Annotated in this window: 52 protein-coding genes and 3 pseudogenes (1 of these 55 only partly in view); 16 read left to right on the forward strand and 39 right to left on the reverse strand. The window is 63.0% G+C overall.

Annotated elements, in window-relative coordinates:
* Window positions 1-97 precede the first annotated feature (97 nt).
* A pseudogene (locus NKJ94_RS23255) lies at window positions 98-475 on the reverse strand (hypothetical protein); the annotation flags it as partial.
* Window positions 476-845: 370 nt separating this feature from the next.
* On the opposite strand from NKJ94_RS23255, the gene NKJ94_RS23260 reads away from it, so the two are divergent.
* From NKJ94_RS23260 to NKJ94_RS23270, 3 genes are read left to right on the forward strand one after another with little or no spacing between them, the layout of a single operon-like run.
* Window positions 846-2165: an SIR2 family protein gene (locus tag NKJ94_RS23260; RefSeq protein WP_352528218.1), complete on the forward strand. Its 1320-nt coding sequence runs from the start codon at window positions 846-848 to the stop codon at window positions 2163-2165.
* A complete protein-coding gene (locus NKJ94_RS23265; RefSeq protein WP_352528219.1) occupies window positions 2165-2695 on the forward strand; it encodes a hypothetical protein in 531 nt (176 codons plus the stop codon). The genes NKJ94_RS23260 and NKJ94_RS23265 overlap by 1 nt, the downstream gene beginning before the upstream one ends.
* A complete protein-coding gene (locus NKJ94_RS23270; protein ID WP_352528220.1) occupies window positions 2692-4755 on the forward strand; it encodes an AAA family ATPase in 2064 nt (687 codons plus the stop codon). The genes NKJ94_RS23265 and NKJ94_RS23270 overlap by 4 nt, the downstream gene beginning before the upstream one ends.
* 436 nt (window positions 4756-5191) lie before the next feature.
* Here the strand turns inward: NKJ94_RS23270 and NKJ94_RS23275 are convergent, their stop codons facing one another.
* The gene (locus tag NKJ94_RS23275) at window positions 5192-6220 is read right to left on the reverse strand and encodes an IS110 family RNA-guided transposase (protein ID WP_352528222.1); all 1029 of its coding nucleotides are present in this window, start codon (window positions 6218-6220) and stop codon (window positions 5192-5194) included.
* Between the two features lie 852 nt (window positions 6221-7072).
* Here NKJ94_RS23275 and NKJ94_RS23280 point away from each other — a divergent pair.
* Window positions 7073-7411 carry an excalibur calcium-binding domain-containing protein gene (locus NKJ94_RS23280; protein ID WP_352528332.1) on the forward strand — a complete coding sequence of 113 codons (339 nt, stop codon included), beginning with the start codon at window positions 7073-7075 and terminating at the stop codon, window positions 7409-7411.
* 69 nt (window positions 7412-7480) lie between these two features.
* Here the strand turns inward: NKJ94_RS23280 and NKJ94_RS23285 are convergent, their stop codons facing one another.
* On the reverse strand, window positions 7481-9373 hold the full coding sequence (locus NKJ94_RS23285) for a LacI family DNA-binding transcriptional regulator (RefSeq protein ID WP_352528224.1): 1893 nt from the start codon (window positions 9371-9373) through the stop codon (window positions 7481-7483).
* A 446-nt stretch (window positions 9374-9819) separates the two neighbouring features.
* On the opposite strand from NKJ94_RS23285, the gene NKJ94_RS23290 reads away from it, so the two are divergent.
* Complete coding sequence (locus NKJ94_RS23290; RefSeq protein ID WP_352528226.1) at window positions 9820-10713, forward strand: IclR family transcriptional regulator; 894 nt, start codon at window positions 9820-9822, stop codon at window positions 10711-10713.
* A 19-nt stretch (window positions 10714-10732) separates the two neighbouring features.
* On the opposite strand, the gene NKJ94_RS23295 is transcribed toward NKJ94_RS23290, so the two are convergent.
* The 16 genes from NKJ94_RS23295 to NKJ94_RS23370 form a co-directional block, all read right to left on the reverse strand.
* Window positions 10733-11974 carry a hydantoinase/carbamoylase family amidase gene (locus tag NKJ94_RS23295; protein ID WP_352528228.1) on the reverse strand — a complete coding sequence of 414 codons (1242 nt, stop codon included), beginning with the start codon at window positions 11972-11974 and terminating at the stop codon, window positions 10733-10735.
* Window positions 11971-13386, reverse strand: a complete 1416-nt coding sequence (gene hydA / locus NKJ94_RS23300; protein WP_352528230.1) for a dihydropyrimidinase — start codon at window positions 13384-13386, stop codon at window positions 11971-11973. The genes NKJ94_RS23295 and hydA overlap by 4 nt, the downstream gene beginning before the upstream one ends.
* A gap of 63 nt (window positions 13387-13449) precedes the next feature.
* Window positions 13450-14184 carry an SDR family NAD(P)-dependent oxidoreductase gene (locus tag NKJ94_RS23305; RefSeq protein ID WP_352528232.1) on the reverse strand — a complete coding sequence of 245 codons (735 nt, stop codon included), beginning with the start codon at window positions 14182-14184 and terminating at the stop codon, window positions 13450-13452.
* Window positions 14185-14220: 36 nt separating this feature from the next.
* Window positions 14221-15063: an ABC transporter permease gene (locus NKJ94_RS23310; protein ID WP_352528234.1), complete on the reverse strand. Its 843-nt coding sequence runs from the start codon at window positions 15061-15063 to the stop codon at window positions 14221-14223.
* Window positions 15060-16001, reverse strand: a complete 942-nt coding sequence (locus NKJ94_RS23315; protein WP_352528236.1) for an ABC transporter permease — start codon at window positions 15999-16001, stop codon at window positions 15060-15062. The genes NKJ94_RS23310 and NKJ94_RS23315 overlap by 4 nt, the downstream gene beginning before the upstream one ends.
* A 103-nt stretch (window positions 16002-16104) precedes the next feature.
* Entirely contained in the window at window positions 16105-17280 is a 1176-nt protein-coding gene (locus NKJ94_RS23320) for an extracellular solute-binding protein (RefSeq protein WP_352528238.1), read from the reverse strand.
* Window positions 17277-18449 carry an ABC transporter ATP-binding protein gene (locus NKJ94_RS23325; protein ID WP_352528240.1) on the reverse strand — a complete coding sequence of 391 codons (1173 nt, stop codon included), beginning with the start codon at window positions 18447-18449 and terminating at the stop codon, window positions 17277-17279. Before NKJ94_RS23325 ends, NKJ94_RS23320 begins: the two co-directional genes overlap by 4 nt.
* Window positions 18450-19199 carry an SDR family NAD(P)-dependent oxidoreductase gene (locus NKJ94_RS23330; protein ID WP_352528242.1) on the reverse strand — a complete coding sequence of 250 codons (750 nt, stop codon included), beginning with the start codon at window positions 19197-19199 and terminating at the stop codon, window positions 18450-18452.
* Window positions 19199-19879 carry an isochorismatase family protein gene (locus NKJ94_RS23335; RefSeq protein ID WP_352528244.1) on the reverse strand — a complete coding sequence of 227 codons (681 nt, stop codon included), beginning with the start codon at window positions 19877-19879 and terminating at the stop codon, window positions 19199-19201. The genes NKJ94_RS23330 and NKJ94_RS23335 overlap by 1 nt, the downstream gene beginning before the upstream one ends.
* Before the next feature lie 37 nt (window positions 19880-19916).
* Window positions 19917-21380 (reverse strand): amidohydrolase family protein, encoded by a 1464-nt coding sequence (locus NKJ94_RS23340; RefSeq protein ID WP_352528246.1) that lies wholly within the window; start codon window positions 21378-21380, stop codon window positions 19917-19919.
* Between the two features lie 73 nt (window positions 21381-21453).
* Entirely contained in the window at window positions 21454-22356 is a 903-nt protein-coding gene (locus NKJ94_RS23345) for a DMT family transporter (RefSeq protein WP_352528248.1), read from the reverse strand.
* The gene (locus NKJ94_RS23350) at window positions 22353-23570 is read right to left on the reverse strand and encodes a pyridoxal phosphate-dependent aminotransferase (protein WP_352528250.1); all 1218 of its coding nucleotides are present in this window, start codon (window positions 23568-23570) and stop codon (window positions 22353-22355) included. The genes NKJ94_RS23345 and NKJ94_RS23350 overlap by 4 nt, the downstream gene beginning before the upstream one ends.
* 6 nt (window positions 23571-23576) lie before the next feature.
* A complete protein-coding gene (locus NKJ94_RS23355; RefSeq protein ID WP_352528252.1) occupies window positions 23577-24860 on the reverse strand; it encodes an alanine racemase in 1284 nt (427 codons plus the stop codon).
* A gap of 25 nt (window positions 24861-24885) precedes the next feature.
* Window positions 24886-25341, reverse strand: coding sequence for a hypothetical protein (locus NKJ94_RS23360; RefSeq protein ID WP_352528254.1), 456 nt, complete (start codon window positions 25339-25341; stop codon window positions 24886-24888).
* A 26-nt stretch (window positions 25342-25367) separates the two neighbouring features.
* Entirely contained in the window at window positions 25368-26966 is a 1599-nt protein-coding gene (locus NKJ94_RS23365; RefSeq protein WP_352528256.1) for a zinc-binding metallopeptidase family protein, read from the reverse strand.
* A 202-nt stretch (window positions 26967-27168) separates the two neighbouring features.
* The gene (locus NKJ94_RS23370; RefSeq protein WP_352528258.1) at window positions 27169-27759 is read right to left on the reverse strand and encodes a TetR/AcrR family transcriptional regulator; all 591 of its coding nucleotides are present in this window, start codon (window positions 27757-27759) and stop codon (window positions 27169-27171) included.
* A 202-nt stretch (window positions 27760-27961) separates the two neighbouring features.
* On the opposite strand from NKJ94_RS23370, the gene NKJ94_RS23375 reads away from it, so the two are divergent.
* The 8 genes from NKJ94_RS23375 (at window position 27962) to NKJ94_RS23410 (ending at window position 35925) form a co-directional block, all read left to right on the forward strand.
* Window positions 27962-28876: a polysaccharide deacetylase family protein gene (locus NKJ94_RS23375; protein ID WP_352528260.1), complete on the forward strand. Its 915-nt coding sequence runs from the start codon at window positions 27962-27964 to the stop codon at window positions 28874-28876.
* 81 nt (window positions 28877-28957) lie between these two features.
* A complete protein-coding gene (locus NKJ94_RS23380) occupies window positions 28958-29788 on the forward strand; it encodes an ABC transporter substrate-binding protein (RefSeq protein ID WP_352528262.1) in 831 nt (276 codons plus the stop codon).
* A gap of 39 nt (window positions 29789-29827) precedes the next feature.
* Complete coding sequence (locus NKJ94_RS23385) at window positions 29828-30664, forward strand: amino acid ABC transporter permease (protein WP_352528264.1); 837 nt, start codon at window positions 29828-29830, stop codon at window positions 30662-30664.
* Window positions 30664-31461 (forward strand): amino acid ABC transporter ATP-binding protein, encoded by a 798-nt coding sequence (locus NKJ94_RS23390; protein ID WP_352528266.1) that lies wholly within the window; start codon window positions 30664-30666, stop codon window positions 31459-31461. Before NKJ94_RS23385 ends, NKJ94_RS23390 begins: the two co-directional genes overlap by 1 nt.
* Window positions 31462-31509: 48 nt before the next feature.
* The gene (locus tag NKJ94_RS23395; RefSeq protein ID WP_352528267.1) at window positions 31510-32742 is read left to right on the forward strand and encodes a hydantoinase/carbamoylase family amidase; all 1233 of its coding nucleotides are present in this window, start codon (window positions 31510-31512) and stop codon (window positions 32740-32742) included.
* Complete coding sequence (locus NKJ94_RS23400; protein WP_352528269.1) at window positions 32739-34391, forward strand: 5-guanidino-2-oxopentanoate decarboxylase; 1653 nt, start codon at window positions 32739-32741, stop codon at window positions 34389-34391. Before NKJ94_RS23395 ends, NKJ94_RS23400 begins: the two co-directional genes overlap by 4 nt.
* 164 nt (window positions 34392-34555) lie before the next feature.
* Window positions 34556-34915, forward strand: coding sequence for a RidA family protein (locus tag NKJ94_RS23405; RefSeq protein ID WP_352528271.1), 360 nt, complete (start codon window positions 34556-34558; stop codon window positions 34913-34915).
* A 113-nt stretch (window positions 34916-35028) separates the two neighbouring features.
* Entirely contained in the window at window positions 35029-35925 is an 897-nt protein-coding gene (locus tag NKJ94_RS23410; protein ID WP_352528273.1) for a DMT family transporter, read from the forward strand.
* A gap of 58 nt (window positions 35926-35983) precedes the next feature.
* Here NKJ94_RS23410 and NKJ94_RS23415 read toward each other — a convergent pair whose 3' ends face one another.
* The 7 genes from NKJ94_RS23415 to NKJ94_RS23445 all read right to left on the reverse strand — a co-directional run bounded on the left by NKJ94_RS23415 (window position 35984) and on the right by NKJ94_RS23445 (window position 43711).
* Window positions 35984-36736: an SDR family NAD(P)-dependent oxidoreductase gene (locus NKJ94_RS23415; protein WP_352528275.1), complete on the reverse strand. Its 753-nt coding sequence runs from the start codon at window positions 36734-36736 to the stop codon at window positions 35984-35986.
* Window positions 36737-36758: 22 nt separating this feature from the next.
* A complete protein-coding gene (locus NKJ94_RS23420) occupies window positions 36759-37778 on the reverse strand; it encodes an ABC transporter permease (RefSeq protein WP_352528277.1) in 1020 nt (339 codons plus the stop codon).
* Window positions 37775-39352 (reverse strand): sugar ABC transporter ATP-binding protein, encoded by a 1578-nt coding sequence (locus NKJ94_RS23425; RefSeq protein WP_352528279.1) that lies wholly within the window; start codon window positions 39350-39352, stop codon window positions 37775-37777. The genes NKJ94_RS23420 and NKJ94_RS23425 overlap by 4 nt, the downstream gene beginning before the upstream one ends.
* 8 nt (window positions 39353-39360) lie before the next feature.
* Window positions 39361-40455, reverse strand: coding sequence for a sugar ABC transporter substrate-binding protein (locus NKJ94_RS23430; RefSeq protein WP_352528281.1), 1095 nt, complete (start codon window positions 40453-40455; stop codon window positions 39361-39363).
* A gap of 146 nt (window positions 40456-40601) precedes the next feature.
* The gene (locus tag NKJ94_RS23435; protein WP_352528283.1) at window positions 40602-41540 is read right to left on the reverse strand and encodes an NAD-dependent epimerase/dehydratase family protein; all 939 of its coding nucleotides are present in this window, start codon (window positions 41538-41540) and stop codon (window positions 40602-40604) included.
* A 5-nt stretch (window positions 41541-41545) separates the two neighbouring features.
* Entirely contained in the window at window positions 41546-42448 is a 903-nt protein-coding gene (gene puuE, locus NKJ94_RS23440; protein WP_352528285.1) for an allantoinase PuuE, read from the reverse strand.
* Window positions 42449-42463: 15 nt separating this feature from the next.
* Entirely contained in the window at window positions 42464-43711 is a 1248-nt protein-coding gene (locus tag NKJ94_RS23445) for a hydantoinase/carbamoylase family amidase (RefSeq protein WP_352528287.1), read from the reverse strand.
* A 166-nt stretch (window positions 43712-43877) separates the two neighbouring features.
* Between NKJ94_RS23445 and NKJ94_RS23450 the strand changes: the two genes are divergently transcribed.
* Window positions 43878-44795, forward strand: coding sequence for a LysR family transcriptional regulator (locus tag NKJ94_RS23450; protein ID WP_352528289.1), 918 nt, complete (start codon window positions 43878-43880; stop codon window positions 44793-44795).
* A 444-nt stretch (window positions 44796-45239) separates the two neighbouring features.
* Here NKJ94_RS23450 and NKJ94_RS23455 read toward each other — a convergent pair whose 3' ends face one another.
* A complete protein-coding gene (locus NKJ94_RS23455) occupies window positions 45240-46970 on the reverse strand; it encodes a relaxase/mobilization nuclease domain-containing protein (RefSeq protein WP_352528291.1) in 1731 nt (576 codons plus the stop codon).
* A 509-nt stretch (window positions 46971-47479) separates the two neighbouring features.
* Entirely contained in the window at window positions 47480-47887 is a 408-nt protein-coding gene (locus tag NKJ94_RS23460; RefSeq protein WP_352528293.1) for a hypothetical protein, read from the reverse strand.
* 491 nt (window positions 47888-48378) lie between these two features.
* On the opposite strand from NKJ94_RS23460, the gene NKJ94_RS23465 reads away from it, so the two are divergent.
* Together NKJ94_RS23465 and NKJ94_RS23470 are read left to right on the forward strand one after the other, a co-directional pair.
* A complete protein-coding gene (locus NKJ94_RS23465) occupies window positions 48379-49059 on the forward strand; it encodes a nucleotide-binding protein (protein WP_352528296.1) in 681 nt (226 codons plus the stop codon).
* Window positions 49056-49466: a hypothetical protein gene (locus tag NKJ94_RS23470; protein ID WP_352528298.1), complete on the forward strand. Its 411-nt coding sequence runs from the start codon at window positions 49056-49058 to the stop codon at window positions 49464-49466. The genes NKJ94_RS23465 and NKJ94_RS23470 overlap by 4 nt, the downstream gene beginning before the upstream one ends.
* Before the next feature lie 117 nt (window positions 49467-49583).
* Here the strand turns inward: NKJ94_RS23470 and NKJ94_RS23475 are convergent, their stop codons facing one another.
* From NKJ94_RS23475 to NKJ94_RS23525, 11 genes and pseudogenes are all read right to left on the reverse strand, one after another.
* Window positions 49584-49925 carry a hypothetical protein gene (locus NKJ94_RS23475; protein ID WP_352528300.1) on the reverse strand — a complete coding sequence of 114 codons (342 nt, stop codon included), beginning with the start codon at window positions 49923-49925 and terminating at the stop codon, window positions 49584-49586.
* A 57-nt stretch (window positions 49926-49982) separates the two neighbouring features.
* Window positions 49983-50306: a DUF736 domain-containing protein gene (locus NKJ94_RS23480; RefSeq protein ID WP_006205585.1), complete on the reverse strand. Its 324-nt coding sequence runs from the start codon at window positions 50304-50306 to the stop codon at window positions 49983-49985.
* A 715-nt stretch (window positions 50307-51021) separates the two neighbouring features.
* Window positions 51022-51555 (reverse strand): hypothetical protein, encoded by a 534-nt coding sequence (locus NKJ94_RS23485; RefSeq protein WP_352528302.1) that lies wholly within the window; start codon window positions 51553-51555, stop codon window positions 51022-51024.
* A 200-nt stretch (window positions 51556-51755) separates the two neighbouring features.
* Window positions 51756-52022 (reverse strand): GNAT family N-acetyltransferase, encoded by a 267-nt coding sequence (locus NKJ94_RS23490; RefSeq protein ID WP_352528334.1) that lies wholly within the window; start codon window positions 52020-52022, stop codon window positions 51756-51758.
* 53 nt (window positions 52023-52075) lie between these two features.
* Window positions 52076-52261, reverse strand: a complete 186-nt coding sequence (locus tag NKJ94_RS23495; protein ID WP_352528304.1) for a hypothetical protein — start codon at window positions 52259-52261, stop codon at window positions 52076-52078.
* The gene (locus tag NKJ94_RS23500; RefSeq protein ID WP_352528306.1) at window positions 52262-52543 is read right to left on the reverse strand and encodes a type II toxin-antitoxin system TacA family antitoxin; all 282 of its coding nucleotides are present in this window, start codon (window positions 52541-52543) and stop codon (window positions 52262-52264) included.
* Between the two features lie 157 nt (window positions 52544-52700).
* Window positions 52701-53119, reverse strand: a pseudogene (locus tag NKJ94_RS23505) (hypothetical protein).
* Entirely contained in the window at window positions 53109-53369 is a 261-nt protein-coding gene (locus NKJ94_RS23510; RefSeq protein WP_352528308.1) for a type II toxin-antitoxin system prevent-host-death family antitoxin, read from the reverse strand. The pseudogene NKJ94_RS23505 and the gene NKJ94_RS23510 overlap by 11 nt, the downstream one beginning before the upstream one ends.
* Before the next feature lie 63 nt (window positions 53370-53432).
* A complete protein-coding gene (locus tag NKJ94_RS23515) occupies window positions 53433-54374 on the reverse strand; it encodes a DUF2493 domain-containing protein (RefSeq protein ID WP_352528310.1) in 942 nt (313 codons plus the stop codon).
* Between the two features lie 247 nt (window positions 54375-54621).
* Window positions 54622-55677: a DUF7146 domain-containing protein gene (locus NKJ94_RS23520; protein WP_352528312.1), complete on the reverse strand. Its 1056-nt coding sequence runs from the start codon at window positions 55675-55677 to the stop codon at window positions 54622-54624.
* 12 nt (window positions 55678-55689) lie between these two features.
* Window positions 55690-57231, reverse strand: a pseudogene (locus tag NKJ94_RS23525) (strawberry notch C-terminal domain-containing protein) (its annotated part continues 276 nt past the right edge of the window); the annotation flags it as partial.

Consider the following 57231-nt stretch of genomic DNA (forward strand, 5'->3'; position numbering starts at 1 on the left):
CATTTTGCCGTCTGCTCCCACGTAGGCCCTCCGTCTCTCGCGATCGGGGGGATTCTTCGCACATTCACCTCATGCCCCGCACGAGGGGAGCGGCGTGGCGCTTACGAAGTTTCACCGTTTTCGTCCCGGCGCTCTGCAAGCGACCATCTTTCAGCCAGCGGTGCCGTTCGGCCGTCGAGATCGTCAGAATGTCCTCGATTTCACGGGGGATTACGGGCAGGTCTTCGATATTCTGCAGTGCTTCGGATACGATCCCGAATACCACCTGCACATCATTCTCGGCGCCCTCAGACAGGCGCAGGGTAAGCACGCGGGACTCGATATTGAGCAATTTCCTGAAATCCGTTGGAAGGCGGGCGCGTATTTCGAGAAAAACACCCCTCGCTCTGACGGGCGATCCAAGCGTTGCAGCCGGGGTTAAAGGCCACTCTCCAATCAGCTTCGCTGTTGCATTGATTTTTCGGCGCGTGGACATGCCCTTTATATAGGTCACCGATTGTCGGCAGCGATGAGCCGATCGCAGAGCCAACATGAGTTCTAATCCGCCAGCGGTCTGAACCACGATGCCCTAAAGGCGCAACCACGATGGCGGGGCCGCTTGCAATTTCGGGTAACAGGAAGCGGCAGAGTTTAACTCACAGTGCGTTGCCGCGTGGCGGCTTTGGGGCCGGAAGCTGTCAGTCCGGTTTGGCGATCTAAGTTGCGATGAGCTGCCATATGGCCCAGCCCTGCCGTGGCCTACTTTTCAGCAATCCCGTATTAAAGCTGAAAGAGCCGATGGACTTCACATTACCGTTTGTGATCAGGTAAATCTAATTTAAGACTTGTTTTGGGGGAAATGAGATTTGAGCCCGGAGACGTTATCGCGACTTCTCGCATCAATGAATGCTGGCCGCCTGCTGGTCGTCTGCGGGGCCGGCCTCTCTATGGCCCCGCCCAGCAGCTTGCCTTCGGCTCGAACCGTGGCGGAACGCTGCTTCGACAAGTACCAGCTTGAAGTTGATCCCGCGTGCGATATCGGGCTGCGCGACAATCTTGAGGCGCTAGCTGAGCATTTCGTGGTCACGAGCACGCTTCAGTCCGTCTTCATTGAGCATTTGGTGCCATGGCCCGCATTCGTGCGGCCGCCCAACCCGGGTCACGCCGCGATCGCAGATTTCCTGCTCACCCGGGCAGCCGTGGCAGGCATATCAAGCAACTACGACATACTCATTGAACGGAGAGCCTGGGATTACGGAGCCGCCTTCCGCGGCTCCCTTGATGGCGACGAAGCCAACGCCGACGCGGTCCGCCAAGCGCCGCTTCTCAAGTTTCATGGTTGTGCGCACCGCGATCCCTCTTCGACAGTCTGGGCACCATCGCAGCTTCAAGACCCGGTCATTTCGGCCCGCATCGAGCGCAGCAAGACCTGGATGGCGGCCAACCTGCGGCAGAAGGATCTGTTAGTCGTCGGCTTCTGGTCTGACTGGGAATACCTCAACGCTGTGATCGGCGGGGCGCTTGCGGATGTCCAACCACTCTCTGTCACCGTTGTCGATCTCTCGCCGATCGATGCCTTGGCAGCAAAGGCACCCCAACTCTGGCAGATCGCACATGCGGAGAATGTTCATTTCGAACATGTACGCGAGTCGGGAGCCGATGTCCTCGATGAGCTGCGGCGGGCGTTCTCACTGAATTACCTTCGCCAAGTCCTGGCCGCTGGCAAGGCCGTCTTCGAAGCTTCGACAAATGTGCAGTGCAACCCCGAATGGCTCAATGTCGCCGATTACGACAGCGAGACTTTGTACGGGCTGCGCCGAGATGCTGAAGGTGTCCCGGCCGTACAGCCGGCGACGCGCATCCGGCCCGGTAACGTTGAGGCTTTGGGATACTTCCATCTGTTGCTGCGTCAGGCAGGCGCGACACAGCGGCCGGATGGCTACGATCTAAACGGTCGCAGTATCCGGGTCATTAACGGCGCCGAAGCGATTCTGGGCTCACTGAGGACGAAGTTCATCGAACCTCCCGTTACTATCGCCTCGGACATCGTCGTGGCAGTGGGCGCGACCGATCTCGGCCTTCCCAGCAATGTCGTCCGGGGTGGTCGAACCGGCGACTTCATACGCCCAGACGCAGCTGGAGATTGGTACGATGTCAACGGTGCAATAGCGGAGCTGGACATCTGATGGACATCTCGACGCAAGCGGAAATCGCATTGCGCAATGCACAGTACGAGACATGGTCTTGGTCTGGCCCGCAGGGCCCGGTCACATGTTTCGAAAGCGCCGCAGTCATGGGCTTCGTTCATGTGTTCGAAAGCGCCGAAGCGCTCATGGCCGGATGGCGGACAAGTCAGAAGACAGCGCTGGCGCGTCACGCTGCCTCGCTTCGGGGTGCTGGGACCAAGGCCTGGAACGTCTACTCGGTCTTCCTCACCGCCGATCGCGCGCCTTCGCTCGCCCGCGCCATTGAGCGGATCGAAGAGGATTTCACACTCACCCGCAAGATCGCTCGCACGTCAATAACGACGGCTGAAGACGTGGAGAGGTCGCTTCTCCCGTTGATGGCAATCCGATCGCAGCCGATGCTGGGTGCTTCAAACTTCGAAGACCGGCTCCGAGCCCGATTGAAGGATGTGCCCGCCGACGCCGTAACGGCGTTCCTAAACGAAACGACCGCGGCAGACGTTGCACGTATTCTGGGAGCCAAATCATGAGGCTCGACTACGTAGAAGTTTGCGGCTTCCGGGGCTTCCGCGACAAGGTGCGGATAGACTTCGGCGGCGGCTTCACGGTGATTACGGGCCGCAATGGCGTCGGCAAGAGTACCCTGTGCGATGCCGTCGAGTTCGCTATTACCGGACTCATGGAAAAATACGCGGTCGAGAAGGCCGCCAAGGAGAGCCTCGCCGACTATCTCTGGTGGCGCGGCGCAGGGGTGCCGAAGGCGTATTACGTTACGGCTTCGTTCATCCGCGACGATGATGGAGAATCGTTTTCGGTCACGCGAACCCGCGAAGGAGGCGCCGACCGATCGCCAGAGGAGATCCAGGCGGCCTTATGCACCGGCCCTGCACCTGACGACGCACTGCGCCAACTGACGCGCACGTCCATCATTCGCGACGAATGGATCGCCGCGTTGAGCCTGGACCTTTCAGAGACCGAGCGTTTCGATCTCGTCCGCTCTGCGCTCGGAGCCCTTGAAGGGTCAGAAGCCACCGCGAAAGCTAGAGAGGTCGTGACAGTAGCAGACGCTGCTCACACCCGCAACGAAGCTGCCTATGAAACCGCACGCGCGAGGCTGGGTGAACGCCTGACCCAGCAATCGGAGATCCAGGCTTCTCTCAGCCGCACGGGTGATGTTGCGGCCGCCTTGGCAACAGTGGCCGCCGTCGTTCCCGATGCTCCCGCGGAGATGATCGCACGCCTTGAAGCCGCTCGTGGCGCCCTTGCTGACGGGCGTGCTCGAACGGCTCGAATGACCGAAGCGGTCGAGGCGGGGCGAAAACTCCTTGCGCTTCAGCAGACCTTCAATGCCCCGGATGCCGCGGCGGTGCGTGAAAGCGCGAAAGCGGAGTTGGAAACTGCGAGGGAGGCAAAGGATATCGCCTACGCGGCGGTCTCTGCCGCCGAGGCGTTACTGGAGCGAGAAGAGGACGCTGATGCGGTGGCCGCCTCTCTCGCTATTCTGATCGAGCATGGTGAGAGACTTGGCGTTCATGACGAGCACTGCCCTCTCTGTGCTGCCCATCGGACCTCTGAGGAATTCGCCGCCGGTCTAGCAGCGTCGCGGCGGCGCATATCGAGCCTCGCTTCCGGCGTACAGGACGCGCGGAAGACATTAGCTGCGGCCAGCGACGAGGCGCGCGAGTGCTCTACCACCTTCGCGATGGCGGAGGCCGACGTCGCTGCCCACCAGGCAGAGGAGCGCGCCTTGCGCGATGCGGAGCAAACACAGGCAGCCTTCTTCGATCGCTGGAACATAGACCAGCGCTTTCTTAATGATCCCGATAGCCTCGAAGGCCATCTCGAAGCCGAACGCGACAAATTGATCAACCTCGAGAGAGCGTTGCTGATCCTCGAGGCGTCCCAATCGGTCTCCCGCATGGCCTCGATCGAGAGAAACATCGAACGGTTGCGCGAAGAGCTCGACAAAATCGCCGATGCCGTCAACCAGTCGCAAGCTGCCTTATCGCATGCCCGCGACATTGAACGCTCGGTCAAACGCGTCAGCGCTGAGATCATCGACGAGCGGCTGGCGCAGATCAGCCCCTTGCTTAATGAACTCTACCAGCGTCTGCGCCCACACGCGGACTGGCGGACGATCGATTATAGTATCCGCGGCGATGTCCGGCGGTTCCTCAGCTTGAGGGTCGGGGATGGCCTGAACCCTCAGTTCGTATTCAGCAGCGGTCAGCGGCGCGCGGCGGGATTGGCGTTCTTGCTATCCGTCCATCTGGCCCGCGCCTGGACGCCTTTCCGCTCCCTCCTTCTTGATGATCCGGTCCAGCACATCGACGACTTCCGGGCGCTCCATCTCGTTGAGGTGCTTGCCGCGCTCCGTCTCGATCGCCGTCAGATCATCTGCGCGGTCGAGGATCCCGCCCTGGCCGATCTGCTTTGCCGGCGCTTGGTCAGCACGACCGACGAGCCCGGTCGCAGATACGATATCGACCTTGGGCCCGAAGGCGCGACGAGCGTCCTGACCGCTGAGGATGTTCCACCTATGCCAGTTGGCGTGTTGCGCGGTGGGCTTCAGGTTGTCGGGGCGACGTGAAGCAAGTGACAGTCTAGTTTCTAAGACTAGGTTAGGAGAAAACGGCCGCGCCCAAGTTCAGTCGTTACGTGCGCTACGCTGTCTCCAACCTCCGCAAATGGCAAAACGCTCCAGGCGCTCCCTCACAATGTCCAGACTTGTCGCGTCAATGTCCTCTGTGGATGGCTCCCGCGGTGCAAGGGGTTATTTGAGTTTTGACGATTGGGTCAGGTGCAGTCTTCTGTCCGGCCTGTCGATGCAGTCGTTCATGTTGACCGCTGGCCTTGATGGTATCCGCGAGTCGGGTCCCCCTCTGCTTTGCGGGCAAGGACGCCCACGACATTCGCACGGGTTATCCCAGCTCCCGGTATGACCGGTTCGCCATCACATCTCTTCGCCCTTGCAACTGGTGAACTTCCTGCTCCTTTGCGTCTTGCTTCGTTGGAATCGGATTAGATCAGGCTGCGGCGCTGATCGGTAGCCGGTAGGTTCCTCCGCGCGTCATGATCGCCCAGGCCACGCGCGCCGTCCGATTGGCGGCAGCCACCGTGACCAGACGTGCCGGCTTGCGTGCCAACATTGCAGACAGGCGCGGATCAACCGATGCTGGCTGTATCCTCGCCCGTCGGACGAGCGAGGTCATGCCGACCACCAACAGCCGACGCAGGTAGCGGTCACCCATTCGCGAGATCCGGCCCATCCGCTCCCGGCCTCCCGAGCAGTTCTGGAGTGGCGTCAAACCGAGCGAGGCGGCGAACTGGCGGCCGGAGCGGAAGCGCTCAGGCTCGATAACAGAAGCAGCCAGTGCCGTTGCCGAGATCACACCGATGCCCGGGATCGTGGCCAAACGCTGCGACAGCTCGTTGGAGCGGTGCCAGGCCAGAAGCTCCTTCTCCAGACGGGCGAGTTGGAGTTGAATAGTGCCGATCTGATCCGCCAATCCCCTCACCACCAGCCGACCCAGCGGTGGCAGCTCCGGGGCCTTGTCGGTGGAGAGCCGTCTCGCCAATCGCAAGGCATGATGCAGGCCACGTGCCATCTCGATCCCGAATTCGGCCAGGAGACCACGCAGCATGTTCACAAGCTGCGTACGCTGCCTCACCAGCAGATCTCGCGTCCGATGCAGCGCCAGCGTCGCCTGCTGCTCGGCCGACTTCACAGGCACGAAGCGCATGGTCGGCCGCGTCACCGCCTCGCTGATCGCCTCAGCATCCCCCGCATCCGTCTTGCCCCGCTTCACATAGGGCTTCACATAGGCTGGCGGCATCAGTCGCACCTCGTGGCCTAGCTTTGTCAGCTCGCGTGCCCAATGATGCGAGGTGCCGCAAGCCTCCATGCCGACCAGGCAGGAGGGAAGCTTGGCAAAGAACGGCAGGACTTGCGCCCGCCGCAACGCCTTGCGGACAACAACGTGTCCTTCAGCATCGACGGCGTGGACCTGAAAGACGCTCTTGGCCAGATCGAGGCCGATGGTGGTGATTTGCATAACGGATGGCTCCTCTTTCGTGTGGTCGCTGCGACAGCACCACTTCAAAGCATCAAAATGCCTTCAACGGGAGCGGGAGCCATCCACCCCATCTGCTTTCAATTAGTAGCAAAGGCGACCTCAACTTCCGAGATTGGCGCAAACAGTCCTTCATTCTTAGTCGGCGGAGGTCCGCTGCCGGCCCCTCGCTTCTGCTTTTAGAGCGAGTACGAGTACAGCTTCGAACGCGCGCCGAAGCGTGCTGACAATTTCGACGCAGCTGATCATACCTTGAAAATTCAACCCCGAACGCGTGTCCCTTGCATAGGTCTCGGTCGAAAGGCTATGACAAAGAAGGGGGGCAAGTAACGAGAGGAATGGCCTGATAAACATGTCTCGCTCTTCCTCGCGCACCGGGGGTGGAAATCGAGGAGCGATAGTGATTCTCGCCGGTGCCGGTCTCGCTCCAAGCGCGGTCGCCGAGTTTTTTCTGGTCGCAATTCTCAGATTGGCATTTTTGCACTCTCCCTTGCCGGTTTGGCAATCATCGCTGGCTATACCTATTCTGCCGTGGGGAACAGCCAGAACCAAACTGCCGCGACAATAGCAAACTGGACCGCATCCGGGCCAACGGCGATTACGGCGCAGCCTCGGTTGTGGACGGCGATACAATCGAAATTCACGGGCAGCGCATCCGGCTCAATGGCATCGATGCACCTGAAAGCCGTCAGCTCTGCAAAGATGGCAGTGGCGTGGATTATCCATGCGGTCGTCGATCCGCCGAGGCCTTGGACACCTTCTTGGCCGCATCTTAGGTATCACCGCTTTGTCGGAGATTGTCGTCGCGCAGATGGGGTTGGCGTCGCTCCCTGGATGGTAGAACACGGCCAGGCCCTCGATTGGCCTCGGTATAGCCACGGGGCGTACGCGCAACAACAGACTGCGGCCGAGGGGGCTAAGGTCGGAGTCTGGATTGGCACCTTCGAAGTACCTTGGGACTGGCGCGCGGAGCATGCCGACAAGCCGGCAACGGAGCGTCACTTCGGCCTCATCAACCAGGGCCAAGTAGCACAGAGCTATTCATGCCAACCTCGACGCTATTGCTCTCAAATCTCGTCGTGTGAGGAAGCGCACTGGTATCTCAACAATTGCTCCTGGGGCCCCAAGCTGGATCGAGATGGAGACGGGGCCTCCTGTGAGGGCCACTGCTGATTGTTCGGTTCGTGCCAGCTCTTTACCACTACATCCTGGGTCGCCGGAGCAACGTCAGTAGATAAACGGCTACGACCGCGTCAGCCTAACGTATCCATTTGGACGGGCTTCCATCGTTATCGTCCGGCTACCAGAGCTTCGATGCAGCTGGGCGAGCGCCGATAGCGCCTGACAGAAAGGCTGGCTGACATTTGTTTTCGAGAATTCAACCAGTTCGTTCAATCCGGTCGCACTTGAAAGTCGCAAGGCCTCGTAGCGACACACGGGGATTTGCCTATTGTTCTTGAAGCGTCTATCCGGCCCACCGCTTTTGTTCGGGTGGACCCATGTATGCCCGACCACCTCAGCATCGGAAGGAACCTTGCCCGTCTCAATGAAATTGCTCGGAGCAAACTGTGTCCTCAGATCACCATAGCCGACGGCGCCATATCTGTTCCCGTCTTTCACCAGGATGAGGTCCGGCATGAAATAGAGCACTTGGCGGCCAACGTGGATTGAAGGCGGGGTCACGTTACTACGAACAACTTTCGGCAACGTGCTTTCAAGAGTCGTGGACTTTTTGTCGACCAGCATGCTGGCCCCGGCATTGCGCTTCCATGTTGTCAGATCCTGGATCTTGCCTCCGGCCGCCACATGCCATCTTCCGTCGCAACGAGTGAGCGTTTCAAACGCACTAACAAGGCGGCCATAGGCGGCCTCGGCGTCTTGCTCGAGATCGTAATAGAGCACGCTTACCCGGCGATAGCTGTCGAACCATCTGCCGATCAGCATGCCCGGTAGAAATGCGGCGACGCCCAACAAAGGTGCAGCCCCTCCGAGCCTTGTCCCGACAAGGAACCCCGCTATTCCTGCCAGGACCGCGAGGGCCACAGAGAGCCGCGCCTCCAATTGCCTTGCATTGATCTCGTCAAGCACATTGGCATGCGTTTCATCGCGCATATCCATCACGTCGCCGGACCAGCGCTTGTGTGCGACCGAGCCACGAACAACGAGGCGCGTCGGGAACCGGACGTGACGCGGCGCAACTTTCTTCCCGGCGAGCCGTTCGAGCAGCAGCTTGGCAGCGAGCGGTCCGATCTCGTAGATAGGCTGTGCCACTACGGTGATCTGCGGATCGGTGAAGGTGGCGAGATTGAAGTCGTCGAAGCCGACCAGCGACACGTCGTGCGGGATAGACAGGCCCATCGAGCGCAGACCGAGAAGCGCGCCTTGGGTCATCAGGCTCTCCACCGTGAAAAGCGCCGTCGGACGGTTGCGGCGGCTGAACAGGCGGATGGTGGTTTCGACGGCATGTTCGACGGTCGAGCGCGACACGCTGATCAGCGATTCATCCAGCGCAATGCCATGCGACTGCAATGAATTCTGGTATCCGGCAAGACGTTCCTGCGCGGTGAAGATGCGCGACTCGTCGCGCAGCAGTCCGATCCGTCGATGACCATTGGCGACGAGGTAGTCCACGGCCTCGCCGGCGCCGCCCTCGTTGTCGACGACGACGCTGTCGCAGTGCACCTCCTTGACGACGCGGTCGATCAGCACGACCGGCGCGCCTTCGCGCACCAACTGGACGATGTGCTCGCTGTCGGTTGCGGAGGTCGGCGCCAGGATGAAGCCGCGGATGCTCAGCGATCGCAGGCTTTCCAGCAGCTCCTTTTCCTGTTCGACATTTTCCTCGCTGCTGGCAATCAGCAGGTTGTGGCGGTGCTTGCGCAGCTCAACCTCGATGTCGTGGGCGATGCGCGCCTGGATGTCGCCGGGCACGAAGCCCACGATCGGCAACTGACCGCTGCGCAGGGCCTGCGCCACGAGATTGGCCCGATAGCCCAGTTTTTCGGCGGCTTCCAGAACCCGCAGTGCGGTCTCGTCGCCGACGTAGCCGTAGCTGTTGAGCGCGCGCGCCGCCGTGGCGCGCGACACGTTGGCAGCGGCGGCAACGTCCTTCAAGGTGATCCCCTTCTGCGTCACGGCTACTTTGTCCTCCTGCGACCTGACATTGGTCAGATCGTGCTTCCGGCCCGGCTTTGCATTTTACCGTTGTGCCGCATATCGGCGCGTTCTCAAACTGCCAACGCCCAGCTTGTGCACGCTCTTTCCTCAAAGTCCTTATCGTCGATTTTGGAAGAAGCGCCGGATCTGCGAACTCTGGCCGGCCGGCTCATCGGGCGGCGCCTTATCCCGGCTCGAAAAACCAGACAAGGAGTGGGGCTCGTTTTAGACGTACCAATCTGTCGCCAGCGACCAACCTGCCAGCCGATGCTCAGACGCGAAGCGATTGCGGCTGCCCGCCCGGCTCTCAGATCGTTGGTGAAAGGACTCCCGCCAATTTCTCGGGCGGCGCTGCGCCGAGTATGGCTATTCAGAGAACTTCATTCTATAAGAAGAACTCTTTTGGCTGAATAGAACTGGTTACCTTGAGCCGCTCTCGCGACGACATTCCCAAACGCTCTTCCAGGGCGGAACTTCACCATGACGGCACTCACTGGCTGCTTGCACCGCAGGCAAGTGAACGCGTCGTAAAACAGCCGCCCGGCTTGGTGCCCGCGCTGGAGAATGCAGTTGCGATTCTGCAGTTTCTCAACGACACGCCGCCACATGAGGCAGCGCTTGTCGACCTTACAGCAGCACTGGATATTTCAAAGACCCACTGTCACTCGATTTTGAAGACGCTGGTGCATTTCGAGTGGCTGAAGTTCGATCCCAGGTCCAAGACCTACCGTCTTCACTCCGGGCTTCTATCCACCGCCTCCAGCCTGCTCAATTCTCCGGTTCTGGATGCGGTGCGGCGCAGCCTCAGTGCGCTCGTGCAGCGCATCGATATCCCATGCCTGCTGACCCAGCCCATGGACGACGATACTTTCATCGTCATCGACAAGTTCAACGGTTCGAAGTCGATGGAAATATCCTTTCCGATCGGACATCGCTTTCCGCGTGACGCCTGCGCCCAGATGCGAGCCTATCTGGGCTGGCAGACGCCGCAGCGGCTCGATCTCTGGATGCAGCATTGGACGCCTGCCCGCTACACTTCGAAGACACCGCTTGACGCCAAGTCAATCCGGGCGTCCGTCGCTGCTACGCGCGAGCGCGGCTATGCGCTCAGCCAAGGCGAATTCACGGAAGGCATCATGGCGATCGCCCTGCCGATCTTCGACCGTGACGGACAGGTTTCCTTCATCTTCAACTGCTCGTTCATGATCGACAGCTTCCTGCCCGAGGAGAAGAAGGTGGCGGCCGAGATGATCCGGGCCGCCACCGAAATCCATCGCGCGACCCTGGCTCGGCCACCGGAAAGTTTCCCCGCCCTGTAAAGACCCGCGGCAGGACGCCTCAGTAGGCGAGCTTATGGATGCCGGCAGCCAACAGCCTTATGCCGGCCACGATGTCGGCGATCGAGGAGAACTCCTCGGGCGTATGGCTGCGGCCTTCCTTGCTGCGTACGAAGATCATGGCGACCTTTGCGATGGTGGCCATCTGCTGCGTGTCGTGGCCGGCGCCGCTGGCCATGGTCAGGATCGGTATCTCCTGTTCGGCTGCGCATTTCTGCAGCATGGAAACGACCGCCGGGTCGCTGCGGCATGGCCGGTGATCGATCTGTACCGACCAGTCGAGGTCTAGATTCCGGCGAGTGGCCACTTCGCGCATCATTGCCTCATGGGTGGCATAGAGCCGTTCGCAGCGCTCCGGATCGGGATGGCGCGCATCGATGGTGAACTGCACTCTGGAGGGAATGACCGCTGTGGCGTTCGGCTCCGCGACCACGCGCCCGACGGTCGTTACCGCCGGACGGCCCCATCGATGCGCCGTATCGACGGCGCGCGACCCGATTTCCATGAAGCCGGCCATCGGATCGCGGCGGATATCCATCGGGAAGGCGCCGGCGTGGTTCTGCGTGCCGCGCAAATCCACGCTGTAGTGCCTGATCCCCGTCACCGCGTTGACGACAGCGACGGGCATTCCTGCCTCCTCGAGTATGGGACCCTGTTCGATGTGAAGCTCGATGAACGTATCGATGTCGTTGCGCCGGGCCTCCGGAATCCGCTTCGCGTCCAGGCCGACCGCCCGCATCGCCTCCGCCGCCGTCTCTCCGTCGAACCCGATCGTATTGTCGGGATCGTCGGCCTTGATGCGCCCGGTTATGGCGCGCGAGCCCCAGAAATTCGCCGAGGGAAAGCGGCTGGATTCCTCCTCGCAGAATGCCACTGTCTCGATCGACCGGCGTGGTTGCCCAAACTGCTCCTTGAGCGCCTTGACCGCGATTAGCCCGGCAAGAGCGCCGAGCGCGCCGTCATAGCGGCCTCCGGGCTTCTGCGAATCGATATGCGAGCCCGAAACGATGCTGGAGGATGCTGCGTCAAATCCCTCAAACCTGCCCCAGACATTGCCGACCGCGTCGCGGCTGACAGTGAGCCCCGCATCCCCGCACCACGAGGCGTACTGGTTGGTGGCCGCAACCCATTCCGGCGAATAGACCGTTCGCCACACCCCAGTGTCGCCGTAGGAACCGTACGAAGCCAGCGTCAGGATGTAGTGCTCGACGAGTTTGGGATCGATGATGATTTGTGCCGTCATGACCGTTGCGCCTCCAGCTTTGCCGGACGAATTCGCGTCGAAGCCGTGCCGCGATGGATGTACCTGCCGCGTCCGGCCGCGCCGCTGAATGCGCCGCTCCGAATGATGATGTCGCCTCTCGATATGACCGTCTCGGGCGCGCCCAGAACCTCCATTCCTTCGAACATCGTGTAGTCGACGGCCGAGTGCAGGTCGGCTTGCGTCAGCCGGCGTCTGACGTCTGGATTCCAGATGACCAGGTCGGCGTCGCCGCCGACGGCGATTGTCCCCTTGGCCGGGTAGAGCCCGAAGATCCTGGCGGGCGTCGTCGCCACCAGATCGACGAAACGGTTCTGCGAAAGATCTCCGTTGGCCACGCCCTGCCAGACCAGCGTCATGCGTTCCTCGATGCCGGGAGCGCCGTTGGGAATCTGCCTGAAATCGTCGCGTCCTTTGTCCTTGCCGCCGTGGAAATTATAAGGCGCGTGATCCGACGAGACGACTTCGAGATCGCCGCGCGCGATGGCGTCCCAGATGATCTTCGGCTGATGCCTGGCCCGCGGCGGAGGGGTGAAGACATATTTGCCGCTCTCGAACCCCGGAGCTTCGAATACGGCATCGGTAATGTGCAGGTAATGCGCGCAGGTCTCGGCATGCACGGCCACACCGCGCTGCCGCCCTCGGACCACCTCCTCCAAGGCTTCGCCGCAGCTGACATGGACGATGTAGATTGACGCGCCGACCAGTTCGGCAAGGGCGACGGCACGCGCCGTAGCCTCGGCCTCGACTCGGGGCGGGCGGCTGAGCGCATGGTAGCGCGGCGACAATTTACCCTGGCCGGCAAAGCTGTCGCGCAGATATTCGACGGCCTCACCGTTCTCGGCATGGACCATGACCAGCGCACCGTTCGCCCGTGCCTCGTGCAGCACCCGGATCAAGGTACCATCGTCAACCATGGTGTCGCCCTTGTAGGCCATGAACAGCTTGAAGCTGGTGACGCCTTCGCCGGGCAGCGCCGACAATTCCGCCAGCGTCCGTTCCGAAAGATCCGAAACGATGGAATGCAGCGCGAAATCGATCACTGCCTTCGGATCGGCACGGCGGCGATGTTCTGCCAACGATTCCAACAACCCGCGGCCTTTGATCTGCGGACAGAAATTGATGATGCTCGTCGTTCCGCCATGCGCGGCGGCGATCGTTCCGCTGAGGAAATCGTCCTCCGTGTCGGCCAGCAGGCCGGGCGTATCGAGATGTGTGTGGACATCGACGCCGCCAGGCATCACCAGGCGCCCGGCCGCGTCGATGATCTGCGTCCCGCCGCCGCCGTCGATCGTGTCGGCGATCGCGCTGATGCGGCCGTTCGTGACCCCGATGTCGGCCGCGAACGTGTCGCACGCGGTGACGACAGTTCCGTTCTTGATTATCAGATCCACTTTTCCGTTCCTGTCTGCTCGGCGCGCATCGGGGCTGGGGATGCGCACGAATTGCTGGCGTGGTCAGCGGGCGGTGTAGCCGCCGTCGGCGACCCATACGGCTCCGGTCACGAACGAGGCTTCAGGCGACAGCAGGAAGGCTATGACGGGTGCAATCTCATCCGGCCGGGCGAGCCGCCCCAGCGGGATGTTCCTGGCTGCGTCCTCGACTGTGAAGCCAAGGCGCTTCTGCTCGCGCTCCATCATGGGCGTATGCACACCGCCTGGAGCCACCGCGTTGAAGCGCACGCCACGCTGAGCATATTCCAGCGCCAGCACCCGCATCAGGTTGATGACGCCCGCCTTTGCCGATGCATAGGCACTCAAACCCACCTGCCCGACCGTGCCGAGTTCGGAAGCCGTGGCGACAAAGGCGCCGCGACCGGAATTCACCAGCCAGGGCGCGGTGACCCGCGCCAGAAGATAGACGCCGCGCAGATTGACCCGCATGACGGCATCCCAATCCTGGGCGCCGGTCTGCTCCAGCGCCGCCGTGAAGCTTATGCCGGCATTGGCGACGGCGGCGTCCACCCGGCCTTCGGCGGCGGCGATGCGGGCGACCGCCTCGCCAAGCGCCGACTCGTCGGCAATGTCCACCGTCACGCGTTGCAGCCCGTCCAGTTCGGGCAGCGCGGCAAGTGCAGCCTCGTCGCGGTCCAGCACATGGACGCGATAGCCTTTGCCGGCCAGCAGGATGGCAGTGGCGGCTCCAATTCCGGAGCCGGCCCCGGTTACCAGGGCAACAGTCTGTGCGGTCATGTTTTTTACGTCCTTCCAGTTTGTGGCTTTTCGACTTCAGGCGGCGGCTTCACCTTGCCCGGCAAGCATCAGCACGGCGTTGCGCTTTGACGCGCCCGACCATGCGAGAAAGAGCCCTGCCGCCGCGAAGACCAGGATTGTGAGGCCGAACATCAGGGCCGAAATCGCGGCGATATCTCCCTTCAGCCCTTGCCGCACCGAAGCCAGGATGTAGACAGGCAAGGGCGTGGTCTTCGCGGTGCTGACGAACAGCGAGACGATGACGTCGTCGAAGGAGATGGTGAAGGCGAGCAGTCCTCCGACCACCAAGGCCGGCGTCAAGAGCGGAAGCGTAACCGTCATGAACGCCAGGCCGGGGCTCGCGCCGAGATCGGTGGCCGCTTCCTCGAGCCTCGGGTCGAGCGCGCTGAGGCGCGCACGCACGATGAACGCCACAAGCGCACCGCCGAACAGCGTATGCGCGATGATCATGCGCACCAGCCCGGCATCGAGGTCGATCTTCACGAACCAGATGAGATAGGCGACGGCTTTGACGATCTCCGGAAAGGAGAGGACCACCAGCAGCAGCAGGCTGAGCGGGACGGCGACAGCTGCCGACCGGCGCGCAAGAACGGTCCCGCACACGCAACCCAGAACAATGCTTGCGATCGCTGTGCCGAGCGCCACGGTGACGCTGGTGCGCAGGGTCGAAAGGATGTTCTGGTCGGAAAGCACGCGCCCGTACCAGCGCAGACCCGCCCCCTTCCAGATGATCAGATAGTCGCCGACATTGAACGAATAGGCCAGCACCGCCACGATCGGGGCAAACAGGAAGACGGCCACGAGAAGCGACCACAGGCCGAGCATGATGGATCTTGGTCCGGGTACGGTGCGGCTCATCGGGTCAACTTTCTCGCCAAGGCCGGCAGGCGCTGGATCGCCGATGCCGCTCCCGCCATGAGGAGCACGCTGGCGACGACCACTCCCACCAGGGAGAGGGCCATTGCGGAGGCCAGCGGCCAGTTCTCGCCTTGCAGGAATTGCGAATAGATCAAGGTGCCTATCATCATGCCCTTGGCGCCGCCCATCAGTTCGGGGGTGACGTAGTCACTGGTCATGGTGATGAAGACGATCATCGCTCCGGCCGTGATGCCGGGCGCCGTCAGAGGCAGCGTTATGCCCAGAAAGGTCTGCCAAGGCCGGGCATAGAGGTCGCGGCTGGCCTCACGCTGATCCTTCGAAAGCCTGTCTATCGAGACGTAGATCGGCAGGATCATCATCGGCAGGAAATTGTAGACCAGGCCGAGTTGCACGGCGGTTTGCGTGAACAGCAGGCTTTCGCCCGTCCGCAGCAGCCCGACCGCTTGAAGCGCCTGCGAGACCATGCCGTTGCCGCCAAGCAGAATGCGCCAGCCGAGCATCCGCAACAGGTAGCTCGTCCAGAATGGCACCACGACCAGCACAAGCAGCCACGGCTTCAGCCGGTCGGGACAGCGCGTGCTGATGAAATAGGCGACGGGATAGCCGACAGCGATGCAGAGCGCCGTACCGAGCAGCGCATTCTGCACGCTGGCGGCGAACACCAGGCGGAAGGTCGGCGTGAAGACGTTGAGATAGTTGTCGAAGGTCAGAGCGCCGGCGACTGCGTCCGCGCCGTGGCCTTCGCCATTGTAGGTGGCGAAGCTTTGCAGCGCGATGAGCAGGACCGGGACGATGAAGAACGCCGCATAGAACGCGAAGGGCAGGACCACCAGCCACCAGTCGCGCACCATCCGCCCCAGGCGGCCCGAGACCGCGGGACAGTTTATGCTTTGATGCCGTTCGGCTGCTGCGTGCACGGATGCCATTCCTTGAGACGGCCCGACGGCCGCTGCATCGCCGATCAGGCAAACGCAGCGGATTGGGGCGGACGGCTCGTTGCCGGGCCGTCCGCTGGTGCGGTCAGCCGCGCGAGGCCGCCGCCTTGATCTCGTTGAACATCTCGATCCGCTTCGAAGGGTTGGAGCCTTCGACCTGCTGGAAGACGAGCCGTTGCGCGACGCCGTCGGGGAACACAATCATGTCCTTACGAACGAGGTTGGCGGGGAGCTTTTCGACCACGCCCTTCACACCGGTGTCGTAGCCGATGAAGGCCACTTCCTCGGCAGCAACGTCCGGGTCGAGCATGTAATTGATGAAGGCGTGAGCCGCCGTAACGTTCTTGGACCCGGTCGGCACCGCGTAGTGATCGCTCCAGATCACGCATTGCGGAGTCGGGTAAACCCAGGTGTAGCTGTCCGGGTCCTGCTCGAAGATATGACGGCAGCTGCCGAGATAGCCCTGCCCCAGGACATAGTCGCCGTTCAGCATTCCCTGGACCGGGTTCGCGTCGAAGGCCTTCAGATGCGGCACCAGTTCCTTGAGCAACACGTCCCTGGCATGTTCCAGGCGCGCCACGTCACCGGTGTTGTAGTCCTTGCCCTCCCGCCAGAAGACCAGCCCGAAAACGCTCGGCTGGTCGTTGAGGACCGATACGCGGCCGCTGACATCAGGCAATGCCGCCGCGCGGAAGAAATCGTCCCAGCTCTTGATCTCATCCTTGACGACGGTGTGATTGTAGAGGATGCCGATCGTGCCGAAATTCTTCATCACCGTGTAGCGATTGCCGGGATCGAACGGAGGATCGCGGAAATCGGTGCGGAGATTTTCGAGGTTCGGGATCTGCGCGTGGTCGAGCGGCTGGATAAGCTTGCGTTCGACCGTCTGCTTGACGTAGGCGTCGCCAAGCACGACGATGTCGTAGTCGGCGGAACCGGAGATTTCCAGCTTCGCGATGGCCGCCTCGACTGAATCGAAGGTGGCGACCTGGACCCTCGGGCCGGCGCCGGCGCTGAAACCTTCAAGCACCGCCGGGTTGGCGTAGCCTGCCCAGGAGTAGATGAACAGGCTGTCGCCGAGCTTGGCGGCGCCTGCAGCCGCCTTGGCATGCGCCGGCAGATCGGTTTCGGCAAAGGCGGCCGAGATGCCGTTGACGCTCAGCGCCGCTGCGCCACCGGCCATTGTCGCCAGGCGCAGGAAGTTTCTTCGCGTCCATTCCTGGGAAGCAAGTATCCGGATAGTCCCATTGCTGTCGTTCATGGTCGGTTCTCCATCTTGAGGTTTGTTGGAACTCCCGGTTGATCCGGGATTATTGTGCTGTGATCGGGGTGCCATGTGACCCAGACTTCGGCTCCGGGCGCGATGGCAGCATCCGCAATCCGGCTTGTGCAGGTGACGGTCTCGCCACGTCTGGTCCGGGCCATGATGCAGTGGTGCGAACCGAGAAACTGGCGCTCCACCACCGTCGCGCCGACCCGGCAAAGATCGGCGCGCGGCTCGGCTCCGAGCGGCATCAGTTCGACGCTCTCGGGACGAACGAGGACGGTGTTGGCGCCCTGCCCGCCATGGGCTGGAAGCCAGATGAATTCATCTTCGGCGATCTCGATGAGGCGGTGATCGCCTCGCCTCGATACGCTCCCGGTAAAGAAGTTCGACTGGCCGACGAAATCGGCAACGAAGCGGCTTGCCGGGCGGTGGTAGAGATCGGCCGGGGTGCCCACCTGCTCCAGGTGCCCCGCATTCAGGATCGCGATGCGGTCCGACATCGCGAAGGCTTCGTGCTGGTCGTGCGTGACGAACACGAAGGTGATCCCGACCTCCTGCTGGATTCGTCGCAACTCCGTCTGCATCGTCGCCCGCAGCTTTGCATCCAGCGCCGCAAGCGGCTCGTCGAGAAGAAGAACACGCGGGCGGTTCACCAGGGCGCGCGCCAGCGCCACCCTCTGCTGCTGGCCTCCCGACAAGGCGGCAGGTCGTCGCTTGGAGAGATCGCGGAGCTGAACGAGATCGAGGACCTCCTCGACGCGCCGGCGACGTTCGAGGCGCGCGACACCCTTGCGCCTCAGTCCGTATTCGATGTTGTCGTAGACATCCAAATGCGGAAACAGCGCGTAGGATTGAAACACGATGTTCACGTCCCGCTTGTGCGGCGGGATGCCGGTTACCGGATTTCTGCCGAGCAGAAGTTCGCCGCCGCTCGGACGCTCGAAACCGGCGATCATCCGCAGTGCCGTCGTCTTGCCGCATCCGCTCGGCCCGAGCAGCGAGAAGAACTCCCCTTCGCCGATTTCGAGATTCAGCTTATCGATGACCGGCGTAGCGCCTGCCCTCGAGGTGAAGACTTTCGAGATGTCCTTGAAGGTGATGGCCGCTTCTGCTTGCAACACGCTCACCTCACCTGTCCTTTTCGAGAACGGATCGACGTACATTCAAAGCCCCCGGAAATGTCCGCCACTGATGTTGAGCACGCTGCCGCTCATCCAGTCGCCGCCCTTGCCGAGGAGATGCAGAACGCCTTCGGCGATTGGCCGAGCGCCGCCAAAACCCAGCGGATGGGCGGCCAGATAGGCCTTCCTGCCTTCATCGGAATAGGGCCGGCCGGTATCACCTGTCGGCCCGGGAGTGATGGCGTTGACCAGTACCCCGTGCGGCTCCAACTGGGAGGAGAGCGATACCGTCAGTCCGATCAGGCCCGCCTTGGCCGTCGCATAGGCGGGAGAAAGCGTCGGCGAGCCGACGCGCGCGGCAAGAGAGCTTACGAATATGATCCGCCCGGCTCGGTTTTCCATCATCCCCGGGATAACCGCCCGCGAACACCACCAGGCGCCGTTGAGATCGACCTCGAGCACATGGCGCCAGTGGGCCTCATCGATCGTCGCCGCCTGCCCATGCGGCGCATCGAGGCCGGCATTGTTGACCAACGCGTCGATCCGGCCATGCGCCGCGACCACGTCCTCGGCCAGCTGCATGGCGCTTTCGGGATCCGTGATGTCGACATGGCTATGGCTGGCCTGTCCTCCGCCCGAGCGGATCGCCTCGGCGACGGCAGCCGCTTCGTCGAGCAGGATGTCGGCGACGACGACATGGCCTCCTTGCGCGGCCACTCGTTCAGCGATGCAGCGGCCGATGCCGCGCGCCGCGCCGGTGACGATGACGGTCTTGCCTTGGAGCCCGCCCATCAGGCCGCCTCGTCCCGCATGTCGCGCTTGAGGTGGGCCAGGACTTCGGCCAGAGGCAGAACGTCGGCGTAGCGGGCGTTGATGTCGAACAGGTTGGCGACATGCGCCGAGGCGCAACGGTCGCCGACGGCTTCTTCCGGGACAATCGCGTGAAAACCGTAATCCAGCGCGCTTTCGCAGGTCGAGCGAATGCAGCCGCTCGTGCTGCAGCCGGTGATGACGACGGTATCGATCTTCTTCGAAACCAGGATGCTCAGCAGATTGGTGTTGAAGAAGGCGCTGGCGCGTGGCTTTTCGATGAGCGCTTCGTCATCGCGCCGCTCAAGCTCCGCAATCAGCCGGACGCGATCGGAGCCGCGTATCATGTTCCGGCTGTGCGGGGTCTTCAGGCGGGTCACCGCCGGCAGGTCGGACTGGCTGGCATCGTAGGCCATCGTGGTGAAGATGACCGGGACATCGCTCCGAGCGCGCGCCACGGCGAGCAGGCCCTTGATGGACTGGGTCACGCGGCCGAGGTCGGAACCGAGTTCTTCCTCGGTTCGCGTCCACGCACCCGCCATGTCGATGACAAGGAGTGCCGGCCGCTCGCCCCAGCCGACACGCCCGGCAAAGCCCGCCTTGCGGTATTGTTCGAGCAGCTCGGCGTTGCCGAGGCGATGGACCATCTGCGTAGCTTGCATATCGTTCTCCAGGAATGCCGCCTCGACGGTGCGAAGGTCAGATCCAGCGCAGCGCCGGCGGGGACAGTTCGTCGGCCGAGCGGCCGGCCCAGTCATTTAGCGGGATCGTCGCCATGGCGCGCAGCTGCGCTTCGGCGAGACGGGCGGCGGCGGCGGCATGGTCGATGGTGAGCACCTTGCCGTCGCGCACCACCGGCCGGCCATCGACATAGACGTGGCGCACGGCGCGGTCGGACGCGGAAAAGACCAGCGACCGCAGCGGATCCCGGCACGGCTGCATGGCGGGAGCCGTGCAATCGACAAGCACGATGTCGGCCTTGCATCCGGGCGACAGGCGGCCAATGTCATCGCGGCCGAGCGCTTTGGCGCCGCCTACCGTGGAGGCCTCAAAGACGTCGGCAAGGCGCGCTTCCCGCGGATTGCCGGCCGTCAGCCGCGCCGCATAGATGGCAAGCCGCATCTCATCGAGCATGTTGTGCGGATAGACGTCGGTGCCGATGCCGATGTTGACGCCGGCCTCGCGATAGCGCCCAAGATGATTAAGCGAGATGCCGCGGCGCGCGAACACTGTTGGACAGTGGGCCACTGTCGCGCCGGCTTCCGCAAGCCGCTCCAGATCGCCGGTCCGCTCCCAATGCGTCCAGGGATGATGGTCGAGGAAGATGCCGTGGCCGATGATGGTGCGAGGGCCGAGGACGCCGAGCTCCGACATCCAGCCGATCGGCGTGAGGCCGTGGCGCCGCGTGATCTCCTGGAATTCGACGATCGACTGAGCGGCATGCGTCTGGAACGGCACCGAGCGCCGCTCGGCCTCGGCATAGGCGTCGCGCAACAGGCCTTCGCTGCAGGTGTCGATCTGCGCTGGAGTGACCATGCCCGTCAGACGGCCGCTCGGATGCCGTTCAGCCAGGTCGACCTCCTTCAGCGCGCGCTCGAAGGCCAGGCGACCTGCCGCTTCATCCCATTCGTATTCGACACGATGACCATCGCGGGTCAGCCAACGTCCGGAGCGGAACATCGGCGCCACGCAAACGCGGAGGCCGGATTCCGCGTGAATGTCGAGCCATCCTTCGCTGGGAACCGCCAGGTCGCAAAGCGTGGTAACGCCGGAGAGCAGCAGCTCGGAAAGCGCAACACCGTAACAGGCGCGCGCGCTGTCGGCATCGCGGTCGAGCACGGTGAGATATTCGTAGAGCGAGGAGTTGTAGAGTCGCGGGCTGCCGACCTCGTCCCACAGCCCCTTGTTCAGCGGCTCCTCGCCCGGATGCGAATGGATGTCCACCAGGCCCGGCATGACGAGATAGCGGCTGCCGTCGATCGTCTCGGCAGCGGGTCCGTCGTAGTTCGGTCCGACATGCAGGATGCCGTCCAGCGAGAAGGCAACGTCGACGTCGCGCATATAGACGTGGCACCCGGCCTCCTGGTCCCAGCCGACCACGGTGCGCGCCTGTTTGACATGCGTGATGGTTGCTCTCTCGGAGGGCAGTCGGTCGGTGGTCATCGGAGCTCCCATTGTTCTGTATATAGAACTGTATTCTTATTACGGGACACTGTGTTGCGTCGGACCTTTCCTGTCAAGATGATTCTTGGCCGGCTTCAGTCTTTTCGGCAGCGGGCGCGGCGACCGCGCGGGGCAAGGCGAGGACGCCGCCGAGAGCTATCGCGCCTGTCCCCGCAAGCATCAGCGCGTCGGGAGATTCGCCGAGCAGAACTGCTCCGGCGATCAGGGCAAAAGGGATGGCGCTGTAGCGATAGGGTGCGATCGCCGGCAGCGGCGCCGAGCGCACCGCCACGATCATCAGCAGGTTTCCCGCGGCGACCAGCCCCCCCAGCATGCCGATCAGCACCGCGCTCTCCAGATCGACCGCATGCCAGGTTTCGCCGGATAGCTGGGGGATGGAGATGACGGGAATGGCAAGGGTGGCGCAGGTGGCGACAACGAGCGAGGGAACGCGCTGTGCGCTGCCGCGCGTTATCACGTCGCGGGTGGTCAGGAGCACGATAGCGGCAATGCCGAAGAGAAAGTGCATGCCGACGCCCTCCGCCGAGGGGCGGGTGATCATGACGACCCCAAGCAGCCCGATGGCCAATGCCAGGCTCTGGCGGCGCGTCATCACGTCCCCGAACATCAGAACCCCGGCGACACTGGTCAGAATGGGCACGAGCTGAATCAGGGCGGTGATCGTTGCGACCGGCATGCCGACCAAAGCCATTACAAACATCACGCTTGCCATCGCATCGCATAAGGCGCGCAGCAGGACGGCTGGGCGAAGCGCCATCCAAAGCTGCCGGCCGATACCCAGTACCAAGCCGAGGGCGAGCAATATTGCGCCGCCGACGCAGCCGCGCAGCAGCATGACCTGGGCGGGGCCCAGCCGCTCCGCCAGGATCTTGATCGTCGCATCGTTGGCGGCGAACAGAGCCATGGCAAGACAGACCGTCACGATGCCGCGGGTCTGCGCCCCAGCGCGGATCATGCCGGTGACCTGGCCGCCATCCAATCGGCGAAGCGGCCGCAGGCCGCCCGCAAGTCGTTGGGATCGCGCGCGAAGCAAAGACGGAAAAAACCCTCGCCGCCCAAACCGAAAGCGGAGCCGGGGGCCAGACCGACGTCGGCCTCGCGGATCAGCGCGCTGGCGAAAGCGGTGGAATCGCTCACGCCGTCGACGCGGAAGAACAGGTAGAAAGCTCCGGGCGGCGCGAAGTCTATGCCCGGGAGTCGCGCCAACGCACCGGTGACGATGTCGCGGCCGGCACGCGCCCTTTCCATGAGCGCGGCGAGCGCGACCTCGCCCTGGTTCAGCGCCAGTGCCGCGGCGCGCTGCATGAAGACGGCGACACCGGAGGTGGCGTATTGGATCAGGTTTTCGACGGCAGGCCCGAGCGCTTCGGGCGCTTCGATCCAGCCGATCCGCCATCCGGTCATCGCCCAGTTCTTGGAAAACGTGTTGACGAACAGCACACGGTCGTCGGCAGCGACAACGCTGTGCAGCGAAGGCGTCGACCGCCGTGCGGGGTCATAGGTGAAGCGCGAATAGACCTCGTCCGCTATGATCCACAGGCCGTGGCGGCGGCAGAGATCGAGGATCGCGCCCAACTCGGCCTCGCTCGCCGTCCAGCCGGTCGGATTGGAAGGCGAGTTGAGGAACAGCGCCCGTGTGCGGGGCCCGATCGACCGTTCGATGTCGTAGAGATCCATGTGCCAACCGGTCGAGGCGAAATGCAGCGGCACTTGGCGCGCCACCACGCCCGCCACGCCGACGGCGGCGGCGAAGTTCGGCCAGGCCGGGGTCGGCACGATCACCTCGTCGCCTGCTCCCGCCGTGAGACGGATTGCGATCTGAATGGCCTGCATGCCGGATCCGGTCGCGAAGAACCGCTCGGCGCGGAATGGCGCGCCGAAGAGCCCGCCATAGAGCCTGTCGTGATAGGCGCCGAGCGCGCCGCGAAGCTCGGCCAGCCCCGCCTGTGGCATGTAGAAGGTCTCGCCACGAGCGAGCGCGGCGGCTGCGGCTTCGCACAGGAAGGCCGGCGTCGGCTGGTCGCCTTCGCCGACCCAGAGCGGAATGATGCCGCTGCGGCCGAAGCCATGGCGCATCACTTCGGCGATGCCGCTTGCCGGCGCCGCTGCCGCTTCAGCGCTCAGCCGCGCGCGCCAGTCGGCGGAGGAAAGTCCCGAGATCGACGTCATGCCCGGCTACCCGAAGTAAGTGGGATGTACCGCGCTCACCCGCCCGTCTGGACCTACGCCCCAGACGAGACGCCAGCGGTCGATGCAGGTGCAGGGGTGAGAAATTCCGAGCGAGACGATGTCGCCGACAGCGAGTTCCGTCGCTGGCGGCAGTGACATGAAAGCGTGCTGGTCGTTGAGCCTGTCGATCGTGCAGCCGGCGAGCGCCGCCGCGACGAGCCTGCCATCGCGGTGAAGCTGCAACGGCACCGGGAGACCCTGGTCGACAGGAGCGTCCCTCATGCCGAAGCCGAGGATCGCCAGGCCGGGCTCGGGTCGCGAAAGCACTTCCGCCCAGAGCTTCAAGGCGGGACGGAAGGAGCCGGAGGGGCCGTCGGGGTTTCGGCGCGTCATGGCCGCCATGGCGCGGGCATAGATACCGTGATCGTGAAAGAACAGGGCACCGCTTCTGAGGACGAGCCGCGCCGGCAAGAGATCGGCAATCACAGGTGCGAGATGCACCACCAGATGGAAATAGGCCGAGCCGCCCGCCGTTACGATCAGGGAGCGGGCTGGATCCATTCGGGCCCGGGCGTGGATTGCGGCATCGGCCAATCGATCGAGGAGCTCCGCAATCGAAGCCTCGACGGCCGGCGCGTCGAAACCCGGCAGTGCAGCAGCCCCTTCATAAGCAGCCACGCCTTCGAGATAGAGACCTTTCGTTCCGGACGTCCCGGCATTGAGCACGGCGTCGATCAGGGCCTGCGCGGCCTGTCGCGAACGCACGCCGCCCCGGCCCCTGCCGACCTCGACGGCGATGCCGAGCCGGGGAAGATCGGCGCGGTCGCGCCAGGCATCGGCCAGCGCCGCCAGACCTTCCGTCGAATCGACGAAGACCGTCAGCTCGGCCTTGGGATAGCGGGCCAGGAGGGTTGCGAGGCGCAGTGCAGCGCCACGGCCACCGATCTGATTGGCCAACATCACACGCGTAATGCCGTGCGAGAGCAGCACCGCCGCCTGCCTCGCATCGGCGACCGTCATGCCGTCGGCCCCCGCGGCCAGCAGGCGCAGTGCAAGCGACGGCGCCATCGATGTCTTCAGGTGCGGAAAGACACCGAGGCCATGCTTTACGGCAAAGCCGAAAAAAGCCTTGGCATTGCTGTCGAACACCGCCTCGTCGAGCGTGAGCAGCGGCAGGCTCATCTGCCCCGCTGCCGGATCGAGGCGCAGCGATACCAGCTCGGCCGCGGTGCCATCTTGCATAGCCGCGGGCATGCCGCGCAGATGGCCGCCGAGCGTCGCGCTGGTCATCGATCTATCCTTCGCCGGAGGGCGATCATTGATGGTCGTAAGGATTTCCGCGCGTCACGAAGGGAGCGATGACGACCTTGCCGGAAGCATCGGCCGAATAGCCGCGCACGCCCGCATAGGCGACGCCGTTGTCGTCCAGAAGCTTCTGAGCTTCCGCTTCCTTTCCGGCGGGCACATAGAGGAAGAAAATCCGCGTGCCATAATCCGGCAATTCGTCGCCGGCCGCCGATGCGGCCTTCCACAAACCGACCTTGGCGGAATCCAGCACCTCCTCGACATCGCCGATCTCGCGCGTCTTTCCCTTGGCGTCGATGACGACGATGTCAGGAAAATACTCACCGCCTTCGGCCGGCACCGACCGTTGGCGTGCCGGTGCATTGGTCAGCGTGACGTAGTCGGCGGGCCAGGTCTTTTGACCTGGAAACGGGAAGCGGTTGTTCGCGACGAACTGCACGACGTCGTCATGGCTGGGAACGGGCATTTTGTTGCTCCTGTCGTTGAAGGAAATCAGAGAATCGACCATTCGCGCCCGCGGGGCGTATCCACCCATTCGGGCCAGTTATAGCCGGTCGGCGCCTGGAAGTCGGACGGCAGCAGCGGCGCCACCCATCTGGAGCCGCCAATTCCGCCGCCGGTGCGCTCGCGGAACTCGGCTTGCGCGCGCCGGAGGATGGACGGATCGGTCATCAGGTCGAGGATCGTCGTCGAGATCACCTGCGCCGCCTTGCTCCACATCGGATCGATGCAATCCGGATCGCCGTTCATCGCGTGGCGCAGCCACTCGGGATAGCGGGCGCCCGAAGCCGGCGCCTTTAGCGTCGGCCGGGCCACGTAGAGGCGCACCGTCGGCGCATGCCAGGTGTAGTCGACATAGTCGTCGGCCGCGTAGTTGAACTGCCAGGCCGGAAGCTGGCCGCGGAAAGCCGCCTCGGCTTCGGCGGGCGGCGTGAGACGGGTCATGTTATCGATGAACGGTTCCGGCATCGCTTCATGGCCGAGATGCCGCTGGCCTTGCCTTGCGAACTCCTTGGCCTTCTCGCTCCACTGCGGCGCCCCCACGCGTTCGAAATTGCGGAACGTCGCCTCGGCCAGCGCATGGTTGGGCAATCCGGCGCGTGTCTTGGTGATCCAGGCCGAGCTTACCGAGCAGTGGGTCATGGCCGCTACATGCGCCGCGTTGCGATCGAGCACCGTGAAGGCGGCAGCGCACATTTCGAGGGTCGGCGCACGCATCGAATACTGGATCTGCGAATAGGCCGGAGCGAGATTGTCGGCGGCGGCCTGACCGGCGACAGGGATGAATTCATTCAGCGTCCAGGTGCCCGTGTGCGGCAGCATGGATTCCTTCATCAGCTTGGAATTGGTGTACATCAGGCAGACGGCGTCGATGGCGCCGGGAGCCCGCGCGGTGGCGTGCGCATGCGCGACGCTGCCGCCATGGCCCTCATTCTGCCAGGTCTCCGGCGCCTCGCATTCGAAGGTGTAGATCTTGCTCCAATAGGGTGCGCTGGTCGTGTCCCAGAAGACGCCGTTGGTCAGGGCGTTGAAGGAATGCGGGTGGAACGAGATAGCGGCATCGAGCCCGTCATAATAGCCGTGCGCCGCATGGACCGGCTTGGAGCCGCACATCTTTTCCGCCGGCTCGCCAAAGAATACGAGGGTGCCGGCCACGCCATGCGCTTCCATCGCATGCTTGGCGGCAAGGAAACCGGCGAATGAACCCAGGCCGAGGGCCGAGTGCGGGTCGGTGTGTCCCGCGGCGTGCTTTGTCGTGCCCGGGCGCGGCGCGCGGTAGGGCGCCGCCACCTGGGACTGACCCGGCACCGCATCATACTCCGCATAGCCCGCCACAACAGGCCCGCGCCCCTCGCCCGCCGGGTTCGTCCACCGCGCGCAGAAGGCGGTGGGCATTCCGGCCGAGCCCTGCTCCACGTCGAAGCCTTCCGCGCGCAGCCGGTCGACATACCATTGCGACGACCGGTACTCCCGCCACGAAGGTTCGTGGAAAGACCAGATCGTCTGGTGATCGCGCGACAGCGCCGCATGGGAGGATGCGAGAAAAGCGAGCGCCGATTTTTGGGGAATGGAGAGAGGTTCGACAGACATTGTGCACCGTGTTCAGCGCCGCGCTAATGTCGCGCAGCATAGCAATCCCCGACGCCGGAAGCGGAACATCCGGCGTTAGGCAAAACTGTCTTTTCAAGGGTGCAGGCGGAGCGGGGCTCGAACCTGACAGCTTGAAGCTATGCCAAGAGCCGGCGTCTCGCAATAGAAATTTTGGAGTTAAATCTAAAAATGGAGCAAGCTGCTAATTTTTTGCCTGTGTCAGGGACGTTGTGACGCCCGACAGGACGAGCCGCAAATGCGGCAGCCCGATTTCACGCATGGTTTCCACCTGCATCGCCGGCGACGTGACAAGCTTGGCGAGCGCCGCATTGCCGATCCCGATCAGGATGTCGCATAGCACCGAAATATCCACATCAGCGCGAATCCGCCCCTTCCTCTGATAGTCCGCGAGGATCGCTGAATACTGGCGTCGTATGATGAGGTCGAGCCGACGCGCCGTGCGGTGCGCGACGCCGTCCGTGTCCACAAATTGCGCTGACATCACCACCCGCCAGCATTCCGGAGTCAGATGACGCACGGCCTGATCCGCCAGCAGTTTCTCGAACTCTATGATGCCTTCCATCGGATCGTCCGGGATGTTGGCGATGAATTCGCGTCGCTCCGGCACCGCCGCCCGGATGTGGCGGAGCGCGATCTCCATCAGCAGGTTCGGCTTGTTCTTGAAATAATTGTAGACGGTGGCCGAGGCGACGGACGCCAGTTCGGCTATTTCCTCGATCTTGGTCTCTTCATAGCCCTGGTCGCGGAAAAGCGCGTCCGCCGCATCGAGCACCTGCTCTGTGCGTTTGATCTTGTGCTTTTCCCAAAGACCCTTTGCCATCTGCCGCCCTCCGTGAATCAAATCGTTCCATCCTTAAACCACGTTCGAGGGGCAATTATCTACCCTCAACTCAAATAATAGAGTTGACACTAAATTTACAGCGGGCAATATCAAGAGCGCCTAAACAACGCTTTTCAAACCCGTGAAGGCAGGCATGCTCAAGCTGATCGACAACCCTCCGGCATGGCCGAACGGAGCGCGCTGCGCCGTCTGCTTCGCCTTCGATTTCGATGCCGAAAGCCTGCTGCACCTCTATTATCCGGAGGATTCGCGCCGCCGCATCACGCTCTCGTCCACCTTGCGCTACGGTGCCAACGTCGCAGTGCCCCGATTGGTCCGGATATGGCAGCATTTCGGTATTCGCCAGACCGTGTATGTGCCGGGATGGTGCATCGAGACCTATCCGCGCGCCGTGGAAGCGCTGGTCGAAGCCGGACACGAGATCGGCCATCACGGCTGGCTGCATGAACGCGTCAACAGCCTGACGCCGTCCGACGAAGCCAAGGTCCTGCGGGCAGGCATCAAGGCGATCGAAGCCGTGACCGGCAAGCGTCCGGCCGGCTATCGCTGCCCCTCGGGCGCGTTCTCGCCGGATACACTCAATTTGCTCCTGGACGAAGGCTTTTCCTACGACGCTTCGCTTTCGGGAGACGACGTGCCCTACCTGATCGAAAGCGACCGCGGAGCCATGATCGAATTGCCGTCGGACCACGCGCTGGACGACTGGCCGCAATATATGAACAGCCGCGATTTCAACCATTTGTTGCCGATCCAGTCTCCGGAACAGGCGATGAAGGTTTTTCGCGCCGAGTTCGATGCCGCCTGGGAAAATGGCGGCCTGTGGTCGTCGGTCTGGCATCCTTTCGTATCGGGCCGCCCGGCGCGGGCGCAGGCCATGGTGGACCTATTGGAATACATGGTTGCGAAGGGCGGCGTCTGGTTTGCCACCATGGAAGAGATAGCGGCCCATAGCCGCGGCCTCATCGACCGGGGCGAGTGGTCGCCACGTCGCGAGCGCCTGCCGTTTTGGGAAAAGCCCGTGCCGCAGATCGCGCGTCCGGTCTTGTGACGCACGAAACTGTCAGCCGGTGCGGGTGCCGGCGCAACAGAGAGACAAGCCTCCCGCGTCGTTCAGAAAAAAGGGGAACCTATGCTGAAACATCTAATCGGACTCTCCGCCGTCATGCTGCTCTCGACGGCGGCAGGCTGGGCGCAGCAACTGCCGGAGCGCATCGCCCAGGCCGGCATCATCAAAGTCGGCATCGAGCGGGATCATCCCCCGATGGAATACGTCGATCCGGCATCGGGCGAGCTGGTCGGTTTTGACGTCGATCTGATAAACGCCATCGCCAAGGAGCTTGGCGTGAAGCTCGAATATGTCCATTCCCGCTTCGAGGGATTGACGCCCAACCTGCAATCGAAGCGCATCGACCTGATCATCAGCGGCATGTACGACACGCCTGCGAGGCGCGAAAACTTCGATTTTGTCGACTATCTCAATGCCGGCGCCGTGTTCTTCACACTGGACAAGAATACCGATATCCAGAAGCCACTTGACCTGTGCGGCAAGGTGGTGACGGCAAACCGCGGAACCTCGTATCCGGGCTCGGTCGAAAAATGGAGCACCGAGAACTGCATCCCTGCCGGCCTGCCGGCAATCCAGGTGATCACCGACACGGATATGGCGTCGGAATTCCTGTATCTCAATCAGGGACGGGCCGTTGGGTCGGTGCAGGGAACCGAGGCAATCCCGACGGTCCTAGCCAGCAAGGAAGGCCCCTTTCGCACGCTCAGCGGACCCTTTACCAATGTGAAGCTGGGTATCGGTTTTCGCAAGGAAGACCCGGAATTGCGCGACGCGGTGTTGGCGGCTGCCGAAAAGGTGTTCACCGGCGGCAAATATGCCGAGCTGATCGCGAAATGGAAGCTGGGCGCCAGCGCTATCGAAAAGCCCACGCTGAACGCAGGAGCGGCGCCGTAAGGCGCCTCCATCCCCGTGGTGCCAGGAAAGGGGCTTGCCTTGGAAAGTGTCGACATATCCGCGCTTCCGCACGCGCGACCTCATCACTATGGGCGCTGGTTCGGAGCGACGCTTCTTGTCGTCGCTCTGGGCTACATCGTATGGGCCTTCGCGGTCGGCAACATCGATTGGGCGACCGTCGGCGACTACATCTTCCATCCACGCGTGCTGCATGGTGTGGCGATGACCATCGTGCTGTCGGTGATTTCCATGGCGCTCGGTGTCCTGATCGGCACGGCTACGGCTATCGGGCGCACGTCGCACAATCCGGTCATCTCGATGGCCGCGGCTTTCTATACATGGCTGTTCCGGGGAGCGCCGATCCTCCTGCAGCTTCTCATCTGGTACAATCTCGCGTTGATCTTCCCGGTGATCGGAATCCCCGGCCTCTGGCAGGCTCCGACGGTGACGGTGATGACACCGTTCGTCGCGGCGCTGATCGCCTTCAGCCTGCACGAAGGCGCGTATACGTCGGAAGTGATCCGTTCGGGTCTCCTGTCGATAGATGCCGGTCAGCACGAAGCGGCAAAGTCGATCGGCATGGGCTACGCGCTGACGTTTCGCCGCATCGTGCTTCCGCAGGCGCTGCGCGTGGTTATACCGCCGCTCGGCAACGAATTCATCGGCCTCCTGAAAATGAGCGCGCTGGCCAGCGTGGTGGGTTTCCTGGAACTGACCGGCACGGCGCAGGACATCTACTACGTCAACACCAAGATCATGGAGATGCTGTTCGTCGCTACGATCTGGTATCTGGTGATCGTCTCCTTCTTCTCGATCCTGCAGATGTGGATCGAAGGGCGCGTGTCGCGGGGCTTCGTCAACGGAGGCAAACACTGATGGGCGTCGGCGAGCAACTTCCGATCGTGTGCGCGCGAGGCGTCGGCAAGCGATTTCAATCCTTCCATGCCCTCAGCGACGTGAACATGGACGTTCTGCCCGGCGAGGTCGTCTGCATCGTCGGCCCGTCGGGCTCGGGAAAGACGACATTCCTGCGCTGCATCAACCAGCTCGAGCGCATCGACGCAGGCTGCCTCTATCTCGACAACGAGTTGGTCGGCTACCGCGTGGAGGCCGGGGTCGTCCACAGGCTGAGCGAGCGAGAGATTGCCCGCCAGCGCCGCGCCACGGGCATGGTGTTCCAGCGTTTCAATCTGTTCCCCCACATGACCGCGCTGGAAAACGTGATCGAAGGGCCGGTGCAAGTCCTGGGCCATCCCAGGGCCCAGGCCATCGCCGAGGCCGAAGCTCTCCTGTCGCGGGTCGGCCTGGCGGCAAAGGCCGGGAGCTATCCCGCGCAGCTTTCCGGGGGACAGCAGCAGCGCGTGGCGATTGCCCGCGCGCTTGCGATGAAGCCGAAGCTGATGCTCTTCGACGAGCCGACTTCGGCGCTCGATGCGGAACTGGTCGGCGAAGTGCTGGCGGTCATGCGCAACCTGGCGAGCAGCGGGATGACGATGGTGATCGTCACCCACGAGTTGAACTTCGCCCGCGAGGTCGCCGACAAGCTGATCTTCATGGTCGAAGGCAAGGTCGTCGAAACCGGCACGCCGCGGCAAGTTCTGGACAATCCGGCTGAGCCCCGCACCCGCGCCTTCCTCTCCGCCGTCCTTTCGGGCAAGGCCGAGGCTGCGTAGCGACAGCGGCCGGAACGGTATCTCAGACGGTTCAAGAACAGGTATCCAATGAAGCTGGAGATAAATCCTCAACGTCTCCTCGCGGAGCTGCGAGAACTCGCGAGCTTCGGCGCCTATCGCACCGGCGTCCATCGCCCGACATTCTCGCCGCAGGATATGGCAGCCCGTCGCTGGATCATGGGCCGAATGAAGGCGGCCGGCCTCGATCCCCAAATGGATGGCACCGGGAACATTCTGGGCACGGCGGCAGGGCAGCGCCGCAGGCTGCTGGTCGGTTCGCATTCGGACTCTCAGAATTACGCCGGCTGGCTCGATGGTGCGATGGGCGTGGTCTATGCTATTGAAATTGCACGCGCCGTTGCAGAAAGCGGCCGATCCGACATCGCGGTGGAACCGGTGGACTGGGCCGACGAAGAAGCGCATTTCGCGAGCTTCCTCGGCAGCCGTTCGGCAATTGGAGAGGTTTCGGAGGAGGAGATCGATACGGCCCGCTGCGCTACGACCGGAAAGCCGCTGCGCCAAGCACTGACGGACGCCGGCCTTGGCGGACGCGAGCGGCTCAGGATCGAACCGGGGAGATATCTCGGCTATCTGGAAGCGCATATCGAGCAAGGCGATTATCTCGACGCCCACGGTCTCGCCGTTGGCGTCGTCACCACCATCGTTGGCATATGGCAATATCGGCTCACTTTCCGCGGCCAGCGCAATCATGCGGGTACGACGCGGATGGCGGTCCGCAAGGATGCCGGTGCGGCCCTGGTGGCGTTGATCCATCGCGTCGAGGAACGCTTTCGCGTGCTGGCCGGTGAGCGCACGGTGTGGACAGTCGGCAAAATGCGGCTCGAGCCCGGCCAAGTCAGCATCATTCCCGATCTCGCCGAGATGATGCTGCAATTGCGCGACGCCGATCCGGAGGTGCTTCGGCGCATGGATGTGGCGCTGCGCGACCTCGTGGACGAAACCAACGCCGCGGGCCCGTGCTCGGCCGATATGGAATTGGTGAGCCGCTCGGCTCCGCATGCCATGAGCGCCGCATTCAAGGAGGCTCTGGAAAGCGCGGCCGACGAGGTTGCGCCGGGCCGCGCCATCCGGATGCCAAGCGGCGCCGGCCACGACGCCCAGATCCTCGCGCAGGTGATGCCGGCCGGCATGCTGTTCGTGCCTTCCATCGGCGGGATCAGCCATCACTGGGACGAGAACACCCGGGACGAGGATCTCGTGCTCGGGTGCCGCGCGCTTGCAAGCGCCTGCGCCAGGCTTTTGACGAAAGCAGCATCATGACAATGTTCGCGACCTGGATCGTGCAAATGCTTGCCGCCAACGGCGTGGACACCGTGTTCGGAATTCCAGGCGTACATACGGTAGAGCTGTATAGAGGTCTCGCCGGGAGCAGCATACGACACGTGACCGCCCGACACGAGCAAGGCGCGGGTTTCATGGCCGACGGCTATGCGCGAGTAAGCGGTCGCCCCGGCGTCTGCTTCATCATCACCGGCCCCGGGCTGACCAACATCGCGACGGCCATGGGGCAGGCCTATGGCGATTCCATCCCGATGCTGGTGATCTCGACGGTCAACCCGGCTGGATCGATGGGGTCGGGCGCAGGCCATCTGCATGAATTGCCGGATCAGCGGCAGCTCATGACGCAGGTTTCTGCGTTCAGCCACACCGTACTGACCATCGACGAATTCCCCACGGTACTGGCCCGTGCCTTCGCGATATTTGCATCGGCTCGCCCGCGGCCGGTTCATATCGAGATCCCGGTCGACCTGCTGTCGGTCGACGCCTCGCGCCTGGGCCCGGCGCGCACACTGCCTGTACCGGATCGCCCGGCGGCCGCCGAGTCCGGTCTGGCGGCGGCAGCGAAGGAGTGCGCGCAGGCCTCGCGGCCATTGATCATTGTAGGCGGCGGCGCGACAGCAGCCGCCGATGCCATCTTGACGTTGGCGGAACGTCTCGATGCGCCCGTGCTGATGACGACCAACGCGCGCGGCATCCTGGCTCAGGATCATCCGCTGGCGCTGCCGATCTGGCCGGGAGGTGACGTCGGCGCATCGGTGATGGCCGCGGCCGATCTGATCCTCGCCATCGGCACTGAACTCGGGCCGACCGATTTCGAGGACCGCCTGGCCAATCACCGTGAGCTGACCGGTCGTCTAGTGCGTTGCGACATCGATCCCGAACAGACAGTGCGGGGACGCTTGCCCGACCTTGCGGTGGTTGCCGACGCCCGCGATTTTGCCGAGCGCCTGGCGGAACGCATCGAGGGGCGGAAAGCCGGAGACGGCGCGCTTCGAACGGCAAGGGCACGGGCGGCCGTCAGCAACAGCCTGCTGCGAAAGCAGCGCGCTTGCCTCAATTTGCTGGACCTGTTGCGCGATAGCGCGACCAATGCGGTGATTGTGGGAGACTCCACCCAGCCGGCCTATGCGGGCTGCCTCGCCTTCGGTGCATCCGCTCCATCACAATTCTTTTCCTCCGCGACCGGCTATGGCACGCTGGGCTATGCTCTTCCGGCCGCAGTCGGCGCGCGGCTCGGTCGACAGACGGACGGACCGGTGTTTGCGCTGGTAGGCGACGGCGGCCTCCAGTTTTCCCTCGCGGAAATGGGGACGGCCGTCGAGGCTCAAGCCGACATCGTCATGGTCCTCTGGAACAATCGGGGTTACGGAGAGATCAAATCCTACATGGAAGGCGCGGCGATCACGCCGCTCGGCGTGGATATCCACACCCCCGACTTTCGTTTGCTCGCCGGGGGTTACGGTTGGGCGCATATGACAGCCGATGATCCTGCGGCGCTGGCGGCAGCTGTGACGGCCGCCCTCGCCTCACGCCGGCCGACAGTGATCGAGATCGATGAAGCAACCTACGTTGCGGCGTTCGACCGCCCCACGCGCCAGATCGACGAAACCGCACAGGCCAGCGGTTGACAGCAGAAGAGCGTTTGGGCATCTTTTCCCTTAAAAGAATACTGTCCTTTATAAAGAACGTGGTTGCTTCGTTGCCCGACCCGTGCAGCGCCATCCAGACTTCGCGCAACACCGAACTTAGGGCTCCAATTTGAATGCCCCTGAAACCTGCTCCTGGAGTGAAGATGACCATCGAAAGACGCCACACCAATCAGCGAATGAGTCAGATCGTCGAGTTTCCCCTCTCGGGGAGAATGGTGGTCCTGGCCGGGCAGGTTTCGTCGAATCCCGATCTCGATCTGGCCGGCCAAACCAGCAATATCCTCGACAGGATCGATGCCTTGCTGAGCGAGGCGGGAACGGACAAATCCGCCATCACTCATGCCTATGTCTGGCTTGCCCACGTCACGGATTTCGACGCCATGAATGCAGTGTGGGATGCCTGGATAGCGCCGGGCCACGCGCCTGCCCGCGCCTGCGTGGAAGCTCGGCTGGCCGATCCGCGGTTGCGCATCGAGATCCAGGTCTTCGCCGTAAAATCCTGATCCGGCGCGTGGCGCCAGCCCGGCACCGAATTCGCTGTGTTTAGCGCCTGTGCTGGTGCGCGGCGATCGGATAGACACGGGCGTTCCCTGCCGTTCAAGAGAATGCCCTGAAAATGTCCGAGCGCCTCATCGCCAGATCCTCCACTCCGCTTCTGGCGGCCGCCGGCATTTCTCTCACCGCATTTTTTCTGATGACCGTGCAGGACGCTCTGGCAGTGGTCAGCCGCGTTCCGGGATGGACCATCCTCATGGTGCGCAGCCTGACGGTCGTCGCGGCGATCATGATCTTCAGCCGCCGAAGCGCCACTTCCGGCGTCCTGCGAAGCCACAGCAAGGCTGAACTCACCTCGCGAAGCATGATCATCCTCGCCGCATGGCTCTGCTTCTACCTCGCTGCCGAGACGCTCGCCTTTGGGCAACTCATCACCCTCTACTTTGTCGCGCCGGTCTTCGTGGCGCTCATGTCGGGACCGTTCCTGCGCGAGCCGCTCGCCCCGGCACAGTGGCTGCCGGTCGGCCTCGGCTTGGCGGGCGTGATGATCGCCAGCGATGTGCCGACGCTGAACGTCACGATCCCGGTTCTGCTGGCGCTTGCGGCCGCGATGCTTTGGAGCGTTTCCCTTGTCATGCTGAGACGCATGGCCGCGAAGGACAGCCCGTTGGTGCAGGTGTTCTACACCAATCTCGTATTCGCCGCCGCGACCCCGCCGATCCTCGCCTGGCTGCCTTACCCGGCGGATGCAAGGGATACATATCTCATGATCCTCTCGGGCGTCCTTGGCGGACTGGGCCAATATGCGCTCTATTCCGCGGCAAAACGCGCGCCAGCGCACCTCGTGGCAACATTGGCATATACGGCGCTGGTTTTCGCCTTCCTGGTCGGCTTCGTCGCATTCTCGGAAGTCCCATCACTGTCCGTGATCCTCGGCGCGGCCATCATCCTTGTCTCGGGCGTGCTGATGGTCGCGCTCGAGCGCCGGCGGGTGGGTTTGCCCGTCGTGAAACTATGATCGGCGTGATATCAAATCAGGATAGGTCGACGCTGCTCTACGAAGAGCAACATCAGTGCTACCAGCTTACGTCGCCGCCGTTCGGCGAAATGCTCTGGCCGACCATGAAGCTCGCCTCGTCCGAAGCAAGGTAGACGTAAGCGGGCGCGATCTCATCGGGTTCGGCAACGCGTCGAATGGGAAGCTGCTCCGTCTTCCACCGCCTCCAATCGGCATCGCTGGCCCGCCATGTCGCGGTATCAGTTGGGCCTGGGCAGACGCAGTTGACGGTTATCCCGTGGGCGGCAACCTCCTGCGCGACGGCGACGCTCAGTCCCACCACCGCGGCTTTGGTGGCGCTGTAGACGGCAGCACCGGCCGCCGGCTTGTGCGCAAGTTGCGAGGCCGTGTTGATGATGCGGCCGTAGCGCTGTTTCAGCATCGGCGGCAGTGCCTGTCGCATGCCGAAGGCGACGCCCCGCAGATTGACGTCGATCAGCCTCTGCCAATCCGTCCAGTCCAGCGTGAGGAAATCGCCCGCCGGCTGGCCGATGCCGGCATTGTTGACCAATATGTCGATGCGGCCGTGGCGGTCGATGGTCTGTCTCACCGCCGCCGACACATCGGCTTCGACAGTCACGTCGCATTGGAGCGAAAAAGCTTCGGCGCCGGTCGCCACGATCGCGGCGACAGCTTCTTCCCTGTGTTGATCCTCACCGCAATCGGCTATCGCGACGCGCGCCCCTTCCTTGCCGAAGGCAAGAGCGACGGCTCGCCCAATTCCGATGCCGGCCCCGATGACCAGGGCGCTGCGACCGCTTAGTCGTTGCATTCACGAGCTCCGCAATAATGCGCTAGGTGAGAGATTCTTCACGTCCGCGCACGAGTTGCGACAGGGCCACGGCGATAACCAGGGCGCCGCCGTAGAAGAGATCCTGAACGAAGGTATCGATCCCGAGGATTGAAAGTCCGGTGATGCCGGTGACGAGAAGATAGACGGCGATCACCGATCCCATCGGGTTGAAGCGCCCGGGGGAAATCGAGGTCGCGCCCAGATAGGCCGCGGCGAAAGCCGGCAACATCAGCTGCGTACCGGAATTGGGATCAGCCGAGCCGGAGGTTCCGGCATAAAGCACACCAGCTATGGCGGCGAAGACACCGGAAGCGAGAAAGCAGATCAGGCGCATACGCGTGACGGGGATGCCGGACAGGCGAGCCACGTCCCTACCGCGACCGACGAAGAGCGCCTTGCGGCCCAGGGAAGTGAACTCGAAGACGTAAAGCAGGAGCAGCGCGAGGGCGAGCGCGTAATAAAACGCCAGGGGAATGCCCAGAAAGCGGGTCAGGATGACGGCGTTGACAAGGCTCCAGTCGATGCCGCCAATCGTGCGCGAGTTGCTGATCCACAAGGTGATCCCATGCAGGAACGTGCCGGTTCCAAGGGTCACGATCAGCGAATGGATGCGGAAATACAGCGTGAAGAACGCATTGAGCAGGCCGGTGAGCAAACCGGCGGCCAATGCGACCGCGATCGCCCAGCCGATCGGCCAGCCGTGGCCGACATTGAGGACGGCAATCACCATCGACGAGAGCGTCAGGACCTGCGCGACGGAAAGATCGATGTCCCCCGCCGTCAAGGGAATGATCAGGCCAAGGGTCAGGATCACCAGAACGGCCTGCGAGCCGAATATCGTCGAGAAGTTCGGCCAGGTCAGGAACGCATCCGGGGAAATGATGCCGAAGATAGCGATGATGACAAGCCAGGCGATGAGCAGAGCGAACCGCTCCAGCTCCGTCAGAAAACCGCGGCGCCAATTGCGCTGGACCCCGCTCATATTCGATTTGCTGGTGGCGGCTGGGGTTGCTTCTGTCATGGGGAATTCTCTTTGAGAAGGACAGGTTCGCCTGCGAGGACACCGCTCAGGCTGTCGAGACACCGCTCGGTAATCGCGGCCTTGGTCACTTCGCGACCCGACAGGCTCGTCGCGACGCGGCCGTGACTGAAGATGAGCACGCGGTCACAGATCATCTCCAGCTGTTCATGATCGGAACTGGCGCAGATGATGGCGGCGCCGCGTTCGGCAGCAGCACGAATGAAGCCATAGACCTGATGGCGCGCTCCGACGTCGACGCCTTGCGTCGGCTCGTCCAGCAGGATCACGCGCGGCTCGGTCTGAAGCCATTTGGCGAGCACGACCTTCTGTTGGTTGCCGCCCGAGAGATCACGTATCAACCGGCTCGGATCAGGCGGGCGAACATCGAAATTCCGCACAAGATCGGCGGCGTGGCGAACGATCTTGCGCGCCGTCACGAAATAAGCCGGCAGGGACCGGCCGAATGCCGGCACCGCCAGATTTTCAGCCACGGTCAAGCCTTCGACGATGGCGGCTCGTTGCCGGTCGGCTGGAACCAGCACCATGCCGTGGCCTATGGCCCGAGCGGGCGTCATCGCCGCCAGCGGCAAGGCAAGATCGCCAAGCCGCAGATCGCCTGCCGTCGCAGGCATGGCACCAAAGAGGTGGTATGGGATCCTGTCGTAGCCAGAGCCTATGAGGCCGGTCAGGCCAAGCACTTCGCCTGCCCCGACAGCGATATCCAAAGGCGGCAGGCTTTCGCTGGCAAGGCCCTTCACGACAAGCGCCTCGGCGCCGCCTCGATACACCGGGGACAGACGCTCCATCGCCAGATCGCGGCCGACGATCGCGGCGATGAATTCGGCTTTCGAGGCCTGCGCGGTGGTGAGGCTCGCCGCGATGCTGCCATTGCGCAGCACCGTGGCGCGGTCGGTCAGTTCCTTGACCTCGTCGACGTCGTGCGAAACGAAGATGACGCTCGTGCCTCGCTGCGCCAACGTTCTTATCAATGAAAATAGATGATCGACATCGTCGCGCGACAGGAATGGCGTGGGTTCGTCAAGGATCAGCAATCCACCGTCGCGGCCGGATGTTTCTGCGATTTCCTGGAACGCGCGCACGATCGCAACGAGGGCACGCTCGACGGGCGCGAGGTTGGCGACGGGCATTTCGGGGTCGATGGCGAGACCATAGTCGGCGAAAATCTTTCGAGCCTCGCGATGCGCCTGCCGCCACCGGATCATCGGATTGGCTGTGCGGACCAGACGTCGCGCCAGCAGGTTTTCCGTGACCGAGAGCGACGGCACCAGACCGAGCGCCTGGTGGACGACTGATATGCCGTACCGGTTGAACTCGCCGGGAGGCAGCGGCAGCGGCAGTTCGCGTCCGCCAAGCGTCACGCGGCCGCCGTCCGGCGCGTAGACGCCGGAAAGCATTTTGATCAGTGTGGACTTGCCCGATCCGTTATGGCCGAGCAGACCGTGGATCTCTCCATGGTTCACGGTCAGCGTGACGTCGTTCACGACCTTGGCGCCACCGAAGGACTTGGTCAGCCCCTCGATGACCAGATTGGCGACGCTTGCGTCAGTCGCCATCCGCGACATCATTCCAGGCCCCAGAGCTTGCGGTAGCCGGCGACATAGGCGTCGCCGTAACCGGTGGAGATCTGGGGAGGCGTGCCGGCCGTGCTGGCGTTCGATGCATCGAATATATAGAGCGGCACCTTCGGATCCTTCACCGACGGCAAGCCGCAAAGCATCCTCATCTCGGCGTCGACGATCGCATGCGCCACCCAGTCGATGCTTTCGCCGATATCCATCTCGACGCTGCCTTGCTGAACAAGCTGCAGCACATAGGGGCTGCCGTTGAAAGTCGCAATTTTGACCCGGTCCGCGGACTGGGTGAGTTCGACGGCAGGAACCACGAACTGCGCCATGCCATCATAGATCGGCAGGATGTAGTTTATCGAGGAATCGCGCAGCAGCGCCGCCTGCACCGTCGACTGCATGCGGGTTGCCCAGTCGGTGACCGGCACGTTGAGGTACTGGACCTTGCATTCCTCGCACTTGTCCATGATCTCCTTGATGCCGTTCTTGAGCGAATTGGCGGAGAAGGAATCCTCGGCGACGATGGCGAGCACATTCGCCTTGCCCTTGGTCTTGAGAACCGCCCATTGGGCCATCAGGCGCCCAGCCTGAGTGTAATCGATCTGTACGTTCTGGAAGGGCGCCGGGGCGGGAGTGTCGAAGCCGGACGCATGCGCGGCCACGATCTTGACCCCCGCCTGATCCGCCTGCGTTGCCTGCGGAACGAGAACGCGCGGGTCCGACATCAGCACATCGACAAGATCGTAGCGCTGCGTGATCGCCTGGTTGATACCCTGGATCCATTGCGAGGGCTGGCCCTGCGTCTGGTAGTGGTCGTACTGAAAACCGATCTCCTTTGCGATCTCCGTCATGCGGTTCGCCACCGCGCCGGTGAACTCGACCGCGCTTGAGAAGGGTACGACCATCGCCTTCTTGCCGCTCATGCAGGCCTTGGCATCGAACGCCTCGCCGGGCGCAGCGAAGACCGGCAATTTCTGATGCTCGGTGATGCTGGCCTGAATGGCGTCCAGGTCGGTTGCCGCGGCTGGGGCGATCGCTGCAAGGCCGAAAGCGGTTGTGAGGCCGGCAAGGCCGGCAATGTATTTGATCATGGTATGCATCCCTCTCTGGATGATCCGCCTTCGGCGGATTTGTTGTGATTGCGAGCCTGCTCAATACCAAAGGCCCGGATTCTGCCCGTCAGCGGTTGAGCAGTTCGCAGTTTCTTGCGCAGGTTAGGATCGTGACGCCGGACATTTCACGCAACCGAATTGATTTGAAGCGGAATCTTCATGTTTTCTGATGTGAGCCACTCAGCATAGGAACGAATGCCGCTCGCCAGATCGATGGCGGGCCGCCAGCCCAGATCGCGCGCCGCCGCATCGAGCTCGTAAGGACCTTGCGGATCCGAAAGCGGGTCCTCGGCGGCGCCAACGGCAATCGGTGGGCCGGACACGATCTCCCGGACGAGATCGGCAAGCGCGCTCAGCACAATGCCCTGATCGGCTGCGATCGTGTAGGCAGGCGCGCCCAAGGACGGTGCATGAACGGCGGCGCTCAACGCGGCGGCAACGTCGTCGACATGAACATAATGGTAGCGCTGGCCGCGGCCGAAAGGCAGCGTCAACGGCTCCTTTTTCAGCCCGGCCAGGATCATGTCACGGATGGCGCATGCCGTTGGACGCCCAGGGCCGTAGACCGCCGCGATACGCATGCTGACGCCAGAAATATCGTATTGCCGACAGTAGGCCTCGAGGAGCGCTTCGCCCGCGATCTTGCTGGCCGCATAGACCGAGGACGGATGCAGGGCACGCTCCTCGCTCACGGGAAGATCCGTGGGTGTACGGCCGTAGACACTTGCCGAGGACGCGAAGACGAAACGCGGAACCGATCGTTTCCGGGCAAATTCCAGCAGATTCGCAGTGCTTAGGATATTCGTCCAGGCGACCAGGTCGGGCTCGTCGCGGTAGAGCGAAGGGCCTGAGATGGCGCCGCAGTGGATGATCGCGGCGAAGTCGTGCGACGACGCCACGCTCCACAAACGCTGCCGATCGCAAAGATCGCAGGCGACGACCTTCCTATCCGGATCCGGTGACATATCGAGACCGACAACCTCGCAGCCGCTCAGCGCCAGAACCTCTGCCGTTCTGGAGCCGACAAACCCGCCGGCGCCGGTTATCAGGACCGCGCGAGCCATTGCCGTTACCGGAGCCGCGGCGGGTGCGTGGCCCGCCAATGTTCGGCGATGTCGATGCGCCTCGTTACCCAGACGTCGTCGGCGGCCGCAACGTGGTCGAGGAAACGCTCCAGGTCTGCGGCCCGACCGGGCCGCCCGACGATACGTGTGTGGAGGCCGATGCTCATCATCCTTGGCGCGACCTGCGCCTCCCGCCGCAAGAAATCGAAAGCCTGGATCAGGTAGGCGGAAAAGCTCGGCGACTGATAGCCGTAGGTGTTGACATAACGTCCGTCATTGTTGTCGAGGGTATAAGGGACGACGAGATGGTCCTGGCCGCCGACGTCGACCCAATAAGGCAGGTCGTCGGAAAATGAATCGGCGTCGTAGACGAAACCGCCGGATTGGACGATCAATTTGCGCGTGTTGATGCTCATGCGGCCCGTGTACCAGCCCGTCGGCCGCGAGCCCGTGACTTCGGTATGGATGCGGATGGCTTCGGCGACCTGCGCGGCCTCCTGCTCTTCCGGCATCTCCGCGTATTGGATCCAGCGCAAGCCGTGCGAAGCGATTTCGAAATTCGCCTCTTTCATTGCAGCGACCGCTTCAGGATTTTTTTGCAGCGAAGTTGCGATGCCGAAGATGGTCACGGGCAGCTTGCGCTCGGTGAAGAGCCGGTACAGGCGCCACCAGCCGACACGGCTGCCATATTCGTACTGGGATTCGACATTGATGTTGCGGATATTGGCGAAGGCGACAGTGGGCTCCTCTGTGAGAAAAGCCTCGCTCTGGCGATCGCCGTGCAGGATCGAATGCTCGCCTCCCTCCTCGTAATTGATGACGAATTGCACCGCGAGCATCTTGCCGCCGGGCCACTTCGGGTCCGGCGGATTGCGGCCATAGCCGGCCAGGTCGCGCGGGTAGGTCACGGGGCTAGCTCCTCTTCAATAGGCAAGCGCGTGCAGGCTGGCGGCAAGCACGCGAATTCCGGCAACAATATCCTCCAGCGAGGAAAACTCCTCCGGCGTATGGCTGCGTCCGTCCTTGGAGCGGACGAATATCATCGCAACCTTGGCGATGGCGGCCATCTGCTGTGAATCATGACCCGCGCCGCTCGCCATCATAAGGAACGGCACGCCTTGCTCGGCGGCGGCGCGCTGCAAGGTGGCGACGATCCCGGGATCCGAGGGCGAAGGTTCATGGTCGATCATGACCCGCCAGTCGACGTTGAGACCTCTACGGCCGGCAACCTCGCGCATCAGCCCTTCATGCATTTCGTACAGCCGCCTGCGTGCCGCCGCATCGGGATGGCGGGCATCGATCGTGAACGCCACCTTGGCCGGAATAATGCCGGGGAAATTCGGCTCGACCAGCACGCGGCCGACGGTCGTGACGGCCGGCCGGCCCAGGCGATGCGCCGTGTTGATGAGGCCGGAAGCGATTTCGGCGAAGCCAGCCAGTGGATCATGGCGTATGTCCATCGGGAAGGCGCCGGCATGGTTCTGCACCCCGGCGAGTTCGGCGCTGTAATGGCGGATTCCGGTGATCGCATCGACCACGGCGACCGGGAGCCCCGCCTGTTCGAGGATCGGGCCTTGCTCGATGTGAAGTTCGAGGAAACTGTCGATGTCATTGCGCCGCGCCTCGGGAATGCGCTCGGGATCGAGCCCAACCGAGCGCATCGCTTCGGCGATCGTCTCGCCCGAAAAGCCGATCACCCGCTCCGGGTCGCCTGGAGCGATCCTGCCGGCCACTGCCCGAGAGCCCCAATAATTTGCATTCGGAAAGCGGCTCGATTCCTCTTCACAGAAGGCGACCGCTTCCAAGGTGCGCCTCGGCTTCCCGAACTGCTGCTTCAGGGCTTTGACCGCGATCAGGGCCGCCACGGCGCCAAGGGCCCCGTCGTAACGGCCGCCAGGCGTTTGGGAATCGATGTGCGAGCCGGAGACGACCGCCTTGTCAGCGGTCGACCCGCGAAGCCGCCCCCAGACGTTTCCGACGGTATCGCGGTGCACCTCAAGTCCGGCTTCCTGACAACTCCGGGCGTAGTAGTCAGTCGCCCCCACCCACTCGGGAGAATAGACGGTGCGGGAAACACCGCTCTCACCCACGGCACCATAAGAAGCGAGTTCGAAAATAATCTTCTCAACAAACGACGGATCTATCTCGATGACGGTGGCTGAATTGGGCACTGTTCCTCACTTATAGTCGACACTTGAGTTGGTTGGCCGAGCTCCGGGGGCACAACTGTCGCGGCTAGGAATGAATGTCACGCGCGGCATGCCAGGAAAATCGAATTATTCCGGTGGAGACGCATCAGAAAATCTGAAGTAAAAAGAATCGACGTGGAGAGCGGATTTGAACCACCGGCAGATCGAGACCTTCTACTGGGCGGCCCGTCTCGGCAGCTTTGCCCAAGCCGCACTCAGACTGAATGCGACACAGTCGGCGGTTTCGATGCGGATACAGGAGTTGGAAGCGCGTATTGGCGTTCCTCTGTTCGACCGCTCCCAGCGCACGGCTCGGCTGACATCACAGGGCGCATTGTTGATGCCTTATGCCGAAGAGATCCTGCTTGCCTCGGATCGTTTCATCCATGCCGTGACGGAAAAGGAGGAAATCGTCGGATATGTTAAGCTTGGGGTTGCGGAAATTGTGGCTCTTACCTGGCTGCCCACGCTCATACGCTTTGTGCGACAGACTTATCCTCGTCTGCAGCTCGAAGTTGAGGTGAGCTTGTCGCATCTCATCGAGGAGAAGCTCTACGCCGGTACGCTCGACGTCGCGTTTGCAGCCTGCGAAATGCCACAGTCACGCTTCGCTTCAAAGCCGATCGAGATGATCCAATTTGCCTGGATGTGCAGTCCCGAACTGCCAGCCGTCCCCGAGGTGCTGACGCCTCAGGGGTTGAGCGAACTTCCGGTCATTGCAACGTCGCGTGAATGGCAGTTTCGAGGATCGACGCTGATTTGGCTGACCACGAATGATGTCCATTTTCGCAATTTGACGATCTGCAATACGTTTCGCACAGCAGCAAGCCTTGCAATCGCCGGCCTTGGTCTCGCTTACCTTCCCGAGCAATTCTACCGAGGAGAGGTGGAATCTGGGCGCCTGCGGCGCCTTCGTTCCGACCCGGAGCCGTCGCCATTGCAGATCTATGTGGTACGGCCGCTCACTGGCACCACCCCAATTCATCTGTTGCTCGAGAAAGCAGCAGAGGCCGTGCTTGACGACCAGACGAATACCGGCGTGAATTTCGAAACTCCAGCACATTAGCAACCGAAACTCGCTGATCAATCAAATCGCTGGTGTAGGACTGGCGCGAGATGGCGCATTTCGCCGTGGCGGAAGGCCTTGGACGGGCACTCCGTCGCTTGGTTTAAGGTGTGAGATGTAGACTACTTGCAAGGGTCACCAAACGGTGAGTGAGTTCTAACCAAAGAGCATTATCGGCCTCACCAATATTTGGAAAATTTCCCCCTTTGATCCCGTTGATCACCGGCAATGTCGGATCTCATTCAAAGGAAGTCAGGCATCAACGGGCAGCATGAGGCGCAAGGCGAAGTTACAATGCTAGCATGAGCGTCCGCTGTTGGGTTCTGATCTCGGTAGCAGCAATGTCCGACTTTGAGGCGCATTGCTGCCATCCAGCCTGACCATTCTGTGACGAATGCGTCGTTTCGATAGACCACCGCGCGAGGACGCTAGATCGGCCCTTGATCAACGCTCGTAATCGTTATCGTTTGAGCGCTGTGTCTTGCGGTCCTGCTCCTCTGCCTGATGAGCCTTCTGTTTGTTGGCGTCCTTCTGCTTGGCTCTCACCTTCTCCTGCTGGGTGCCTGTGCGCGGCTGCTCTGGCTGGCGGGGATCGTCCCGAGTTGGCAGGTCTAGCCCTCGCGCCTCGCGCTCGGGGATCGGCTCGCCACCGCCACCACCACGACGCTGCTGTTGCCGCTCGAATTGCAGCCGCGCGAGACGGTCATGCATCTTATCGTTCACCTCTTCACGATACTGTTCGAACTGTCCTTGATGCGCCGGCGGCAGCGTCTCGCGCATGTTGTCCAGAGCCTGATTGACGCGGGCCATCTGACGCCGCATTTCCAAGGGGGTTTGCGCCATGTTCAAATCTCCTATCAGTGCATTCAATTCTCTCATACCAGGATGGGACAGGAAAGAGTTCTGCCCCGATTGATCAGCTCCGCGATCCGCGGCAGGACCTGGTTGCCCCTCCCTTGTCCGATCGCGACGGAACTGCAGAAAATTGTTGCCGATCGACTCCGCTGCAGCGAGAGCCTGACCGACTACGCCCGCGGTCCGCATCGTCGTCACAGTCTTTTGCCATGCGGCAGCAATTGCATCGCCGTTCACGACAAGGGATTGCCCATCCAGACGGCGTTGCCGCTTGGCCTCCACTCGCTCGATCGTCCTGGCGCTGACCTGGTAGCGCGGATCGCTCTGGGCGCGGCTGTAGGCTCCGGCATGCTCCTTCGTGAATGGACGCGTCATCGCATGGTCCATGCGCCGCGTCGCCACCATCGCAATGCCGTTCTCGCGTGCTTTTTCCGCAAAGGTCTCGCGCCAGGCTGCGAGATCAGGCTTGTAGAATTTCAGGCGCTCGCCATCGGCTGACCGTGCCTGCACCATCGCATGGATATGGACGTGCTTGGTGTCCTTGTGATGCGCCAAGACGAACTTGTATCCTGGCGCGCGCTCCTCGAGTACAGCGCGCGCCGCAGCCATGACGGCGTTGGCATCGGTGCCAGCTCTTGCCGAGAACAGCAGGTGATAGGCATTGCGGCGCTCACGCCCTGAAAACTGCGGCCGCCATTGCTCATAGACCGAAGCCGCAGCCTTCGTGGAATTCTTCACCCCGGGCACAGGCTCGCCATTTGCGTGGCGGACTTGGCTGTGGGTGCGGATGAACTTCTGCAGGAAATATTTCGCTTTGGGTTCACGGCTCACGGCCGCCGTTACTTCTGCCTTGGCGACCACCCCCGCCGCGCCCATGCCTTCAGACAAGCGCGCCTCGATCTTGTCGAGCGCCTTGCTGCGCGAATTCTCCCGACCGCCGGCCAGGACTCGCGCAAGCGGCCCTGCCCGCTCATCGGTGTGTGCGTAAACCTGCACCGCCTGACCATCCTGTGCGTAGATGAACGGCTTTGCACCGAAGGCCTTTTTCAGCGCCTCGCTCAAGGCGGCATCGGTGACCTGGCCGGCGAGCTCGAAACGAACCTCGATAAAATTGGTATTTTCCAATGGCGGGTCGAATGTCTCGCAAAACGTTTCCAGGAACGCCTTTCGTGCGCCGCCTGTCGCCAGGACCTGCCCGTCCTCGTCGAAAATCTCGATGTCGTGTTTCTCGCCTTTTTCGTCGTCGCGCTTGCCGATGTAATTGAGCAGCCGGGCGGCGGCTTCCCTGGTCGACGGCGGATTGGGCATGACCTTGAACACGGCAGGCTGCGCACCCGCCGCATAGCCTGCCCGTGCCGCCACGGCCCGCGCCTGATAGCCCGCCCTCGCCGCTCGCTCTGTACCGCCAGAGCGGCCAGCACCGCGACCGCCGCCGCCGCCGCGCCGCTTCCAGTCTTCCTCCTCCTCTTCCGGCCGGAAACCGGCGAGCGTGGCGCCATAGACCATGATCGGCGCGCTAGCGGCCTTGGGCGAGCTCGCAGCAGCAGTGGACTTCGGTGCCCTGTTGGACATGGAGCTCCCCGCCAGTCCTGTCCCTTCCGCCGACGAACGAGGGGCGTTCCTGCCGCCACCTAGCGTCGAGCCGGCTTGTCCTTGCCCGAGGCGTCCGCCGCCACCGGTCCGCTCATAACTCTTCATCGCCTGGAATTCACCGGCCTCGCGTCGGGCGCCCGTCACGGACTTGTCGTCGTCCAGGTCCTCACGCTTCACGCCGGACTCGCCTCGAAGATAGCGTTCGATTTCGGCCGCGTAGCCAGCAAGACGACCGCTCATGGCTTGGCCTCCCTCGCCTTGCGGGGATCAACGGTCATCGCCTTCAGTTCCTCGCGAAACTGCCGCACCAGGTTGCCCACGGCGACCAGCGCCTGTTCAAGATCCTCATCGTGGGCAACGCGGCCGTCATTCATGGCGCGCACGGCCTGATTGAAATTGACGCCGACGCGCCGCAGCTGGTCGGTCATGTCCACGATCGCCGGCCGCAACGCCTCTGATGCGATAGGCAGATGCCCGGCCTCTGCCCGCGCGAGACGCCGGACGACCTCGCTGACGGTTACGCGGTCCCGCTCCGAAATGGCTTTGAGGTTAGCCAGCTCGTCAGCCGAAAACCGGATGTGCGTCACCTCGCCATAGCGTCGTGACGCGCTCTTGACCGCTGCTTTCTGGGCGTCTGCATCCATCTCTCAAGCCCGCTTGCGGGCGCTAAGGCCCGCCAGGGCCGCGCCGCCTATTTTGTGTGTATCACAAAATAGGCTATCCTGCCAATAGGAGCCAGCCAATAGGAGCCAGGGGAATGGAAAATACGGGCGCACGTCTTCTCACCCAACGCAGTTGCCCAACGGCGCGGTCCGACAACTGCAACTTCGAAGATGTCTCCATCGCGATTTGCTTTGATGTCTCCATGATGCGTTGAAGACTTGTTTCCATGTTAACATGGAAACATCAGGGCGATCCGCACTCCGGTCAGCCTGCCAGACCCCTTCCTCACTGATAGCAGCTCTGCAATGTCTGCACCCCGAGCGGGGCTTATCGGGGCGCGCCCGGGTTGCCAAACCGGTTCGCCCCGTTGACTATGTCACCATGTTTTGACCGTGATATTATCCATGTGTCCATGATGACTTGTTTCCATGTTAACATGGAAACAAGGAGCCTACGCCGGAAGGAGGCCCCCATGATCATCTCCGCTGCGATCCCCAAGGGCGGCACTGGCAAATCGACGATGCTGCGCACCCTCGCATCCGTCGCGCTGCATCGGGGCTATTCGGTCACTCTTATCGACGGCGACCGGCGGCAGAACATGAACCGCTGGTTCCAGATGCTGTGTGAGGCTGGCAATTGTCCCGACAGGCTCCAGCTGGTGAGCGCGATGACCCCGCAGGAAATCCTTGACGCCGCAGCCATTCACAACGGTGAGCGCTCCGTCGTCTTGATCGATACGGAAGGCACCACAAATGACAACCTCATGGCCGGGCTCTTCGCAGCCGATATTGTCGTCGTGCCGGTCTATTTTGCCCTCGACGATGTGACCGCCGCCATCCAGATCACGGACCACTACATCCCGCTGGCGGTCGAGAGCCGTGGTAGACCGCTGCCTGCGATATTCGTGCTGACCAAGCAGACCATCATCGATGGCAGGGCGCGAGCCCTGACCGAACTGCGCGCCATCATCCAGGCCAACGGCACGCCGATTGCAGAACACGTCCTGCACAATCGCGTTGCCTACCGCGACCTTCAGACCGGGCAAACCCTTTACAGCCCCGCGGTGCCCGATGCGAAGGCGGTTGCCGAGAGCGAAGGGGTCTTCGACGACCTTCTGCAAACCTTCATCGAAGCCACAAGGAACGCGGCATGAGCGAAGAACCCGCACCGAAACCCGGTGACGACAAGAAAGCCCGCATGATGAAGGCGATTTCCACGCAGCCGCCGGCATTGCCGAGCATGTTCATTTCATCCCCGAAAAATGAGGGGCAGAAGCTGGAGCCAAATGCCGGATCGGCCATGCCGCAGACGCTCGAGCCGGCATCGGGTGCAACGCCTGACTTTCGCAAGCTGCTGCGGCAGGGTCAGAAAAAGGATCCCGTCGCCGGAAAGAAGATTCGCGAGGAGGAGATGATCCGCTGCGGTTACTACCTGACGGCTGCGGAGCAGCGCCAGTTCAAGTTACTGGCGATCAGCAACGGGCACAGCATGACCGAACTGCTGCGAAAGGCTGTGCAGGATTATATCCGCATTCATAAGCATAAACTGCCAAAGGAATAATCGGCGGTATGGAGTCGCTGTCGCATGCTGTGACGGGTGATGTTCGTGGCTCTTTGCGACGCGCAAAAAAAGGGCCCGCGACGGAGTTTTCCGTCGCGGGCCCTGAGATGTGTTTGCCTACTCGGGTTGGTTGAGGTGTTTCAGCAGTTCACCGAGGATTCCGGCCCGTTTCGAACGATCGCCGGCTGCCGCTTTGTCCTCGACCAGCTTTGCAGCCATTTCGGGCGGCAGCGGCATGAAGTCGTAGCCGTGCGCAGTCGCGGCGTGGCGAAGATATCCAAGCGTTTCGAACGCGCGATCGTGGGTGCCAAGCCAAAGACGGGGCTCGTCGGTTTCTTCGTGCGGGAACGCTTGCAGGAAGTAGGTGCGAAGCGGTGGATCGTAGCCGATGACAGCGTCTGGATCCGAGCGGACCTGTCCGGGGACGGTGCCAGTGACAGTGATGGTGTAGCGGCTCATTGCAACCTCCTTTGCCGGTGGGGAAGCCGGCCCCTTGCGGGGCCGGCCACCGATGCCTCACTGGGGGTTGTTCCAGAGGATGACCTTCTTGTTTTCCTCGCCACCCGGGGCGGGAGCGAGATTGCCGAAGATGACGCCGATCTCGGGGGCTTCGAGCTTGACCGAGAGGTATTCCTCTCCCGAACGCTGGGAGATGCGGTGCCAGCCGGCTCCGATCTCGAAGCCCGTTCGCTTGTTGACGATCCGGTAGTCGGGTGCGTCCTCGCGCGACTTGTTGGTGTTCGGGATGAGGGTGATCGGGGCATTGACCCGGAGCGTGGCAAAGACGCCTTCCATCGAGCCGTCGGCCTTGGTGGTGAGGTTTGCGATCGTGGTGGCCATGGTAGTTCTCCTTCGGTTGCATCGGGACCATTCCCGATGGCGCCAAAGGAGAGGGCCGTCCTGCTGCGGTCATCTCGGCGAAAATTCTGGAAAATTCTATTTGCCGAAAAATAGCGGGCAGGCCCTTCGCCTGCCCGCAGACAAAAACAGAAATCGAATTTTCCAGAATATTCGCCGAGAGTACCCCCAACGGGGGTTGACCGCACAAAGCAGGCGGTCGTCTACAAAGGCGACATGAAACGGGAATGGCCCCGGATGCGGCAGATGGACAAGAACTCAGGCCGCCATCGCTTGACCGCCGACGCAACGCTGCCGGATCGCAGGAACAGGCTGCAGCCTCTCGGGTCATGTCGCCTGCGTCGTCAATACCTCGAACAGCAGCATGACGCGTGAACCGCCTTGCGCGTTCGGTATGGCGGCACAGCGGTTTCGAGATCGAAGCCGACTGGCAGCGAACTTCACGCCCCCCGGGGGATGATACCGCGCAGCCAGGTTGGATGACCAAGCAAGCCAGGATGTTCGGCACGCTTGCACCCGCTTCAGATGCGAGACGGGTCAAGATGATCATAGTGCACAACGCCCCGTGGCTCTGCGCGTGTGCCGGTTTCGAAAGGGGCCGGCCCATGCCGTTCATAGAAGTGGAGGTGGCGGCGCGGGGCCGGATCAGGCATATCGGAGGTCGGCCCCCCGGGCTGTCGGCGGAACCGCGCGTACATCATCCCGGCAACGCCAGACGCTCGTCCGGCATCATGCGGGCTTCGGCCTGGTGGCGAATGTCGGGACCGGCATGGCGGAGCATGGCGCACCAGTCTTCCACATTGTACGTCATCGCCATGCTGCCCCTGGCCAGATCGTAAATGACGCACGGCTTGTTCGCGATGGCGAGCCGAAGCACGTTGACGGCCGTCCCGGGTGATGCACCGTCCCAGACCATCATCCCAAAGTCGGCGCGCCGCGCCATCTCCCGGTCCTTGGCAGCGTGGAACCAATACCCGTGAGCGCCTTCAGGAGACGGGACATAGTAGGCGGCCCAGTCGCCCAGATTGTTGCGGGGTTCCTTGCCCGCATGGAAGACCCCGACATGTTCGTAGCCGTAGCCAGCGAGCAGGCCCTGCGCCTCGGCATCGGCTCCGGGCGCGTCGCCAATCAGCACGCCGTGCTCGGCAGCAACGATTGCGCCGATGCGAGCGATGGCAGGTTCCGGCAGCTCGAATATCTCGCGTGATCCACCTATGAATATCATCGACATCGTGACTTTCCCTTCTCTCCAGCGTCCCCCGCCCCGCGCCGGCCGCCCTCTCCCTCTGGCCCTGCGCGAGGGAGCGTCACCCGAAGGCCGAGACGGCGAAGCCGGCTCGGGGAACGGCGGGACGCCGCGACGAGAGCCCGGCCGGCCGCAGGCCGGCGCGCCCGGACCCTGCCGCTGCCGGAGGCGTTACGCGCGTGGAGCTAATGGCCTTTGTCGGCCAGCCAGAGGTTCATGTCCTGGATCGAGCGCATGAGCACCGACGGATTGTCTCGCCCAGGAATGAAGCCCCAGCTCTGCCAGTAGCGCTCGGCCTCGGCGTCGATCGCCCTGACAATGACCGCGCGGCCGCCAACAACATCGGCCCCAGCGATACAACGCTGCAGCGCGTCCTTGACCAGTCCGCTGCCGATGCCCTGCCCTGCATAGCGTTGATCGACTGCAAGTTGCCCGATCCGGAGACAGGGGATCGGATCCGGCGGTCATGCGGCGCGGATCGCGCGTGGCGCGCTGTTTGGTTGGATCACACCCTCAGTCCGTAATTGCCGACCACGGCCCCGCCATCGTGAACGACCAGGACGCGGGTGAAGCGGCGGCCTTGGTTGGTTCGCGCAAATCCGGTCAGCCGGGCATTGAGCGCCGGCCTGCCGCAGCCGAACGCGTCGAGCCGGTGCGTGTCATCGAGCAGTTCAACGGCTGAAATCGCCACCTATCGTTCCCACGGCGCTGACCTGCGCAGACGCTCGGCCGCCTTTGGCGATGGAGCCGCGGCAGGCGGCGAGATCGCCTGCATGAACGCGTCATAGGCGTCAGGCGAGAGCCCGATGACGGTCTCGTTCAGGACCGCGGTCTGGGCTTCATGGAGTGCTGCGCGGCGCATGAACTCGGTGCGCGACAGGCCAAGCAGTTCCGCGCCGCGGTCGATGATGGTGAGATCATCGCTACGAAACCGCATCGAAACGGATATCTTCCTATTTGCGGCGGCGGCCATGCTGCGTTCCTTTCCTGAATGGAATACGTCGGCGCAAAGCAGCATGACACCGGATTTGCGTGACGAAGCCATTCCTGTTCCCGTGACCGGCGTAAAGGCATCGGCAACGGCGGACTGGTCCGATCCGAGGTATGCTCCCTGCCGCAAAAAGAGAAGGTCAATCCAGGCGGCTGACGCGGCGGCCCTCGCTGCGCGCTTCGATAAAGGCGCCTGCGATCTTCATCATGAATGCCTTGCTGAAACGACCGAGGGGCTTACCGTCGGATTCGATGTACCAGGTGCGTTCGGCAATATCGTAGTTGTATTCGTCAACCACGATCCAACAGCGCTTGAGATCGGTCAGACCGGCGCGGCGGCACTCGATAGCGGAGACTTCCAAACCGACCCGATCGCCGGGCGGTGGCTGGGTGCTTATCGCCAGAGCGCGAGATGGGTCCGGCCATCTCTTGCGCCGCGGACAGCGATGACCACGCAGGTCGGCCGGCTCTTGCGGCCTTCCGTTTCGCCGCGCTGGTGTTGCCATGCCCAAAGATACGGGTAGGAAATTACCTGACCTGGCAGAAATCTACCGCTCATCATCGTATCCTTCCCCGCGCGCCAATCGGTCGATCTCGGCGGCGAAGAGTTCCGTGTGTTCCTGCGGCATCTCGGAGACACGGTATGCGCGGCGGGGATCGCCGCCGATGAGCATCCGTTCGTAGTGCTCGTAACTCATCAGCACGAACCGGGGTTTCCGGTGCTTGGTAAGAATAACGGGTTCGCGGCTGGCAACGTCGGTGACGTCGCCAACCTGTTTGTTCAGATCCCCCGTCGTGAATTGGCGCATGGCTGGGCTCCTTGATCAGTCCCCATATTATCTGGATTTTCTAGATTTGCAAGAAAACGGCGCTTACGCGCCGCCCTCCGCGAACCGCCACACGGGGATGCCAAGCCCACGCGCCTTGTCGGCAAGGTTTTCGGTGATGCCGGAACCGGGAAAGACGATCAGGCCGTAGGGCACGACCGAGAGCAGCTGATCGTTGCGGCGGAACGGCGCCGCCTTGGCGTGCCGGTTCCAGTCTGGCTTGAAGGCGATCTGGGTGACCTTGCGGTTCTCTGCCCAGCAGGCGGCGATGCGCTCGGCGCCGCGCGGGCTGCCGCCGTGGAGCAGGACCATGTCGGGATGCTTCTCGCGAGCCTTGTCGAGCGCGTCCCAGATCCGGTCGTGATCGTTGCAGTCGAGGCCGCCGGCGAAGGCGATTTTGGTGCCGGCCGGAACGAGCACCTCGGTTTCGGCGTGGCGGCGGGCGGCGAGGAAGTCGCGGCTGTCGATCACCGCTGCGGTCATTGCCTGGTGGGAGACCTTGGAGCCGGTGCGCGGTCGCCATGCCGATCCGGTTTGTGCCTCGTAGAGGTCGGCAGCCTCATCGCGCATGATTTCGAGCACGTTGCGGCGCTCGATATAGGTGATGCCTTCCGCGGTGAGCCGTTCCAGCTCGACCGATTTCACCTCGGAGCCGTCCTGCTCCTGCTGGCTCGAACGCTGCGCCTCCTCATTGCGGTCGAGGCTGCGGGCGACGCGCTCGGCGGCGCGGTGGAAGACGTTTGCGAAGGACCAGAGCAGGTCGTCAAGATCGGGTTCGAGCCTGGTGTCGCCGAGCATGCCGGCGAAGGTCTCGACGATCCCGGCGAGGCCGGCCCGGATCACCTCGTCGTCGGGAAGTGGCCGGGGATCGGGTTCGTCCTGATGCGGGCGATGGCCGTACATCTGCAGTTCGAGGATGACGCGGTCGGTCGGCGAGGAGGCGTGGTAGGGCTCGTAGGCGTCGTCGAGCGGAAGGTCGTAAGCCATGGCGTGTCTCCGTCGGTTGTGGCCGCGGCTATCGCGGCCTGACAGCGCATCCCGGCCGCGCCCCGGACGCGGCCGCACCGAAGGCCGAAGCGCGAGCGGAGGACGGCGCAGCCGTTGCGGCCGCGTCCAGGGGGTGGCAGGGGTCGCCTCTCGGGCAGGCCGCGGGCGCGGCCTCTGCGGTGGACCGCGGCCATGCCTGCAGGCTATCCGGCGACGCCGCCCCTGCCCGCCTGCCGGCCCGACCCGTTCACCCGGGCGGCAGGAAGAGACGGGCATCTTCCGGAACGAGCTGATCGCTAAGCCATGCCGCGAGACGGCCGAGGCCGAGATGACGCAGATCGTCGTTGAAGTCGCCGAGCTGCGGCCGCAACACCAGGGCGAGGATCCCGGCCTCGCCTGCGCGCTGGCTGAGACGCTCGATGCCGTGCCGGCCGGCGGCGTCGGCATCGGCTGCGATGTAGAGGCGGCGGCAGCCGGGCGGAAGCCTCAGGCCGGCAAGGTGATTGGCCGAGGTGGCGGCGGCCACCGGCAGCACCGGCATCACCACCTTAAGCGACGCCATCGTCTCGAACCCCTCGCCGGCGGCCATGACCGGGACGGGGGCACCGGGCTGGTGGCCTAGCCAGATGCCGTTGCCAAGGAGATCCCCCAGCGAGCGGCGTGGATCGGCGAGTTGCGCCTTGCCCTGACCCGAAGGATCGAGCCAGATGCGTTGTAGACCGGTGATACGCCCGTCGAGGCTGGTGACAGCGGCAATCAGGGCAGGCAGCGTCCGCGTCTCGCCCGTTACGAGATCCCTGTAGTAGCAGCCGGGATGGAAGCGCAGCGCGCCCTCATGCGGGGAGAGCAGAATGCCGCGGCAGGCAAGATAGTGTTCCGCCAGCGTGCCCGCGATCGGCTGCGACATGGCGAACAGGCGACGCGCGGCGTCGGGAGAGCCGCGTGCCGCGGCAGGCTGGCGCTGCGCGCCAGCGGGCTGGGGTGGGAGCTGGGGCGGTGGCAGCGGCATGGAGAGGAAGCGACGTGCTTCATCCGCGACTTCGCGGAAGTCGACCAGACCACAGCTTTCGCGGAGGACATCGAGCAGATCGCCAAATTCGGAGGTCGCCTCATCGACCCACTTACCCGCAGGGCCCTTGGAACTGGTCTTGAGCCGAACATGCATGGAGCGGCCGCGCGTGTTGCGGACATCGCCGACCATCCAGTAATTGCCGGAGCGATGGCCGTTGGAGAGATATTCCCGGCACACCGCCTCGGCGTGTTCGCCAAGGCGGCGTGCCAGCTCGGAGGCCGAGCCGGTCATGATCGCCTCCCCTCAAGTCGCCGAGGTACGGTCGGTGACACCAACCAGCGTATGGCGGTCGAGGAGCGCGGCGAGGATGGCGGACCCTTGCGCGGTCGTCGGGATGAACAGCCGGAGCTTCCAGGCGATGATCTCGGAGATCAGTCCCAGCGCCTTCAGCCGAGGGACCATCGCGTCGGTGAAGCCGATCAATTCGACACGATAGTCGTTCATGACGCGGCTGCGGCGCACAATCAGGCCATCGGCGAGCTGCAACCCGATCCGCCCCTCGATCAAGCCGGTCCATGCCTCGTCCGGAGCGAGGGTCGGAACATCGTCGACCCCGAGATTGCGCAACATGGTCGCGACCAGCGTCGGCGCGATGTGGCGCCCGATGATGCGTTCGCCGGCGTCGGTCTGCATACGATAGACTCGACAGTCGTCGTCCGGCAGCCGACGCCAGATCGGCAGCAGCAGACCCGTCACGATATGAAAGGTGCTGGTGATGAAGTCCGGGACGGCGGCGACTTCTGCCTGCCACAGGTCGCAGAACAGTTTTCGGTCGGCCGGCTGCCAATGGGTTTCGGCAAGGGCGTCGAGACCGAAGCGCAGCTCGTCGGTCGGCCGCAGCAGGCGTACGCGGTGCTCTATCGTGCCGTCGTCGAGCATCAGGCTCGCCGTCGGCAGCCGGATCGCCGCGCGACTGGAACGTGTGTTCACCAGCAGAACCGATTGCGGCTCCGCCCGGACAATGGCCAGTGCGTCGACCAGGCCGAGCGGCCGGATACGGTCCTTGCGCGCGACGGTCAGCACATGCGACTGCGCGCCGGAGACCGGGTGCGCGTAGACGGTGCGGCGATCGGTGACGACGATGCTTTCGGCCGTGATCGTCTCCAGTCCCTTGTCATAGTTTCCGGCGGCGATCGCGCCCTCAACCTTCGCCGCCATCAGCTGCTCGAACACCTCGAACAACAGGTTCTGGGTTTCGATGCGCAACGCCAGCAGGCGATTGAGCCAGGTCGTGATCGGCGGCAACTCGTCGCGCAGCCCGCCCTCGTCAGTCGTCAGCGACAGCCCGGTCACAGTCTCGAAGGTCGTGAGCGAGCAGCCCTCGATCCTGCCTTGGTGCAGCAGATGATAGAACTGCCGCAGCGCCGCGCGGGCATAGGCGCTTTCGAGATTGTCTTCGGCACGGAACAGCCCTGCCCCGCCGGTCTGGCGCTGGCCGCGCGTGATCGCGCCCAGCGTGTCGAGCCGTCGTGCGATCGTCGACAGGAAGCGCTTGCCGGCCTTCACGTTCGCGGCCATGGGCCGGAACAGCGGCGGTTGCTTCTGATTTGTGCGGTGGGTCCGTCCGAGACCCTGGATGGCGTTGTCGGCGCGCCAGCCGGCCTCGAGCAGATAGTGCTTGCGCAGCCTCTGGTTCTTGACCCCGAGATCGGCGTGATAGGAGCGGCCTGTGCCGCCGGCGTCGGAGAAGATCAGAACGCTCTTGTCGTCATCCATAAAACTCTGGGTTTCTGCGAGATTGGCCGAGCCAGGGCGGTTTTCGACGGACAGCCGGTCGATGCCGTC

The organism is Mesorhizobium sp. M0060 (assembly GCF_040323155.1).
In the GTDB taxonomy this organism is placed as follows: Bacteria; Pseudomonadota; Alphaproteobacteria; order Rhizobiales; family Rhizobiaceae; genus Mesorhizobium.

Bases quoted from the DNA above. Each gene is read 5' to 3' on its own strand.
- NKJ94_RS23265 (WP_352528219.1), top strand. From the start codon at position 2,165: ATGGACATCTCGACGCAAGCGGAAATCGCATTGCGCAATGCACAGTAC.
- NKJ94_RS23270 (WP_352528220.1), top strand. From the start codon at position 2,692: ATGAGGCTCGACTACGTAGAAGTTTGCGGCTTCCGGGGCTTCCGCGAC.
- NKJ94_RS23275 (WP_352528222.1), bottom strand. From the start codon at position 6,220: ATGCAAATCACCACCATCGGCCTCGATCTGGCCAAGAGCGTCTTTCAG.
- NKJ94_RS23280 (WP_352528332.1), top strand. From the start codon at position 7,073: ATGGTAGAACACGGCCAGGCCCTCGATTGGCCTCGGTATAGCCACGGG.
- NKJ94_RS23295 (WP_352528228.1), bottom strand. From the start codon at position 11,974: ATGACGGCACAAATCATCATCGATCCCAAACTCGTCGAGCACTACATC.
- NKJ94_RS23305 (WP_352528232.1), bottom strand. From the start codon at position 14,184: ATGACCGCACAGACTGTTGCCCTGGTAACCGGGGCCGGCTCCGGAATT.
- NKJ94_RS23310 (WP_352528234.1), bottom strand. From the start codon at position 15,063: ATGAGCCGCACCGTACCCGGACCAAGATCCATCATGCTCGGCCTGTGG.
- NKJ94_RS23320 (WP_352528238.1), bottom strand. From the start codon at position 17,280: ATGAACGACAGCAATGGGACTATCCGGATACTTGCTTCCCAGGAATGG.
- NKJ94_RS23325 (WP_352528240.1), bottom strand. From the start codon at position 18,449: ATGTACGTCGATCCGTTCTCGAAAAGGACAGGTGAGGTGAGCGTGTTG.
- NKJ94_RS23330 (WP_352528242.1), bottom strand. From the start codon at position 19,199: ATGGGCGGGCTCCAAGGCAAGACCGTCATCGTCACCGGCGCGGCGCGC.
- NKJ94_RS23335 (WP_352528244.1), bottom strand. From the start codon at position 19,879: ATGCAAGCTACGCAGATGGTCCATCGCCTCGGCAACGCCGAGCTGCTC.
- NKJ94_RS23340 (WP_352528246.1), bottom strand. From the start codon at position 21,380: ATGACCACCGACCGACTGCCCTCCGAGAGAGCAACCATCACGCATGTC.
- NKJ94_RS23345 (WP_352528248.1), bottom strand. From the start codon at position 22,356: ATGATCCGCGCTGGGGCGCAGACCCGCGGCATCGTGACGGTCTGTCTT.
- NKJ94_RS23350 (WP_352528250.1), bottom strand. From the start codon at position 23,570: ATGACGTCGATCTCGGGACTTTCCTCCGCCGACTGGCGCGCGCGGCTG.
- NKJ94_RS23355 (WP_352528252.1), bottom strand. From the start codon at position 24,860: ATGACCAGCGCGACGCTCGGCGGCCATCTGCGCGGCATGCCCGCGGCT.
- NKJ94_RS23360 (WP_352528254.1), bottom strand. From the start codon at position 25,341: ATGCCCGTTCCCAGCCATGACGACGTCGTGCAGTTCGTCGCGAACAAC.
- NKJ94_RS23365 (WP_352528256.1), bottom strand. From the start codon at position 26,966: ATGTCTGTCGAACCTCTCTCCATTCCCCAAAAATCGGCGCTCGCTTTT.
- NKJ94_RS23375 (WP_352528260.1), top strand. From the start codon at position 27,962: ATGCTCAAGCTGATCGACAACCCTCCGGCATGGCCGAACGGAGCGCGC.
- NKJ94_RS23380 (WP_352528262.1), top strand. From the start codon at position 28,958: ATGCTGAAACATCTAATCGGACTCTCCGCCGTCATGCTGCTCTCGACG.
- NKJ94_RS23390 (WP_352528266.1), top strand. From the start codon at position 30,664: ATGGGCGTCGGCGAGCAACTTCCGATCGTGTGCGCGCGAGGCGTCGGC.
- NKJ94_RS23395 (WP_352528267.1), top strand. From the start codon at position 31,510: ATGAAGCTGGAGATAAATCCTCAACGTCTCCTCGCGGAGCTGCGAGAA.
- NKJ94_RS23400 (WP_352528269.1), top strand. From the start codon at position 32,739: ATGACAATGTTCGCGACCTGGATCGTGCAAATGCTTGCCGCCAACGGC.
- NKJ94_RS23405 (WP_352528271.1), top strand. From the start codon at position 34,556: ATGACCATCGAAAGACGCCACACCAATCAGCGAATGAGTCAGATCGTC.
- NKJ94_RS23410 (WP_352528273.1), top strand. From the start codon at position 35,029: ATGTCCGAGCGCCTCATCGCCAGATCCTCCACTCCGCTTCTGGCGGCC.
- NKJ94_RS23415 (WP_352528275.1), bottom strand. From the start codon at position 36,736: ATGCAACGACTAAGCGGTCGCAGCGCCCTGGTCATCGGGGCCGGCATC.
- NKJ94_RS23420 (WP_352528277.1), bottom strand. From the start codon at position 37,778: ATGACAGAAGCAACCCCAGCCGCCACCAGCAAATCGAATATGAGCGGG.
- NKJ94_RS23425 (WP_352528279.1), bottom strand. From the start codon at position 39,352: ATGGCGACTGACGCAAGCGTCGCCAATCTGGTCATCGAGGGGCTGACC.
- NKJ94_RS23430 (WP_352528281.1), bottom strand. From the start codon at position 40,455: ATGATCAAATACATTGCCGGCCTTGCCGGCCTCACAACCGCTTTCGGC.
- NKJ94_RS23435 (WP_352528283.1), bottom strand. From the start codon at position 41,540: ATGGCTCGCGCGGTCCTGATAACCGGCGCCGGCGGGTTTGTCGGCTCC.
- NKJ94_RS23460 (WP_352528293.1), bottom strand. From the start codon at position 47,887: ATGGATGCAGACGCCCAGAAAGCAGCGGTCAAGAGCGCGTCACGACGC.
- NKJ94_RS23465 (WP_352528296.1), top strand. From the start codon at position 48,379: ATGATCATCTCCGCTGCGATCCCCAAGGGCGGCACTGGCAAATCGACG.
- NKJ94_RS23470 (WP_352528298.1), top strand. From the start codon at position 49,056: ATGAGCGAAGAACCCGCACCGAAACCCGGTGACGACAAGAAAGCCCGC.
- NKJ94_RS23475 (WP_352528300.1), bottom strand. From the start codon at position 49,925: ATGAGCCGCTACACCATCACTGTCACTGGCACCGTCCCCGGACAGGTC.
- NKJ94_RS23480 (WP_006205585.1), bottom strand. From the start codon at position 50,306: ATGGCCACCACGATCGCAAACCTCACCACCAAGGCCGACGGCTCGATG.
- NKJ94_RS23485 (WP_352528302.1), bottom strand. From the start codon at position 51,555: ATGTCGATGATATTCATAGGTGGATCACGCGAGATATTCGAGCTGCCG.
- NKJ94_RS23500 (WP_352528306.1), bottom strand. From the start codon at position 52,543: ATGGCCGCCGCCGCAAATAGGAAGATATCCGTTTCGATGCGGTTTCGT.
- NKJ94_RS23510 (WP_352528308.1), bottom strand. From the start codon at position 53,369: ATGCGCCAATTCACGACGGGGGATCTGAACAAACAGGTTGGCGACGTC.
- NKJ94_RS23515 (WP_352528310.1), bottom strand. From the start codon at position 54,374: ATGGCTTACGACCTTCCGCTCGACGACGCCTACGAGCCCTACCACGCC.
- NKJ94_RS23520 (WP_352528312.1), bottom strand. From the start codon at position 55,677: ATGACCGGCTCGGCCTCCGAGCTGGCACGCCGCCTTGGCGAACACGCC.